The sequence below is a fragment of the Streptomyces sp. NPDC031426 genome, assembly GCF_055581585.1.
Genome location: NZ_JBVIJE010000021.1, coordinates 56,624 through 113,829, shown reverse-complemented (window position 1 = coordinate 113,829; position 57,206 = coordinate 56,624). Strand labels below are relative to the sequence as shown.

Annotated in this window: 49 protein-coding genes and 3 pseudogenes (2 of these 52 running past the window's edge); 22 read left to right on the top strand and 30 right to left on the bottom strand. The window is 70.7% G+C overall.

Annotated elements, in window-relative coordinates; translation table 11 throughout:
• Both ACZ5NH_RS33085 and ACZ5NH_RS33080 read left to right on the top strand, forming a co-directional pair.
• Positions 1–93 (top strand): annotated as a pseudogene (locus tag ACZ5NH_RS33085) (transposase family protein) (its annotated part extends 612 nt beyond the left edge of the window); the annotation flags it as partial.
• 498 nt (positions 94–591) lie between these two features.
• Positions 592–912 (top strand): GYD domain-containing protein, encoded by a 321-nt coding sequence (locus ACZ5NH_RS33080; RefSeq protein ID WP_468780520.1) that lies wholly within the window; start codon positions 592–594, stop codon positions 910–912.
• Positions 913–989: 77 nt separating this feature from the next.
• Here ACZ5NH_RS33080 and ACZ5NH_RS33075 read toward each other — a convergent pair whose 3' ends face one another.
• Together ACZ5NH_RS33075 and ACZ5NH_RS33070 are read right to left on the bottom strand one after the other, a co-directional pair.
• A complete protein-coding gene (locus tag ACZ5NH_RS33075) occupies positions 990–1,538 on the bottom strand; it encodes a carbonic anhydrase (RefSeq protein WP_468780518.1) in 549 nt (182 codons plus the stop codon).
• A 550-nt stretch (positions 1,539–2,088) separates the two neighbouring features.
• Positions 2,089–2,385, bottom strand: a complete 297-nt coding sequence (locus ACZ5NH_RS33070) for a GYD domain-containing protein (RefSeq protein WP_388627705.1) — start codon at positions 2,383–2,385, stop codon at positions 2,089–2,091.
• Positions 2,386–2,633: 248 nt separating this feature from the next.
• On the opposite strand from ACZ5NH_RS33070, the gene ACZ5NH_RS33065 reads away from it, so the two are divergent.
• From ACZ5NH_RS33065 to ACZ5NH_RS33055, 3 genes are all read left to right on the top strand, one after another.
• Positions 2,634–2,999, top strand: a complete 366-nt coding sequence (locus ACZ5NH_RS33065) for a hypothetical protein (RefSeq protein WP_468780516.1) — start codon at positions 2,634–2,636, stop codon at positions 2,997–2,999.
• Between the two features lie 192 nt (positions 3,000–3,191).
• Positions 3,192–4,472: an NACHT domain-containing protein gene (locus ACZ5NH_RS33060; protein WP_468780514.1), complete on the top strand. Its 1,281-nt coding sequence runs from the start codon at positions 3,192–3,194 to the stop codon at positions 4,470–4,472.
• Positions 4,469–7,636, top strand: a complete 3,168-nt coding sequence (locus tag ACZ5NH_RS33055; protein ID WP_468780512.1) for a HEAT repeat domain-containing protein — start codon at positions 4,469–4,471, stop codon at positions 7,634–7,636. Before ACZ5NH_RS33060 ends, ACZ5NH_RS33055 begins: the two co-directional genes overlap by 4 nt.
• Positions 7,637–8,215: 579 nt before the next feature.
• On the opposite strand, the gene ACZ5NH_RS33050 is transcribed toward ACZ5NH_RS33055, so the two are convergent.
• Positions 8,216–8,548, bottom strand: coding sequence for a hypothetical protein (locus ACZ5NH_RS33050; RefSeq protein WP_468780510.1), 333 nt, complete (start codon positions 8,546–8,548; stop codon positions 8,216–8,218).
• 188 nt (positions 8,549–8,736) lie between these two features.
• Between ACZ5NH_RS33050 and ACZ5NH_RS33045 the strand changes: the two genes are divergently transcribed.
• The gene (locus tag ACZ5NH_RS33045; protein ID WP_468780508.1) at positions 8,737–9,696 is read left to right on the top strand and encodes a D-2-hydroxyacid dehydrogenase family protein; all 960 of its coding nucleotides are present in this window, start codon (positions 8,737–8,739) and stop codon (positions 9,694–9,696) included.
• A gap of 220 nt (positions 9,697–9,916) precedes the next feature.
• Here the strand turns inward: ACZ5NH_RS33045 and ACZ5NH_RS33040 are convergent, their stop codons facing one another.
• From ACZ5NH_RS33040 to ACZ5NH_RS33005, 8 genes are all read right to left on the bottom strand, one after another.
• Complete coding sequence (locus ACZ5NH_RS33040) at positions 9,917–10,111, bottom strand: hypothetical protein (protein ID WP_468780506.1); 195 nt, start codon at positions 10,109–10,111, stop codon at positions 9,917–9,919.
• A gap of 28 nt (positions 10,112–10,139) precedes the next feature.
• Positions 10,140–10,724 (bottom strand): vitamin K epoxide reductase family protein, encoded by a 585-nt coding sequence (locus ACZ5NH_RS33035; protein WP_468780504.1) that lies wholly within the window; start codon positions 10,722–10,724, stop codon positions 10,140–10,142.
• Complete coding sequence (locus ACZ5NH_RS33030; RefSeq protein ID WP_468780502.1) at positions 10,724–11,221, bottom strand: DUF5949 family protein; 498 nt, start codon at positions 11,219–11,221, stop codon at positions 10,724–10,726. The genes ACZ5NH_RS33035 and ACZ5NH_RS33030 overlap by 1 nt, the downstream gene beginning before the upstream one ends.
• 125 nt (positions 11,222–11,346) lie before the next feature.
• A complete protein-coding gene (locus ACZ5NH_RS33025; RefSeq protein WP_468780500.1) occupies positions 11,347–11,628 on the bottom strand; it encodes a hypothetical protein in 282 nt (93 codons plus the stop codon).
• Between the two features lie 279 nt (positions 11,629–11,907).
• Positions 11,908–12,894 carry a S53 family peptidase gene (locus ACZ5NH_RS33020; RefSeq protein WP_468780498.1) on the bottom strand — a complete coding sequence of 329 codons (987 nt, stop codon included), beginning with the start codon at positions 12,892–12,894 and terminating at the stop codon, positions 11,908–11,910.
• A gap of 960 nt (positions 12,895–13,854) precedes the next feature.
• Positions 13,855–14,094 (bottom strand): chaplin, encoded by a 240-nt coding sequence (locus tag ACZ5NH_RS33015; RefSeq protein ID WP_468780496.1) that lies wholly within the window; start codon positions 14,092–14,094, stop codon positions 13,855–13,857.
• 304 nt (positions 14,095–14,398) lie between these two features.
• Positions 14,399–15,544 (bottom strand): chaplin, encoded by a 1,146-nt coding sequence (locus ACZ5NH_RS33010; protein ID WP_468780494.1) that lies wholly within the window; start codon positions 15,542–15,544, stop codon positions 14,399–14,401.
• A gap of 147 nt (positions 15,545–15,691) precedes the next feature.
• Entirely contained in the window at positions 15,692–15,919 is a 228-nt protein-coding gene (locus ACZ5NH_RS33005; protein ID WP_468780492.1) for a chaplin, read from the bottom strand.
• A gap of 536 nt (positions 15,920–16,455) precedes the next feature.
• Between ACZ5NH_RS33005 and ACZ5NH_RS33000 the strand changes: the two genes are divergently transcribed.
• Entirely contained in the window at positions 16,456–16,866 is a 411-nt protein-coding gene (locus ACZ5NH_RS33000) for a rodlin (protein ID WP_468780490.1), read from the top strand.
• Between the two features lie 208 nt (positions 16,867–17,074).
• Entirely contained in the window at positions 17,075–17,482 is a 408-nt protein-coding gene (locus tag ACZ5NH_RS32995) for a rodlin (RefSeq protein WP_451555630.1), read from the top strand.
• A gap of 237 nt (positions 17,483–17,719) precedes the next feature.
• Here ACZ5NH_RS32995 and ACZ5NH_RS32990 read toward each other — a convergent pair.
• The 3 genes and pseudogenes from ACZ5NH_RS32990 to ACZ5NH_RS32980 form a co-directional block, all read right to left on the bottom strand.
• Positions 17,720–18,103, bottom strand: a pseudogene (locus ACZ5NH_RS32990) (long-chain fatty acid--CoA ligase); the annotation flags it as partial.
• Between the two features lie 259 nt (positions 18,104–18,362).
• Positions 18,363–19,217: an ABC transporter permease gene (locus ACZ5NH_RS32985; protein WP_468780487.1), complete on the bottom strand. Its 855-nt coding sequence runs from the start codon at positions 19,215–19,217 to the stop codon at positions 18,363–18,365.
• Positions 19,214–21,862, bottom strand: coding sequence for a CocE/NonD family hydrolase (locus ACZ5NH_RS32980; RefSeq protein ID WP_468780485.1), 2,649 nt, complete (start codon positions 21,860–21,862; stop codon positions 19,214–19,216). Before ACZ5NH_RS32980 ends, ACZ5NH_RS32985 begins: the two co-directional genes overlap by 4 nt.
• 115 nt (positions 21,863–21,977) lie before the next feature.
• Between ACZ5NH_RS32980 and ACZ5NH_RS32975 the strand changes: the two genes are divergently transcribed.
• Positions 21,978–22,391, top strand: a complete 414-nt coding sequence (locus tag ACZ5NH_RS32975; protein ID WP_468780483.1) for a GNAT family N-acetyltransferase — start codon at positions 21,978–21,980, stop codon at positions 22,389–22,391.
• On the opposite strand, the gene ACZ5NH_RS32970 is transcribed toward ACZ5NH_RS32975, so the two are convergent.
• The 6 genes from ACZ5NH_RS32970 to iolC all read right to left on the bottom strand — a co-directional run bounded on the left by ACZ5NH_RS32970 (position 22,392) and on the right by iolC (position 30,275).
• The gene (locus ACZ5NH_RS32970; protein WP_468780481.1) at positions 22,392–23,828 is read right to left on the bottom strand and encodes an APC family permease; all 1,437 of its coding nucleotides are present in this window, start codon (positions 23,826–23,828) and stop codon (positions 22,392–22,394) included.
• Between the two features lie 309 nt (positions 23,829–24,137).
• Positions 24,138–25,640: a CoA-acylating methylmalonate-semialdehyde dehydrogenase gene (gene mmsA / locus ACZ5NH_RS32965; protein WP_468780479.1), complete on the bottom strand. Its 1,503-nt coding sequence runs from the start codon at positions 25,638–25,640 to the stop codon at positions 24,138–24,140.
• Between the two features lie 16 nt (positions 25,641–25,656).
• Positions 25,657–27,537: a 3D-(3,5/4)-trihydroxycyclohexane-1,2-dione acylhydrolase (decyclizing) gene (iolD, locus tag ACZ5NH_RS32960; protein ID WP_468780477.1), complete on the bottom strand. Its 1,881-nt coding sequence runs from the start codon at positions 27,535–27,537 to the stop codon at positions 25,657–25,659.
• A complete protein-coding gene (iolB, locus tag ACZ5NH_RS32955) occupies positions 27,534–28,373 on the bottom strand; it encodes a 5-deoxy-glucuronate isomerase (RefSeq protein WP_388627671.1) in 840 nt (279 codons plus the stop codon). The genes iolD and iolB overlap by 4 nt, the downstream gene beginning before the upstream one ends.
• Before the next feature lie 7 nt (positions 28,374–28,380).
• Positions 28,381–29,259, bottom strand: coding sequence for a Cgl0159 family (beta/alpha)8-fold protein (locus ACZ5NH_RS32950; RefSeq protein ID WP_450984866.1), 879 nt, complete (start codon positions 29,257–29,259; stop codon positions 28,381–28,383).
• A gap of 65 nt (positions 29,260–29,324) precedes the next feature.
• Entirely contained in the window at positions 29,325–30,275 is a 951-nt protein-coding gene (gene iolC / locus ACZ5NH_RS32945; protein ID WP_468780476.1) for a 5-dehydro-2-deoxygluconokinase, read from the bottom strand.
• A gap of 125 nt (positions 30,276–30,400) precedes the next feature.
• Between iolC and ACZ5NH_RS32940 the strand changes: the two genes are divergently transcribed.
• The 3 genes from ACZ5NH_RS32940 (at position 30,401) to ACZ5NH_RS32930 (ending at position 32,966) form a co-directional block, all read left to right on the top strand.
• Positions 30,401–31,318 (top strand): sugar phosphate isomerase/epimerase family protein, encoded by a 918-nt coding sequence (locus ACZ5NH_RS32940; protein WP_468780474.1) that lies wholly within the window; start codon positions 30,401–30,403, stop codon positions 31,316–31,318.
• A gap of 40 nt (positions 31,319–31,358) precedes the next feature.
• Entirely contained in the window at positions 31,359–32,318 is a 960-nt protein-coding gene (locus ACZ5NH_RS32935) for a helix-turn-helix domain-containing protein (protein WP_468780472.1), read from the top strand.
• A gap of 453 nt (positions 32,319–32,771) precedes the next feature.
• Positions 32,772–32,966 (top strand): helix-turn-helix transcriptional regulator, encoded by a 195-nt coding sequence (locus ACZ5NH_RS32930; protein WP_388627663.1) that lies wholly within the window; start codon positions 32,772–32,774, stop codon positions 32,964–32,966.
• 30 nt (positions 32,967–32,996) lie between these two features.
• On the opposite strand, the gene ACZ5NH_RS32925 is transcribed toward ACZ5NH_RS32930, so the two are convergent.
• Together ACZ5NH_RS32925 and ACZ5NH_RS32920 are read right to left on the bottom strand one after the other, a co-directional pair.
• Positions 32,997–34,040: a zinc-dependent alcohol dehydrogenase family protein gene (locus tag ACZ5NH_RS32925; protein ID WP_468780470.1), complete on the bottom strand. Its 1,044-nt coding sequence runs from the start codon at positions 34,038–34,040 to the stop codon at positions 32,997–32,999.
• Positions 34,041–34,088: 48 nt separating this feature from the next.
• Positions 34,089–36,446 (bottom strand): MMPL family transporter, encoded by a 2,358-nt coding sequence (locus ACZ5NH_RS32920; protein WP_468780468.1) that lies wholly within the window; start codon positions 36,444–36,446, stop codon positions 34,089–34,091.
• A 161-nt stretch (positions 36,447–36,607) separates the two neighbouring features.
• Between ACZ5NH_RS32920 and ACZ5NH_RS32915 the strand changes: the two genes are divergently transcribed.
• The 4 genes from ACZ5NH_RS32915 to ACZ5NH_RS32900 all read left to right on the top strand — a co-directional run bounded on the left by ACZ5NH_RS32915 (position 36,608) and on the right by ACZ5NH_RS32900 (position 41,054).
• The gene (locus ACZ5NH_RS32915) at positions 36,608–37,252 is read left to right on the top strand and encodes a TetR/AcrR family transcriptional regulator (RefSeq protein WP_468780466.1); all 645 of its coding nucleotides are present in this window, start codon (positions 36,608–36,610) and stop codon (positions 37,250–37,252) included.
• 117 nt (positions 37,253–37,369) lie between these two features.
• The gene (locus ACZ5NH_RS32910; RefSeq protein ID WP_468780464.1) at positions 37,370–38,308 is read left to right on the top strand and encodes a PrsW family intramembrane metalloprotease; all 939 of its coding nucleotides are present in this window, start codon (positions 37,370–37,372) and stop codon (positions 38,306–38,308) included.
• An 86-nt stretch (positions 38,309–38,394) separates the two neighbouring features.
• The gene (locus tag ACZ5NH_RS32905) at positions 38,395–38,634 is read left to right on the top strand and encodes a heavy-metal-associated domain-containing protein (protein WP_388627655.1); all 240 of its coding nucleotides are present in this window, start codon (positions 38,395–38,397) and stop codon (positions 38,632–38,634) included.
• A gap of 92 nt (positions 38,635–38,726) precedes the next feature.
• A complete protein-coding gene (locus tag ACZ5NH_RS32900) occupies positions 38,727–41,054 on the top strand; it encodes a heavy metal translocating P-type ATPase (protein ID WP_468780462.1) in 2,328 nt (775 codons plus the stop codon).
• A gap of 1,115 nt (positions 41,055–42,169) precedes the next feature.
• Here the strand turns inward: ACZ5NH_RS32900 and ACZ5NH_RS32895 are convergent.
• The 3 genes from ACZ5NH_RS32895 to ACZ5NH_RS32885 form a co-directional block, all read right to left on the bottom strand.
• A complete protein-coding gene (locus tag ACZ5NH_RS32895) occupies positions 42,170–43,459 on the bottom strand; it encodes a citrate synthase (protein ID WP_208900767.1) in 1,290 nt (429 codons plus the stop codon).
• Positions 43,460–43,699: 240 nt separating this feature from the next.
• Complete coding sequence (gene recD2, locus ACZ5NH_RS32890; RefSeq protein ID WP_468780459.1) at positions 43,700–45,958, bottom strand: SF1B family DNA helicase RecD2; 2,259 nt, start codon at positions 45,956–45,958, stop codon at positions 43,700–43,702.
• A gap of 185 nt (positions 45,959–46,143) precedes the next feature.
• Positions 46,144–46,872, bottom strand: a complete 729-nt coding sequence (locus ACZ5NH_RS32885) for a dienelactone hydrolase family protein (protein WP_468780457.1) — start codon at positions 46,870–46,872, stop codon at positions 46,144–46,146.
• 300 nt (positions 46,873–47,172) lie between these two features.
• On the opposite strand from ACZ5NH_RS32885, the gene ACZ5NH_RS32880 reads away from it, so the two are divergent.
• From ACZ5NH_RS32880 to ACZ5NH_RS32865, 4 genes and pseudogenes are all read left to right on the top strand, one after another.
• Positions 47,173–47,667, top strand: a complete 495-nt coding sequence (locus ACZ5NH_RS32880) for a YbaK/EbsC family protein (RefSeq protein WP_468780455.1) — start codon at positions 47,173–47,175, stop codon at positions 47,665–47,667.
• A gap of 42 nt (positions 47,668–47,709) precedes the next feature.
• Positions 47,710–48,408 (top strand): SDR family oxidoreductase, encoded by a 699-nt coding sequence (locus tag ACZ5NH_RS32875; protein ID WP_468780453.1) that lies wholly within the window; start codon positions 47,710–47,712, stop codon positions 48,406–48,408.
• Between the two features lie 6 nt (positions 48,409–48,414).
• Positions 48,415–49,014, top strand: a pseudogene (locus ACZ5NH_RS32870) (ABC transporter permease); the annotation flags it as partial.
• Between the two features lie 70 nt (positions 49,015–49,084).
• The gene (locus tag ACZ5NH_RS32865; protein WP_468780451.1) at positions 49,085–49,987 is read left to right on the top strand and encodes a ribokinase; all 903 of its coding nucleotides are present in this window, start codon (positions 49,085–49,087) and stop codon (positions 49,985–49,987) included.
• A 244-nt stretch (positions 49,988–50,231) separates the two neighbouring features.
• Here ACZ5NH_RS32865 and ACZ5NH_RS32860 read toward each other — a convergent pair whose 3' ends face one another.
• The 3 genes from ACZ5NH_RS32860 to ACZ5NH_RS32850 are packed head-to-tail and all read right to left on the bottom strand — an operon-like array spanning position 50,232 to position 53,367.
• The gene (locus ACZ5NH_RS32860) at positions 50,232–51,071 is read right to left on the bottom strand and encodes a sugar phosphate isomerase/epimerase family protein (protein WP_468780449.1); all 840 of its coding nucleotides are present in this window, start codon (positions 51,069–51,071) and stop codon (positions 50,232–50,234) included.
• Positions 51,068–52,219 (bottom strand): dihydrodipicolinate synthase family protein, encoded by a 1,152-nt coding sequence (locus tag ACZ5NH_RS32855; protein WP_468780447.1) that lies wholly within the window; start codon positions 52,217–52,219, stop codon positions 51,068–51,070. Before ACZ5NH_RS32855 ends, ACZ5NH_RS32860 begins: the two co-directional genes overlap by 4 nt.
• On the bottom strand, positions 52,216–53,367 hold the full coding sequence (locus ACZ5NH_RS32850; protein ID WP_468780445.1) for a Gfo/Idh/MocA family protein: 1,152 nt from the start codon (positions 53,365–53,367) through the stop codon (positions 52,216–52,218). The genes ACZ5NH_RS32855 and ACZ5NH_RS32850 overlap by 4 nt, the downstream gene beginning before the upstream one ends.
• A 222-nt stretch (positions 53,368–53,589) precedes the next feature.
• On the opposite strand from ACZ5NH_RS32850, the gene ACZ5NH_RS32845 reads away from it, so the two are divergent.
• Positions 53,590–54,648, top strand: a complete 1,059-nt coding sequence (locus ACZ5NH_RS32845) for a LacI family DNA-binding transcriptional regulator (protein WP_468780443.1) — start codon at positions 53,590–53,592, stop codon at positions 54,646–54,648.
• Here the strand turns inward: ACZ5NH_RS32845 and ACZ5NH_RS32840 are convergent.
• Entirely contained in the window at positions 54,634–55,845 is a 1,212-nt protein-coding gene (locus ACZ5NH_RS32840; protein ID WP_468780441.1) for an FAD-dependent monooxygenase, read from the bottom strand. The genes ACZ5NH_RS32845 and ACZ5NH_RS32840 overlap by 15 nt on opposite strands.
• 181 nt (positions 55,846–56,026) lie before the next feature.
• The gene (locus ACZ5NH_RS32835) at positions 56,027–56,290 is read right to left on the bottom strand and encodes a hypothetical protein (protein WP_468780439.1); all 264 of its coding nucleotides are present in this window, start codon (positions 56,288–56,290) and stop codon (positions 56,027–56,029) included.
• 384 nt (positions 56,291–56,674) lie between these two features.
• Here ACZ5NH_RS32835 and ACZ5NH_RS32830 point away from each other — a divergent pair, with 384 nt between their 5' ends.
• Positions 56,675–57,206, top strand: partial view of a bifunctional helix-turn-helix transcriptional regulator/GNAT family N-acetyltransferase gene (locus ACZ5NH_RS32830; RefSeq protein WP_468780437.1) — the 5' portion only. The gene runs 398 nt beyond the window's last position; only the first 532 of its 930 coding nucleotides appear in the window; the start codon lies at positions 56,675–56,677; its stop codon lies beyond the right edge, outside the window.

Below are 57,206 nucleotides of genomic sequence, written 5' to 3'. Positions count from 1 at the left end.
GGCCACCGCGACCTGCCCGAGCACTACCAGCGCTGCAACCGCGATCACGCACGTCTTCGGACGCCCGGCGAACGCGCCTTCGCTCGCCTCAAATGAAAGAGGTTCAGTGAGTCGTCATCGCCATACCGCCACTGCCGCTTGCTCTGGTCGACGAGCCCGACAGGGTAACCGAGGTCGGTGGAGTACGGAGAAGATCACAACCAGAGTGCTAGAGCTACGATCACGACAGGCAGAAGAAAGGGGGCGGCGATCGCTTTGCGAAGCTCACGTTCGCCCTTGCCCGGGAACATGGGGTCGTCACCCTCGTCGGTGAATGGAGTCGACGATGCAGCGCTGCCAGTCAGGATCTCACTCGCATCACGGAACCAGAGCTGAAGCCGCCTTCACATCGCCCGATTCCTTCAACATCATATCGAGCCTTGTTCCACCTCGTGAAGGGGCGCCGGGACTCCAGCGCATCCAGGTGCTGGCCCACTCATGCACATACCGATGTGCCTTACGAGTGAATACAGCCGTCCGTTGATCGGCGGACGACGTCACAGCGGGAAGGCCATTCTGCGTATCGGACAAGTCACGGGCAGGGAGCGCCGTATGCCGAAGTTCCTCATCCAGGCCGCCTACACGCCCGAGGGGACGAAGGGCCTGCTCAAGGAAGGCGCAAGTGGCCGCCGCGCCGCCGTCGACCAGGTCGTCGCCGACCTCGGCGGAAGGGTCGAGGCCATGTACTTCGCCTTCGGAGAGGACGACTTCGTGTGCATCCTCGACTTCCCCGACCCAGTCTCCATGGCCGCCGTCAGCCTCAGAGTCAAGGCCAGCGGCGCGCTCCACACCCGGGCCACTCCCCTCCTCACTCTCGACGAGATCGACGAGGCTGCCCGCAGACAGGTCACCTTCCGCCCTCCCGGCGCGTGAGCCGAGCCGGCCCGGCGGGCAGTGCAAGACTCGACAGGGCAACGGCGACCAGCGACAACCACCGGGCGGTCGCCCCGTCAGGAAGGCGCGCCCGCCAGGACCTCTACCTTCCCGGTGTCGAGGGAGTAGTAGGCGCCGACCACGGCAAGACTGCCCTTCCTCACGAGCGGGGCCAGGTCCCGGTTGGAGCGCAGGTCGGCCGCGGTCAGCTTGGCCTGCGCGCGGGCCATGGTCTCGACCGGGTCGGCACCGCCCTCCTTGACCGCCTGTTCGTACGCCGGACGCAGAGCCTTGGCGATCGCTTCGAGATTCCCCGGCAGCGGCTTGCCGCCCTGAAGAGACTTGTACGCCGCCTCGACGGCTCCGCACCGCTGATGCCCGAGGACCACGACGAGCGGAGTGCCACTCGTCATGGGCCCGTACTCCGCAGAGCCCGTGACCACCGGCCCGACCGCCTCTCCTCCGGTGCGCATCACGTACAGGTCGCCCAGCCCGGTGTCGAAGAGAAGTTCCGGCGGCACGCGGGAGTCGATGCAGGCAAGGATCGCGCCGAACGGCTTCTGCCCCTGGGCCACGAACTGGCGCCGGTTCGGATCCCGGTCCGGGTGTTGAATGTTTCCGCTCACCCACCGCTTGTTGCCGTCCATCAGCCTCGCGAATGCTGCGGCGGGCGTTGTCGGGCTCGCTTCCGGCGAAGCACTGGTCGTCAACGAGGTGGCACTCGTCGATGAGCACCCCGCAAGTGCGGCCGCAAAGGCGGCGAGTCCACCAGCGAGCAGAGCCCTGCGATTCGGGTGTTCCGCTGCGACCATCGGTCGTTTCCCCTCGATTCGCCGAGACGCTTGCATACGCCATGACCAGGCGATTGTTCAGCGCGGTGAGGAAACCGGACCGCAGGCACAAGCAGGCGAGGACCACTTTCCCGCAGACGGCCCACAGCATCCGTTCCGGCGGCCGCATGAAAGTCCTGTGCCGGCCGCTCGGCAGCACACGCAAGGGGCGATACAGCAGTGATGTGCGCACGGTGCCGAGTGGGCACCGCACACGCGAAGGCCCCTGGCCGATGCGCCTGGCAGGGGCTCACAGCATCGGGAAGTTCACGCCGGACGCAGGCTGCTCAGGCCCGGCTGCCGAGCCGACCCACCGGACACCGCCGCACGCACGGCGTGGTGGTCGTCAGCCGGCCGCCTTGGCGACGATGCGCTCCATCTCCTCTCGGCCGAAGGCCCGCAGCGTCGTGGAACGGACATTGCCCACCCCACCGAGCTGCAGGAGCGCCGCGGCGGCCGTTTCGTCGTCGGGTGCCTCGACCACGGCCACGAGGTCGTACAGACCGACGGTCCAGTAGATGTTCAAGAGCTTCGCGCCGAGCTTCTGTACCGCTGAGCCGAAGGTCTCGGCGCGCTTCGCGGTGTCCTTGTAGTTTCGGACCCCTTGATCGGTCCAGCTCAGCAAGGCAACGTACGTCGGCATGTCCTTCCACCTTCACGAGGAGACGGATAGCGAGGTCAATCCTGGGCGTCTGAGGCAGAACCCGCACGAGCTACGCGCCCGAACGAGCACAACCGCGACGGTCGATCGCGGTGGCTGATCATGCGCTGATGGCACAACGCGGCCCGGGAGCTCCTGTGGCCCGTCGCAACGTGGCCTGCGGCGCTGGGACGACCGCAGTTGGGAGAGCGCCCAGCGCCGCTGTCAGACCCACCCGCCAGAATCCGTCCGTGCTGACAGCGACCGACGGCCGTGGCCACACGGTGAACCGCCCCACGAAGCCCGCAGTGGGCACCATGCTCGCCAACCTGCGACGCGGCAAGGCGTACTTGGTCCTTGAGCGTCAGGACGAGGGCCGTGAGGGCGACTGGTACATCCAGGTCTGGTTCCGCGACAACAACACCTACTGGCTGGAGTACCGCGACGGCGTCCCGACCGAGCACTACCAGACCCGGACGGTGTCGCAGGAGAAGGTCCTGCAAGCGGTCCTCGGCTGGATGCTCGACAAGCCCGACTGGCGGAAGGGCTTCATGTGGAACAACATCGGCCACATGTTCGCGCCCGCCCCCGACAGCGAGGACGAGCCGACGGCGTAGAGCTGCCGCCTCGGCTCGTCCGTCGGCCTGATGCCGAGTGGTCGTTGCGGTTCCTGCGCCGTCATTCGCACTTCGCCTGTCTTCTGTCAACCCGGCTTGCCCTGACAGACGTCAATGGGCAGCGTGCTCAGGGCCGGTGGGGTAGATTAGGTCACATTCGTCGGGGTGGGGCGTAGAGTGGATACGGGACGGATGAGCAGTTCGCCGTACAGCGCGATGCGCGCCAGGTTGGTGGCCAGAACCGTCGAGCACTACCTCCGCCCCACTTTTCGGGTCCGCGATTCCGCAGACGACTCCGGCGACCGGCTTCGGTTCGACGCGCTCCTCGACCAACTGCCGGATCACCGGTCCAAGCCCGAGCCAAGACCCAAGACGTGGCTGGTGATCGGCGGTGCGGGCAGCGGCAAGAGCACCGCCGTCCTGCAGTACGCGATTGCGCTCCTGGACCGCGAGACCCCCTGCGTTGTCGTCGACAACCGCACGGTCAGGCAATTGGACGTGCACGGCCTGACCGTCAAGGACTTCGCCAAGCAATTGCGCCCGTCAGGCGTCGACGAGAAGTTATGGAAAGCGCACGTCAAGAAGAACCGAGTGGTCTTCCTGGTCGACGCGTTGAACGAATTGGAGCGCGAATTCGAGGACCGCGCCGAGTGGAAGTTCGTCTGGAAACTGGTCGCGGGGTCGCACGACTTCACGGTGCTGGCGACGTCCCGCAGCGAGTACGACGACCTGGACCGGACCATCCTGCGCGATGTCGAGACGATATCCATCGAGCCGCTGGGCGAGCAGGACATCGAGACCTACCTGGCGATGCGCGACGGGTCGGCGACCGAGGCGCTGGCCGAGATCAGGTCGGGCGACATGCTGGGTGTGGCGTCCAACCCGTTCATGCTGTCGCTGCTGACCGACTGGCTGCTCGGCACGCGATCCGTCCAGGACCGGGAGATCCCGCGCAGCCGCGCCGACCTGCTTCGGCAGACCGTGGTACGGCCAGACAGCGAGGGCCGGTTCGGCAAGTCGGAGAAGGACGCGGCGAAGCGCGGGCTCGGCATGGAGGCGGCGCTGTGCGCGGCGGCACTGGCCGCGATCACCACGGGCAAGGGCAACGCGGACTTCCTCGCCTGGGATGTGGAGGCGCTGCTCGGCCGGGTGTGGGACGACAGGGACGACATCGCCAACACGGTGAAGGCCTTCCTGGACACACAGATGGTGCAGCCGGTCGGTGGCGCGGCGGACGGCCAGTACAGCCTCATCCACCCGGCCTTCGTGGACTTCGGCCTGGCTCTGGCGTGGCAGAGCACCAGCCCGCCACCCGTCCTGCTGGACCCCGGCTACCTCGACCAGTGCCTGGGCGACTGGGTCGGCCTGCAACCCGACCCGGACAGCGCCGTGCTCGACCTGCTCGACCCGGACGCCAAGCCGCTGCCGCCCGAACTGATGCGGACGTCCTCCTGGCGAACCGGGGTGTGTTGAGCGACGAGGTGCGCGGGGTGCTGTGGCGACAACTCGGCCATTGCTTCAACCAGGGGCGCCAGACGCGCGACCGCCTGGCCGCGGCGCTGGCCAGCCTGCCTTCGACCGTGCTGCGTGACGGGCTCCAGCGCGGTCTGCTGCGGGAACTCAACGCCACGGACCCGGAGCTCGCGGACGACGTCTTCGCCGCGCTGTGGAACGGATCGCTGAACGCCCAGGCGCTCCAGCGCCTGCGCCGGACCCACCAGCGGAACAAGAAGCCGGCGCCGAAGGAACAGGACCGCGACGAGGCCCTCGCCGCGAAGCGGCGGGTGTGGCTGCGTGGGGAAGCCGATCCGCTCGCACGCCGCCGCAGCGCGAACTGGCTGGGCACCAACGGCGGTGAGCAGGACGTCGACGACCTGCGGACAGCGATGCTGGACGACCCGGACGCCACGGTCCGTGGCGCTTCCGCCACCGCGCTCGGGCGAATCGGCGCGCTTCGGGCCGTCCCCGCCCTGCTGAAGGCCGCTGCGGCCGACGGCGACGGCAGTGTCCGCGGGTCTGCCGCCAACGCCCTCGGCCTCATCGGCCACCACAGCGCCCTCGACGCGCTCACCACCACCCTCGCCGACGACACCGAGGCCAGCGTCCGGGGATCGGCAGCCAATGCCCTCGGCCTCATCGGCCACCAAGGCGCCGTCGACGCGCTCACCACCGCGCTCACCGACCCCGAGGGCAGCGTCCGGGGATCGGCCGCCAGCGCCCTCGGCCGCATCGGCGACTTCCGAGCCGTACCCGCCCTCTCCGCCGCGCTGACCGACACGGAGACCAAGGTCCGGGGATCGGCCGCCGACGCCCTCGGCCGCATCGGTTACCCCGGTGCCGTCGACGCGCTCACCACCACCCTCGCCGACGACGCCGATGCCATCGTCCGGGGGTCTGCCGCCAACGCCCTCGGCCGCATCGGCGACCCCCGCGCCGTACCCGCGCTCGCCACCGCGCTCTCCGACGCCGATGCCATCGTCCGGGGATCGGCCGCCAACGGCCTCGGGCACATCGGCCACCCCGGCGCCCTCGACGCGCTCACCACCGCGCTCACCGACCCCGACTCCATCGTCCGGGGGTCTGCCGCCAGCGCCCTCGGCCGCACCGGCGACCCCCGCGCCGTACCCGCCCTCTCCGCCGCGCTCACCGACACCGACGCGGTCGTCCGAGGATCGGCCGCCAGCGCCCTCGGCCGCATCGGCGACCCCGGCGCCCTGGACGCGCTCACCAACACGCTCACCGACACCGATGCGGTCGTCCGGGGATCGGTCGCCAGCGCCCTCGGCCGTATCGGCCACCCCGGCGCCGTACCCGCCCTCTCCGCCGCGCTGACCGGCGACGCCGACAGCTTCGCCCGTACGTCGGCGGCCACCGCCCTCGGCCGCATCGGCGACCCCGGCGCCCTCGACGCGCTCACCACCGCCCTCGCCCACGACACCGACACCTACACCAGAGGGGCGGCCGCCAACGCCCTCGGCCGCGTCAACGCCCCCGGTGCCCTGGCCCCGCTCACCGACGCACTCCTCCACGACACCGACGACAAGGTGCGCGGATCGGCCGCCAACGCTTTCGGGCACCTGGGTGACACGGCGGCCGCGGAGGTCCTGCGGGCCACCATCGGCAACCCCGAGGAGACCTATCTGACCCGCCGCGCCGCCGTGGGTTCCCTCACCCACCTGGACACCGGGGACGAGGCGTGGATCACGGAGGTCGCCGACCGGCTCAAGTTCACCGCCCGCAACCAGGACGGACGCGCCCTGCGCGGGGCCATCGTCGACCTGGTGGCCCGCCGGGAGATCAAGCCGAGGACGAAGGAATGGCTGATCGGCGTGATCCGCGAGGACAAGGACCCGTTGAACCGCACGACGGCTCTCGAAGGGCTGGCACGGGCCGGTGAGGCGGACGCGGACCTGATCAAGTTCATCATCGCGCCCGAGCGCCCGCGACGGGACAAGCGTCCCCGGGACACCAACGCGGCCGTCCTGGGCGTCGCGGCGGCGGCCGTCGTGCGCGCCTCGGCCGACCACCCGGCCTACACCGAATCCCTGCTCCCCAGCCTCATCCGCCTGCTCATGCAGAAGAACACCCACTGGGCGACGGTCATCCCGCCGCTCACCCAACTACGCCTGCTGCCCCTGCCCGTTGCGAACCGGGTGTTCTCCCGCATTGTGGAGCTCATCGGCGACCAGCCGCCGGAGAACCCGCACTTGGCGCCGGCGCTGGCCGCCGAACGGGAGTCATTGGCCGAGCGCGGGCGCGTGCAGGCCGATGTCGAGTCGTTCACCCGCAACCCCGAGGCGGTGCTCGCCGGGTTCCGCGAACAACGGAAGTCGAGGTTCGAAGTGTCCGCTTCCAGGACCGGCGACGAGTACCACGTCGCCCTGCTCACGGCCGTACCCGTGGAGACGAAGGCACTCTTCCACGCGCTCGACGAGCGCGGCATCACCGCGCACGAGGTGCAGCGCGACGGCCGGTACTACGACGTCTTCGAGCTGGTCTCGGCAGGTCAGCCCGCTGTCCGAGTGGTCACCACGCAGGCCACCGACCAGGGGGGCCAGTCGGCGGCGGCGGTGACGCGCGACCTGCTGTCCACGTTCCGGCCGGACCTGGTGTTCCTGGTCGGGGTGTGCGGCGGCTTCGGTGAGCGCGGGGTGTCGCTGGGCGACGTGCTGTTGGCGCGGGAGGTGTTCGACTACGGCCCGGAGAAGGTGAGACCGGAGGGTGGCGGCCTCAGGCCGCAGGTGTACCGGACCGACGGACAGGTGCTGCGGCTCGTCACCAGGCTCGACACCCGGGGCAGGCTGAACGCGTCGCTGGGTGACGGCGAGCTGCTGGTGAAGGACTTCGCGAGCGGTGAGAAGGTGATCGCCTGGCGGGATTCGGAACTGCGCGCCCAGCTGCTCAACCTGTCTGCCGACATCGGCGGGGTGGAGACCGAGGCGCACGGGGTGCTGCACGCGATCTGGGAGGCGTTCAAGGCGAAGGACTTCGTGGGCGGAGCGATGCTCAAGTGCGTCAGCGACGCCGGCGACGAGGAGATGACCGTGGACAAGAAGGCCAAGCAGACCGAAGCGGCGCGGCGGGCGGCGCGGGTCGCGCTGGACGTGGCGGCGGCGTTCCGCCGCGCGGACGCGTGACCCGGCCGCCGGGGAGCCGCACCCACTCGCCGTTGTGCCGCCCCGTCCGGTCGGGCGATGGGGCGAATGTCTTCTACGGCGGTGGTACGGCGGTGGGCCGAAGATCTTCTATTCGGTCTCGTGCGGCTCCGGCTCCAGGTGAATGACCCGCCCGTTCATGCCGTTCCTCCCTCTCCTTCCGTTATGCCCCCTCCTGCCGGGATGACCGTCTTTCCCATGCCGGCCCGGCATACCCCGCGGGCCGGTGGGACCGGGCCGACCAGAGGGACCGGAGGGGCCGGGCGACCCCGAAGGGCCGTACAGAACGCCGTTCCCCTGGAGGTCGATGCGATTTCCCTGGATTTCGTCGAGCTGCTGTTGGTGGACGACGAGCAGAGCTGACTGCGCGACGAACACGACAGTCAGCACCGCGCTGAGCACAAGGCGGCGCCGCGGGCTACGCAACGCCTCGACCACGCTACTCACATTGCTCCTCATGCTGCGTGACGGCGATAGTGCGAGGGACGGGGCCCAATCCCAGGCGAGCGGGCTCGGGGCGGCCGGCACCACTCCGTTCCCGATCGAGTGGAGAAGGTCGGACTAGCTCGACGCCGGCGCCGGCGGGGCGACGGCGTCCTTCCCGTCCGTGCCGTCCTTCCCGTCATGACCATCCTTCCCGTCCTTACCCTCCTTTCCGTTCGTCCCGTCCTTGCCCGGTGGGCCGATGGGGCCGGGCGGACCGGGCGGACCGGAGGGGCCGGAGGGACCGGGGGGACCGGGCTGGAGGCGCTCTTGGAGGTCGATGGGTTGTGTCTGGAGATTGTCGATCTGCATCTGCTGGGCGATGAGCGCAGCCGACTGCGCGACGAGCGCGACGGTCAGCACTGCGCCGAGCACTAGGGGGCGCCGCGGGCTACGCAGCGCTTCAATCACGCTCTTCACATTAGTCCTCACGCTGTGTGACGGCAAAAGTGTATGGGACGGCGACTCGGTTGACGTGGATCTGCGTGTAGAAGGGCGTGCCGGTTCGGGCATATGCGTTCGGGTTCGCTCATCCGGAATGGCTGCCTCGGCACCCTTGTTGACCAGTCGTCAGTCATCGCGGGAGAGGGAGAGACGACGTGCGACTGCGCTGTGCGGTGCTGGACGACTTCCAGGGTGTGGCCGTCGAGTCGGCCGACTGGTCGGTGATCGAGGACGGGGTCGAGGTCGTCGCCCTGCGTGAGCATCTCGACGGCGAGGACGCCCTCGCCGCCGCCCTCGCCGACTACGACATCGTCGTCACGCTGCGCGAACGCGTACCGTTTCCAGGGTCGTTGCTCGCTCGCCTGCCCCGGCTGCGGCTGATCGTCGCCACCGGGATGCGCAACACCGTCATCGACTACGCCGCCGCCGAGAAGCACGGCGTCACCGTGTGCGGCACCGACAGTTCGGGCATTCCGCCCGCCGAGCTGACCTGGGCTCTGCTGCTCGGGCTGGCCCGCGGGATCGTCGAGGAGAACACCGCGCTGCGCACGGGCGGCCCCTGGCAGTCCACCGTCGGCACCGATCTGCACGGCGCCCGGCTCGGCGTACTCGGCCTCGGCAGGATCGGCGGGCGGGTGGCCCGGGTCGGGCTCGCCTTCGGCATGCACGTCAGCGCGTGGAGCCCGCGTCTCACCGAGGAGCGCGCCGCCGCGCACGGTGTCGAACTGGCCGCGTCCAAGGAGGAGTTGCTCGCCGACAGCGACTTCGTCTCGGTGCAGGTGCCCGGCGGTGACAGCACCCGCGGCCTCATCGGCGCCGCCGAACTCGCCCTGATGAAACCGACGGCCTATCTGATCAACACCTCCCGGGCGTCGGTCGTCGACCAGGACGCCCTGCTGGCCGCGCTGCACGAGGGCCGGATCGCGGGCGCCGGCGTCGACGTCTTCGACATCGAGCCGCTGCCCGCCGACCACCCGATGCGCACCGCACCCCGCCTCCTCGCCACGCCCCACCTCGGCTATGTCTCGCGGGCCAACTACGCGACGTACTACGGCCAGGCGGTGGAGAACATCCGCGCCTATCTGTCCGGTTCCCCCGTACGGCGACTGCCCTGAGCCCACCCGGACGGGTGAGGAACCTGCCGTCGGGTGACGCCCTCCGTGGCAGTCCAGTGACCGGCCGAGCAGGCCGGCGAACCGGTCACCAACAGCCGGTCACGGCACCGGCCGTTGCCGCTGAGCGCTCCTTCGTCGAGGGCACGCGGATCACCCCCTGAGGGCCATCCCGTGCGTACGACGGTCCGGGCGGGTTGGGCGGGTCAGGGGGCGTCCATGTTCAGGCCGGGGCCGAAGGTGCGCAGGCCGGAGCCGACAGCGCGCCGTCGACGGGCAGCTGGGGCAGGGTCCGGTCGGGCAGGAGGCGCCCGGTGACATGGCGCGGGCCGTCGGGCGTGCCCGGGGTCGGCAGCGGCAGCTCCAGGCCGGCCTTGGGCACCTCCATGAGGGACTGGGAGACGCCCTCCAGCGGCACCGGGACGGGAACCGCGGCTGGTCACTCGTCAGCTCGTCCAGAAATCCCACCAGCGGGTCAGGATCAGCATGCCGATCACTCCGATGTGCAGGACCGGAAGCACCCAGGTGAATTCGGCGAAGAAGCTCTTCAGCCAACCCGGCGCGGGCAGGAAACCGTTTCGGACGATCAGTGAGGTGGCGTACCAGAACATCAGGATCGTGGCGACCCAGGCCAGGCAGCACCACAGGCACAGCGCGTTGATCCGGTACAGCGACTCGAACTGCAGCCAGGAGACGAACCCGACGCCGAACAGGCAGCCGGCCTCGAACAACAGCCAGTACCAGCCGGGGAAGCGGGCACCCGCGATGAGGCTCATGCCCACGCAGATGACGATGCCGTAGGCCACCAGGCCGAGCATCGGGTTGGGGAATCCGAACACCGAGGCCTGGGGACTCTTCATCACGCTGCCGCAGGACACCACCGGGTTCAGGCTGCAGCCGGGCACGAAGTTCGGGTTCTGCAGCAGCTTGAACTTGTCGAGAGTGATGACCCAGGAGGCGAGCAGTCCTGCCGCCCCGGTGATCACCAGCAGCAGTCCGAGGCCTCTGCCGCCTGCCAGGGTCCTGGGCATCAGCCGCGCAGGCTGGTCGCCGGCAGGACGACGTGCGCTGCGGCGGTCAGGGTCTCCTCGGCGCCGGCGAACCGGGCCAGCACGGCCGCCTCTACGGGCTTGCCGGGCTCTGCCTCGGGCCAGGCCCGGGTCGTGAAGACGAGGTAGGCGTGGCCGCGCCGGCCGACGGCGGCGAGCCACTCCGGGGGCGCGTCGGCCTGGGCGACCAGCTGCTTCATCCGCAGGACGGCCTGACCCGCCTCGACCAGCAGGCTGACGGGTAGGCCGGGCCGACCGTCGCCGTCGACCAGGTCACCGCCCACGGGCAGCCCGTTGCTCTCCAGCAGCCTCCGCACGGCGGAGGAGGAGGCCTCCGGTCCGCCCTCGGCGTCGCCGAGAGGGTAGGCGAGCAGGTAGGGCATGTCACCGTCGGGAGCCTCTCCGCTCCAGGCCAGCACGACGATCGTGCCCAGGTCGGCGAGGCCGGAGGCAAGGGTTGTGCTTGAGGTTGAGGTCACCGCGCGATCGTATCGACGGCCCCGGAAGCAGTCCGACGACGCTTCACTCGACCGGACCAGCGGCTCGTGTTGTCCATCCGAACGAGGGACGCCTCTCGGCGCCCCTCGAACACCGCCCAGGTGCGTCAGTTCTGCAACGGCAGGCCGCCCAGCAGCCGGGTGTGCTGGTTGAGTGCACCAGTCACGCCCTTGACGGCGTGGAGCACGGAGCCCCGGTTCTCCGTGTCCAGCGCGCCCGACTGGTGGTGCAGCGGCATCACGTCGAGAGGACCTTGGGTGAGCCTGTTCACGGCGCCGTTGAGGCTGGTGGGCGTCACATCGGCGGCACTTTGGGCGAACGCGGGCGCGGCGGTACCGGCGAAGACGACGGATCCGACAAGTACGGCGGCGGTTTTCAAGGGCTTCATCGATTCCCCTTCTTCGGCGAGTCACTGCGTATCGACCGTCTCGGACGCCGTGTTCAACGATTCTCGGCCAGGGTGGAAACCCCGGATGGAGAAGTTCTCCGCACCCGCCGAGTCCTCATATGAGCCTGGAAAATATGAGCCTGAAAAAGGAGATCAAACAGGATGACGCCGCTGCGCCGGTGAGGAAAACCGGCGCAGCGGCTGTCCGGGTGCCGGGGGCGTGCCTGTTGAGTCGGCACGGACCACGGTGCTGCTCACCCCCGTGGCTGCCCAGCAACCCTAGAAGGCCCCGACGCCATTCGGCGTGCCAAGCCCGGTCGGGCCGTCATAGCCCGGACGTGCCGTGCACAGGTAACTTCCACCGCAAGAGCCGTTGCTGCCCGAGACCACATCATTGAGTGCCGAGGTATGGCTGTACGGGTAGGAGCCGTAGACGGTCGATGCGGCATTGCCCGCAAGCGCATAGACGCTGGCAACGATCGGGGAGGCCACGCTGGTGCCGCCCACCTGGATCCAGCCGTCGGCACCATGTACCAGGCCGAGGGAGATCAAGATGTCGCACATGCTGCTCTGACCGCAACTGTTGTAGGTGTCGTAGGTGGCCACCCCGGTATACGGGTCGGAGACAGCAGACACATCCGCGACCGTCCGCCGACTGCAGTCGGGATCGTGCTGCCAAGCGGGCTTTGGCTGATAGGCCGAGCAGCCCGAACCGGAGCCGCTCCATGCCGTCTCACTCCAGCCACGGGAGTTGGACGCTTTGCTCAGCGACGTCCCGCCGACCGCCGTGACATACGGGGAAGATGCGGGCCAGGACACACCGTAGCCGGAGTCACCGGAACTCACGGTGATGGCGACACCGGGATGGTTGAAGTGCACGTCATCGGACGGCACCGCGTTGGTCTCCGACTCGCCCCAACTGTTGGAGATGGATGTCACACCGGGTGTGGCGGCCGCTTGATCTTCGGCTTTCATCAGGTCGGACGTGTAAGCCGAATTTGCCTCGACCAGCAGGATGCGGCAGTCGGGGCAGGCGGCGGAGACCATGTCGAGATCAAGGCTGATCTCTTCCGCCCAGCCGTAGTCGCCCGGCGGAAGCGGTGACGTCTGCCCGTTCTGGTTCACCTTTCTGAAGCATCCGTTGGCCGTGGTGCACGGGGGAAGGCCATAGGACTTTCGGTACACCGCCAGGTCGGACTCGGCCTTCGGATCGTCGTAGGCATCGACGATGGCCACCGTGCGGCCCGAGCCGGACGTGCCGCCCAAGTGGTATGCCGATCGCAGGGCGGACGGTGTGTAGCCGGCGCTGGTCGGAGACCCACTGACAGTTGGCGAAATCTGCCCTCCGGCGGTTCGGTGTCCCACCATAAGACCGAAACAGCGAGCCATGTCGGGAGAGTTCGGGTGGGCACACCCGAACTCGACTACGTCCTTGGGGTCCTGCGACCCGGTCGATGTCCGGTTCCCGGAACTCTCGGCACGGTGAGTATCGACCGACAGTGGGCGAGCGTGGGCAAGACCGCCGCTCATGCACATCGCGAGCAGAGTGAGCAATGTTGAGACGACTGTTGCCCGGCGCCATGCCGGAGGCCTTGGTGAACGATGCCTCAGCGTGTGCCGAGCCGATGACGGTCTGGTGGGTTCTTGGTGCATCACGCCTCTTGTCGCATCCGAGACCGCTAAATCCATCTGAAGCCGAGAAGGCATAGGATCAGAAAAGGACCGCTTCACCGGCGGAGAAGAACCTCGGCGGCCGACGCGGCCCATGTTTCGTCTTTCCGGCGTACCGGAAGTGTGCGGTCGACCAGCAGCTTTTGCTGAACCCATGCTGTAGCAGGAGACGGTGTTTGCGTTGCTGCAACACTTTTCTCCCACCCGTACGGCGCATGGACCCGCCCAATGATTTCCGCCTGAGTCGAGCAATGCCGCAGTCCCACTGCCCGCCCGTGATACGACGCAGTCGGACGCGGTGTCGGGGTCTTCGAACAGGTCCCGTGACAGGGCGTCGCACGGCGGTGCCTTCTTGAGCCGGGCTTTCCAGGACCAGGCGGTGGAGTTTCGCCCGCACCCCTGGCCTTCGAGCAAGCCGAACGAGATGACCTCTCGGGCCGACCCGGCGAAAGCTGGTGCCGCCCGCCTGTTCAGGACAGCCAGTGCGCCGAGGAACACGCGAACCGGCCGCCCTCCCTTGCGGGTTGGCGGCCGGTCGACGGAGGGCCTGAGGCGTCAGGAGTTGGTGCAACCGCTGCCGAACGCCGGGTTCAGCAGACCGATGACGTCGACAGTGTTGCCACAGACGCCGACCGGCACGTGAACCGGAAGCTGGGCGGTGTTGCCCGACAGGACGCCCGCGGAGTTGCTGGCAGTGCCGTTCGCCCCACTGTTGGCGGCGGCGAGGCCGGCGGCGCCGCCGATGGCCGCGGCGGCGACGGAGGTGAGAACGAGGCCCTTCGCGATACGCGACATGAGGAAATACTCCTTGGATTGAAAAACAGCATCCGGGCGAATGCCCGATGTCATGTCAACGCGCGGTACAACAGGAGGGTTGTGCCGCCGAAAGAGTGATCTGAGGAGGACCGGTTTCGAGAGCACCGACCAGTAATGCCACGCCGTCTGCACAGCGAGGGCCCTCCTGGTCGGCACGGCCGCCAAGAGGGCCCTTCTGGACACCGACCGCCCGGGTCGGTGCGCTCCAGCCGACGGCCTGCTGCGGCCGCGTCGACTGGTCGGCTTCGGGGGCCGGACGTCGCCACGTCCGGCCCCCGGCAGATCACCGTTGGTGTGCGGCTCGGCTTCGCCGGTACAGGATCACGCCGGCCGCGATCAGCACAGAGCTGATGCCCGAGGCCGTCAGCATGGCCCCGCTGCCGGTGGCCGCCAGGGTGGCGCGGGTGGGGCCACTGACGTCCATGGGGGTCGTGTCCGACGACCGCACCTGGTCGGTGGAGCTGTCGGACCACTTCTGTTCGGCAGTGGCGGGGTGCCGGGGGGCCGGAAGGTGGGCAGTGGACGGAGTATGCCTGCCACTCTCCGAGGGAGGTGTCTGGGCTCGTCCCGGGGCAGGTGTCTGGGCTTGTCCCGGGGGAGTCGCCACGGAGCTTGAGTCGGAGTCGCCCTGGCCCGGGACGTTGGGCGAGCTCGGCGCGCTCGCGCCCGACGCACCGCCACAGGAACTCCCGGACGCCGGGTTCAGCAGGGCGATGGCATCGGCGGTGTTGCCACACACGTTGACCGGCACATCGACCGGCGCCTGCACGGTATTGCCGGACACCACCCCGGGCGAGCCCACGGAGGAGCCCTGACTCGAGGCGCCCGGCGAACTCGGCCTGCTCGCGCCCGACGCACCGCCACAGGAAGTCCCGGACGCCGGGTTCAGCAGGGCAATGGCATCGACGGTGTTGCCACACACGTTGACCGGCACATCGACCGGCGCCTGCACGGTATTGCCGGACACCACCCCGGGCGAGCCCACGGAGGAGCCCTGACTCGAGGCGCCCGGCGAACTCGGCCTGCTCGCGCCCGACGCACCGCCACACGAACCCCCGAACGCCGGGTTCAGCAGGGCAATGGCATCGACGGTGTTGCCACACACGTTGACCGGCACATCGACCGGCGCCTGCACGGTATTGCCGGACACCACCCCGGGCGAGCCCACGGAGGAGCCCTGACTCGAGGCGCCCGGCGAACTCGGCCTGCTCGCGCCCGACGCACCGCCACACGAACCCCCGAACGCCGGGTTCAGCAGGGCAATGGCATCGACGGTGTTGCCACACACGTTGACCGGCACATCGACCGGCGCCTGCACGGTATTGCCGGACACCAGCCCGGGCGAGCCCGTGGAGGTGCCGCTCGCGTTCGAGTCCGCGAGGGCGGGGCTGCCGTACAGGGACAGAACGCTCGTCGCGGCAGCTGCCACGACGATTCCCCTGCTCAGGGTCTGTCGCACTCTTGTTGTCTTCCTGCTTGGAGAAATGAAGAACTGGGAAAGCCGGCCTTGGCACAGCAAGCGGTGGTAATCCAAGGCCGACTGTGGCGCAGCCGGACGGCTGGCGCCGTTACCCGGTCAGGAGTTGGTGCACAGGGAGCCGGACGCCGGGTTCAGCAGGGTGACGAGGCCGATGCTGTTGCCACACACGCCGACGGGAATGTGCACGGGGACCTGGACCGTGTTGCCGGAGAGGACGCCCGGGGAGTTGGCGGCGGATCCGCTGGCGCCGGCATCGGCGAAGGCCGGAGCGGCCACGCCCAGAGCCATAATCGCTCCGGCGACAACTGCAGCACTCTTCTGCATGAAATTTCCTTTCTCTCCGGTCATGCCTCTTTGGCGGTAAGACCGAGCGAGCACAGTTTGAACGGCTCGCGCCATGACCGACATTTCTACAACGAGGAATAGACAGCCCGGGAAACTGCGGAACGCGAGCCACCAAGGAATTCACCCGAACGCCTTGGCAGACTTGACACTCCGGCGCTGTAAAGAGCGGCAAACTGGCGGTCGGCGCCGAACGGGTGGCCGGCGCCTGGGCGCGGCAACCGCTGTCGCGGCCGTTGCCTTCTTCCGCCTTCGCTCTCCTTACCTGACAGGCACCTACGTCACCTGGCGAACTCACACGTTCCTCCACATCAACCGCGGCCGGCGGGTCTGGTTTCGGTGATTCACCCGGTCGGACGGTTCAGGATCGGAAGCAGGCAGTGACACAGGGCCTCGCAGCACGCCCCGACGGAATTTCGGCGTGGGCCATCGGAGTGAAGCCGCACAACCAGGGAAGGCCGCGGCAGTTGATTCAGGATGCTCCGCAAGACGGGGTGTCTTCAGAAGGGAACCAGCAAGTGATCAAGAAGGTTCTGGCCACCGCTGCGGTCGCCGCTTCCGTTGTCGGCGTCTCCGCCGCGGTCGCGCCCCAGGCACTGGCCACCGGCAATGACACCGGCACCACGTCCGCCAGCGGAGCCAGCGCCTCGCAGACGTTCGGCAACTCCGCCACGTACGGCACGATGAGCCCCCAGATGGCGCTCATCCAGGGGTCATTCAACAAGCCCTGCGTCGGTCTGCCGGCCAAGGCGAACCTGGCATCGCTCGCCGGAGTCGTACCGGTATCCGTACAGGACATCCCGGTCCTGTCGGCGCCGCAGAGCCAGCAGTGCGTCGAGAACTCCACCCAGGCCAAGGGCGACGAGCCGCTCTCGCACCTCGTGGACGACCTCTCCGTCCTGTCCGGCAACGGCACCCACAACAGCTGAACCCCACCGCCGGCACTCGGCCGGCTTGCCGGCGTCGGCCTCTCGGAGCCGTGCGCCGGTCCGTACCGCTCACCGCGACCGACTGGGGTATCGGTCGCTTCGTCCCACGGTACCGAGCCGCACGGGGCAAACCCTGCACCCACGGGGCGGGACCACCGCGTTGGTGGTCGGCTTCCTTCCCGGATCCGCATTTCGAAAGGGCATGAGAATGAAGAAGCTGTGGGCAACCACGGCGGTCGCCGCTTCGGTCGCCGGCATCGCGGCTACGGCCGCTCCCCAGGCGCTCGCCATCGGCAACGACACCGGAACCAGCTCCGTCAGCGGCACCGGCGCTTCGCAGACGTTCGGCAACTCCATCACGTCCGGCACCATGAGCCCGCAGCTCTCTCTGGTCCAGGGCTCGCTGAACAAACCCTGCGTGGGCCTGCCCGCCAAGGCGAACCTCGGTTCGCTCGTCGGCGTGGTGCCGGTCACGGCGCAGGACGTCCCGGTCCTGTCGGCGCCGCAGAGCCAGCAGTGCGTCGAGAACTCCACCCAGGCCAAGGGCGACGAGCCGCTCTCGCACCTCCTGGACGACGTCTCCGCCGTGTCCGGCAACGGCACCAACAACAGCTGAACAACGTTCCGCAGCGGGGGGGGGGGGGGGGGGGGGGGGGGGGGGGGGGTAGGGGGGGGGGGGGGGGGGGGGGGGGGGGGGGGGGGGGGGGGGGGGGGGGGGGCGATGTGCCCCTTCGCCCCCCCCCCTCCCCCCCCCCCCCCCCCCCCCCCCCGCCCCCCCCCCCCCCCCCCCCCCCCCCCCCCCCCCCCCCCCCCCCCCCCCCCCCCCCCCGCTTCGTTGTCTACGGCCGCCTGAGTACAGCTCCTCGATCTGCTCGGCACAGCGGTCCACGACCGCGTGCCGTTTCACCTTCAGCGACGGCGTCAGCAGCCCGTTCTCCTCGGTGAACTCCCCCTCCACGAGCGCGAAGGCGCGAATGGACTCGGCGCGGGAGACCGCCTGGTTGGCGTGGTCGACCGCCTTCTGCACCTCCGCGCGCAGCCTTTCGTCGTGCACCAGCTCGGCGAGCGGGGTGTCCGGCGGCAGCTTGTGTATTGACAGCCAGTGGGCGACCGCCTCCGGGTCGAGGGTGATCAGCGCGGCCACGAAGGGGCGGTTGTCGCCGACGACCACGCACTGGCCGACCGGCGCGCGGCTGCGCAGCCGGTCCTCCAGGACGGCCGGGGAGACGTTCTTGCCGCAGGTCGGCCAGGGAGCCGGTGGTCAGTGGCGGCGCCAGGGCCGCGGCCCGCACCTCGCGCACGGTGCCGGTGGCGTCCCTGACGATCTCCACCGAGGCCCGCTCCGCCAGATCGGTGCGCTGCCGTGCCCGTTTCAGGTCCCTGCGTACGCCCATGACGACTCCCGGTCGCGGCTCTTGCGAAGGCTCGTGCTCCCGGGGCAACTTACTCACAGGTAAGGACAGTCAATGGGTCGGGCAGACTCCTCCCCGCACCTCTCAGGAGACGATGTCCTTGCGGGCGAAACCGCGGAAGGCCAGGGCGAACAGCACCAGGGCGTACGTTATGGAGATCGCGGTGCCCTGGATCATGCCGGACCACTCCGGGTGCGGCTGGACCGCGTCGGCCCAGGCGAACTGCCAGTGCGCGGGCAGGAAGTCGCGCCAGTGGCCGAGCGCGGTGACGGCGTCCAGGACGTTGCCGACGATGGTCAGGCCGACCGCGCCGCCGACCGCGCCGAGCGGGGCGTCCGTCTTCGTCGACAGCCAGAAGGCGAGCCCGGCGGTGACCAGTTGGGACACGAAGATGTACGCCACGGTCACCACCAGGCGCTGCACCGCCGTCCCCGTGTCCAGCGCGCCGCCGGTGGGTATCTGCAGCGGGCCCCAGCCGTACGCCGCCGTGCCGACCGCGAGGGCGACCACCGGGAGCAGGATCATCGCGGCGAGGCTCAGCCCCAGCGCCACGGTCAGCTTGGACCACAGCAGCCGGGCCCGGGGCACGGGCGCGGCGAGCAGATAGCGCAGGGAGGACCAGCTCGCCTCCGATGCGACCGTGTCCCCGCAGAACAGGGCGACCGGGATCACCAGCAGAAAGCCGGCCGAGACGAACAGGTTCACCGCGGCGAAGTTGGCGCCGGACGCGGTGGCCGTGTTCATCAGGGTGATCCGGCCGTCGCGGCTCGACGGGTCGCCGCCGATCGCGAAGGCGATCAGCAGCACGAAGGGCAGCAGCCCGAGGACGGCCCCCATGACCAGGGTCCGGCGCCGCTTGAGCTGGCGGACCAGCTCGACCCGCAGGGGCAGGGTGTGCCGCCTCTGATAACCGGAGGCGACCTCGGTGAGCGTGCTCATGCAGAACCTCCGATCAGGGTGAGGAAGGCGTCTTCCAGACGGCGGTGCGGGCCGACCGAGGCGACGGCCACCTCGAGCCGCACCAGCTCCACGACCAGCCGCTCGGCCGTGCCGCCGGGGTCCAGCCGGATCAGCAGCCCGTCGTCGGTGCGCACGGCGGAGGCGACGCCGGGCAGCGCGGCGACCTTCTCCACGACCGGCTCCTCCACGGGCGTGGCGGTGCCGACGAGCAGGGTGTCGCCGGAACCGATGATCTCGCCGACCGGGCCGGCCTGGACCAGTCGGCCGCGGTCCATCACCACCAGGTGGGTGCAGGACTGCTCGACCTCGGCGAGGAGATGGCTGGAGACGATCACCGTGCGCCCGGCTGCCGCGTAGCGGATCATCACCTCGCGCATCTCGCGGATCTGGGGCGGGTCGAGGCCGTTGGTGGGTTCGTCGAGGATGAGCAGGTCGGGCAGGCCGAGCATGGCCTGGGCAATGGCGAGGCGCTGGCGCATGCCCTGCGAGTAGGTGCGCACCGCGCGGGCGAGCGCGTCGCCGAGCCCGGCGATCTCCAGGGCCTCCTCCAGGTGGGCGTCCTGAGGGGGGCGGCCGGTGGCCCGCCAGTACAGCTCCAGGTTCTCCCGGCCCGACAGGTGCGGCAGGAAGCCCGCGCCCTCCACGAAGGCGCCGACCCGCGACAGCACGGGCGCGCCGGGCCGGATCGCGTGACCGAAGACGCGGATCTCGCCGTCGTCCGGGGTGATCAGGCCCATCAGCATGCGCAGGGTCGTGGTCTTGCCCGCGCCGTTGGGTCCGAGCAGGCCGAGCACCTGGCCCTTCTCCACCCGGAAGGACAGCTCGCGCACCGCGTACCGGTCGGCGGACTTCGCGTACCGCTTGCTCAGGTCCTTGATCACGAGCGGGACGTCGGCCAGCTCCGGGTCGGGCGCCGGGCCGGCCGTACGGCGGCGGGCGGTGAGCAGCAGGGCGAGCGCGGCGGCGGCGCCGCCACCCGGCAGCCACCAGACCCAGGAGGGCAGGGGGGCCGCGGCGGTGGTGACGGCGGGGGCCGTCGGCACGCTCAGCTCTCCCTTGAGGGAGACGGTGTAGGTGGCCGGTGCGGCCGGTGAGGCGTAGCCGAGGTCGGTGGAGGCGAGGACCAGGCGGAGCCGGTGGCCCTTCTGCACCTCGTGGTCGATCGCGGGGAGGGTGACCGTGACGTCCTTGCCCGCCTTGGCGCCGGTGACCCGGAAGGGGGCGACGAGCTGGGAGGGCAGCACCTGCTGGGTGCCGCCGCGGCCGACGTCGTAGACCTTGCCGAACAGGACGGCGTCGTCGCTGGTCGAGGTGATGTGGACGGTCGCGGTCGGGGTGCCGGTGATCTGCAGGTCGCGGGTGAGCGGTGCGGAGTCGAACTTCGCGTACTGGCCGGGGAAGTCGAGGGAGACGCCGAGGCCCAGCGCCGACAGCTGACCGAGGCCGCCCGAGCCGCCGAGGCCGGGCAGGGCGGAGACGCCGGGCGGGCTGGCGCCGGCCGGGTTGGTGATGTGCTGGGTGCCGCCGGTCAGGGCGATGCCGCGCGGGTGTTCGCGCAGGCCGGGGTAGCTGCCGGCGGTCGCGCCGCGCAGCTGGGCGGTGCCGTCGGTGGAGTTCACGCCGCCGGTGCGGGTGATCCGGAAGGCCGGGCCGGTGCCGGCCGAGGTGTCGCCCTTCAGATACCGGTCGAACCACGCACGCACACGTGTCTGCGCCCGGCCGGTCTCCATGTCGCCGCCGTCATGGCCGCCCGCGATCCAGTCGACGTCCACGGGCGCGCCGTTCGCCCGGATCGCCTTCTGGGCGGCGTCGGACTGGCCGAGGGTGAACAGGGAGTCCGTCTGGCCCTGCAGCAGCAGCGTGGGCACCTTGATGCGGGAGCCGACGGCGGACGGCGAGCGCTCCTGCAGGAGTTCACGGGCGGCCGGGTCCGGGGTGCCGGACTCGGCGACCCTGTCGTACATCCGGCACAGCTCGGGCTCGAAGCGGGCACAGCCGCCGCCCAGATTGAGGAAGACGCCGGCCCACAGCTTCTTGAACACGCCGTTCGGGAACAGGGCGTCCGCGAGGTTCCAGTAGGTGATGGCCGGGGCGATGGCGTCCACCCGGTGGTCGTACCCGGCGGCGAGCAGGGAGATCGCGCCGCCGTAGGAGCCGCCGGCCATGCCCACGCGCGGGTCGCCCGGCTTGTCGAGCTGGACCTCGGGGCGCTTCGCCAGCCAGTCGAGGAGCCGGGAGACGTCGGCGACCTCGCCCTTCGGGTCGTTGAGCCCGATCTTGCCGGTGGACTTCCCGAAGCCGCGCGCGGACCAGGTCAGGACCGCGTACCCGTCCCGGGCGAGGTCCTCGGCCTGCTGGCGCATGTCGTCCTTGTTGCCGCCGAAGCCGTGCGCCAGCAGGACGGCGGGGTGGCGGCCGGCGCCGGCCGGGGTGAAGTACGAGGTGTCCAGGCGCACTCCGTCGACCGCCATGGCCTGGTCGGTCCTGTGCACCGGGGGCGTGTCACCGGATGCGGCGGCCGTCCAGGTGCCGGCGCCGGCGAGCACCACGACGGCGGCCGCGGCGGCGAACAGCCGGCGCGGCCCCTTGAGCAGCCCTCGCAGTGGAGGCACCCGAAGATCCATGCCTCAACGGTACGGGCCGCCACCGACAACCGAGGGAGCCGGTGGGCTGAACCCCCGCCCCTCCCGCAGGAGTACGGGGTCTGCCCGGCGTACACCAGCCGTGGTACGAAGGCGCATGGACATTCACCGGGCCACCACCGTCGCGGAGGTCGTCGCCGCCGAGCACCTGTTCGACAACCCGGCGCGCCCCGAGTGGGCGGAGCGTTTCCTCGCCGCCGCCGGGCACCATCTGCTGCTGGCGTACGCGCAGGACGAGGGGGTCCCCGTCGGCTTCGTCAGCGGCGTCGAGACGGTCCACCCGGACAAGGGCACCGAGATGTTCCTGTACGAGCTGGCCGTGGACGAGCCGTACCGGCGCCGGGGCATCGGGCGGGCGCTGGTGGAGCGGCTGGCCGCGCTGGCCCGGGAGCGCGGCTGCTACGGCATGTGGGTCGGGGTCGACGCCGGGAACGACGTCGCCCTTGCCGCCTATCGCAGTGCGGGCGGCAAGGACGACGATTCGTGCAGGGTGCTGACCTGGGAGTTCTGACTACGCCTGCGCACCCTCGGCGAGTTGCTCCTCCTCGGCGAGCCGCATGTCCTCCGGGAGGGACACCAGCCAGCGGGTCTCACGGCGCGGGCGGAGGTAGAAGGCCCAGTAGAGGGTGGCGACGGCGGTGATGCCGCCGGTCCACCACAGGTACGACGGGTCCTGCTCGACCAGGACGTAGACGAGGACGGCGATCAGCAGGACCGGCATCGTCGGCCACAGCGGCATCCGCCAGGCCTTCTTGGGGCCGTGCGCACCGCGCCGGGCGAGCAGGGAGGCGATCGCGACCAGCAGGTACAGGCCGGTGACGGCGACGCCGGTGACGCCGTAGAGGGTGTCCAGGTTGACGAAGCAGAGGAAGGCACCGGGGACGCCGACGACGAGGGTGGCGACCCAGGGGGAGCCGAACCGGCCGAGCTTGGCGAGGGCGTTGTTGACCGGGGCGGGCCAGGCCTTGTCGCGGGCGGAGGCGAACAGGACGCGGGAGTTCTGGATGACCATGACGATGCCCGCGTTGATGATCGCGAGGGCGACACACAGGCTGACGAAGGTGCCGACGGCCGAGTTGCTCCAGGCGATGACCATGCTGCTGATGTCGCCGCCGGTCAGGGTCTTCAGGTCACCGGCGCCCAGGGTGATCGCCACGACCGGCACCAGGATGACGACGCTGGAGATGGCGAGGGTCGCGAGGACGGTGCGGGCGACGCTGCGGCGCGGGTTCTCCAGCTCCTCGGAGAGGTAGATGGCGGTGGAGAAGCCCTGGGTGGCGAAGAGAGCGATGGCGAGCCCGGAGAGGACCATCATGGCCGTGACCGGGTTGACGTGAGCGTGGTCACCGGCCACCTGGAGCGAGCTGACGAGGCTGCCCGCACCGCGGTGGGAGTGGGTGAAGCCGAGCAGGGCGACGACTCCCGCGGCGACGACCTCCAGGACCAGGAAGATGCCGGTGATCCATGCGTTGGCGCGCAGGTCCAGCAGGCCGGCGAGGGTGGCCGCGATCATCACGCCGGCGCCCGTCATGGCCGGGTCGAGGTGGACGATCGGGGCCAGGTAGTCGGCGGTGCCCATCGCGATGACCGGAGGGACGATCATCACGACGAGCAGCGACATCACGAACGCCAGCCAGCCGGCGAGCCGACCGGCCAGGGTGGAGACGATGGCGTACTCGCCGCCCGCGCTGGGGATGAGGGTGCCCAGCTCGGAGTAGCAGAAGGCGACGGGGATACAGAGGAGCGCGCCGATGACGAGGCAGAGCGCCGTCGCCGTGCCCAGGCTGGAGAACAGATCGGGCACGATCACGAAGAGCGTGGAGGCGGGCGTGACGCACGAGAGGGTGAGCAGGGTGCCGCCGACGACGCCGATGGACCGCTTGAGTTTCTGAGGGCTGTCAGAAGCGGCTGTCACGGCTGTGTCGACAGGGCGGAGCGTGTCGGTCATGCGGCGGTTCCGATCGACTCGTGCGAGTGAGGGTGGGGGTCGGGAGCGCTATCGCCTCCGGCGGCTGGTCGTACATGCTCTGGTCCGCTCCCGGCGGCTGAATGGAACCCCGACGAAAACCGCCGCGTCAATGGGTGTTCACCTACGGAATCCGCAGCAAAGAAGCGGCCGATCGCCGATTCTCGTATCAACGGTCCCTATGGGCGGGCCCTTGCGGCCGTACGAGAATCGCAGCGCCCCCGCACAAAAAAACAGGGCCGTCCGCATAGCGGACGACCCTGTCGGGCCCTCTCGGTCCCTGTCGGTCGCTCAGTGGTTGCGCGGGAAGCCCAGGTCCACGCCCGCCGGTGCGTCGGCCGGGTCGGGCCAGCGCGTGGTGACGACCTTGCCGCGGGTGTAGAAGTGCGTGCCGTCGTTGCCGTAGATGTGGTGGTCGCCGAAGAGCGAGTCCTTCCAGCCGCCGAAGGAGTGGTAGCCCACCGGCACCGGGATCGGCACGTTCACGCCGACCATGCCCGCCTCGATCTCCAGCTGGAAGCGGCGGGCCGCGCCGCCGTCCCGGGTGAAGATCGCGGTGCCGTTGCCGAACGGCGAGGCGTTGATCAGCGCCACGCCCTCGTCGTAGGTGTCGACGCGCAGCACGCACAGCACCGGGCCGAAGATCTCGTCCTGGTAGGCCTTGGCGCTGGTCGGCACCTTGTCCAGCAGCGAGATGCCGATCCAGTGGCCGTCCTCGAAGCCCTCGACCGTGTAGCCGGTGCCGTCGAGCACCACCTCGGCGCCCTCGGCCGCGGCCCCGGAGACGTACGACGCCACCTTGTCGCGGTGGGCGGCGGTGATCAGCGGGCCCATCTCGGACGTCGGGTCGTTGCCCGGACCGATCTTGATCTTCTCGGCGCGCTCGCGGATCTTCTCCACCAGCGTGTCACCGATCGAGCCCACGGCCACGACCGCGGAGATGGCCATGCAGCGCTCGCCCGCAGAGCCGTAGGCCGCGCTCACGGCGGCGTCGGCGGCCGCGTCCAGGTCGGCGTCCGGCAGCACCAGCATGTGGTTCTTGGCGCCGCCCAGGGCCTGCACCCGCTTGCCGTTGGCGGAGGCCGTGGTGTGGATGTAGCGGGCGATCGGGGTGGAGCCGACGAAGGACACGGCCTTGACGTCGGGGTGCGCCAGCAGGCGGTCCACGGCCACCTTGTCACCGTGCACGACGTTGAACACGCCGTCCGGCAGACCGGCCTCGGACAGCAGCTCGGCGATCTTGAGCGACGCCGACGGGTCCTTCTCGGACGGCTTCAGCACGAACGTGTTGCCGCACGCGATGGCGATCGGGAACATCCACATCGGGACCATCGCCGGGAAGTTGAACGGCGTGATGCCGGCGACGACACCGAGCGGCTGGCGGATCGCGGCCACGTCGACGCGGCTGGCGACCTGCGTGGACAGCTCGCCCTTCAGCTGGACGTTGATGCCGCACGCCAGGTCGACGATCTCCAGGCCGCGCGCGACCTCGCCGAGCGCGTCGGAGTGCACCTTGCCGTGCTCGGCGGTGATCAGCTCGGCGATCTCGTCGCGGTGGGCGTCGAGCAGCGCGCGGAACCGGAAGAGGATGGTCGTGCGCTGGGCCAGGGAGGACTGGCTCCAGGTGGTGAAGGCGTCCTTGGCGGCTGCTACGGCCGCGTCCACCTCCTCCACCGAGGCGAACGCGACCTTCGTGGTGACCGCGCCGGTCGCCGGGTCGGTGACCGGCCCGTACGTGCCCGACGCGCCTTCGACGGTCTTCCCGCCGATCCAGTGGTTGACGATCTTCGTCATGCCCAGAGACTCCTTATTACAGATGGCGGCGTCGGGTCGAGACGTGCCGTTCGTACAGCTCTCGTGCCTTGACCGCGGACGGTCGGGTCGCGGTCTCGGCCACAGGAACATCCCACCAGGCCTGCGCCGGAGGCGCGCCCGACACAGTGTCGGACGTTTCGGTCTCCACGTAGACACATGTGGGAGTGTCGGCGGCGCGCGCCTCGGCGAGCGCCTCGCGCAGCTCCCGTACGGTCTTCGCGCGCAGTACCCGCATGCCCAGGCTGGCCGCGTTGGCGGCGAGGTCGACCGGCAGCGGGGCGCCCGTGAACGTCCCGTCCCCGGCCTGGAACCGGTAGGCGGTGCCGAACCGCTCGCCGCCCACCGACTCCGAGAGCCCGCCGATGGACGCGTACCCGTGGTTCTGCACCAGCAGGATCTTGATCGCGACGCCCTCCTGCACGGCCGTCACGATCTCGGTCGGCATCATCAGATACGTGCCGTCGCCGACCAGCGCCCACACGTTCCGCTCCGGCGCGGCGAGCTTCACGCCGAGCGCGGCCGGGATCTCGTAGCCCATGCAGGAGTAGCCGTACTCCAGGTGGTACTGGTCCACCGACCGCGCCCGCCACAGCTTGTGCAGATCGCCGGGGAGCGAGCCGGCCGCGTTGATGATGATGTCGGACTCGTCCACCAGGGCGTCCAGGGCCCCGATGACCTGTGGCTGGGTGGGTCGCATGTCCGGCTCGTCGGCCTCGAAGCAGGCGTCGACGCGCTGCTCCCAGCGCTCCTTGTCCTCGGTGTACTCGGTGACGTACGACTGCGCCACCTTGTGCCCGTGCATCACCAGCGCCTCGGTCAGCTCGCCCAGGCCGCTGCGGGCGTCGGCGACCAGCGGGAGTCCGGACAGCTTGTGGCCGTCGTACGGCGCGATGTTGAGGTTGAGGAAGCGGACGTCCGGGTTCTCGAAGAGGGTGCCGGAGGCGGTGGTGAAGTCGGTGTAGCGGGTGCCGACGCCGATCACCAGGTCCGCGGTGCGGGCCAGTTCGTCGGCGGTCGCGGTGCCGGTGTGGCCGACCCCGCCGACGTCCTGCGGATGGTCGTGGCGCAGGGAGCCCTTGCCGGCCTGGGTGGAGGCGACCGGGATGCGGGTGGCCGCCGCGAACTCGGCGAGGGCCAGCTCGGCGCGGCTGTGGTGGACTCCGCCGCCCGCGATCACCAGCGGCCGGCGTGCCTCCCGGACCGCCCGGACCGCCTCGGCCAGCTCGGTCGGGTCCGCGCCCGGCCGGCGTACCGTCCACACGCGCGTCGAGAAGAACTCCTCCGGCCAGTCGAAGGCCTCCGCCTGCACGTCCTGCGGCAGGGCGAGGGTGACCGCGCCGGTCTCCACCGGGTCGGTGAGGACCCGCATGGCCTGCAGGGCGCTCGGGATCAGGGCCTCCGGGCGGGAGATGCGGTCGAAGTACTTCGACACCGGGCGCAGGGCGTCGTTGACCGACACATCGCCGGCGTACGGCACCTCCAGCTGCTGCAGGACCGGGTCGGCGGGGCGGGTGGCGAAGACGTCACCGGGCAGGAGCAGGACCGGCAGGTGGTTGACGGTCGCGAGGGCGGCACCGGTGACCAGGTTGGTGGCGCCGGGGCCGATCGAGGTCGTCACCGCGTGCGTGGACAGCCGGTTCGACTGGCGGGCGTAGCCGACGGCCGCGTGCACCATGGACTGCTCGTTGCGGCCCTGGTGGTACGGCATGACGTCGGCGTACTCGATCAGCGCCTGCCCGAGCCCCGCGACATTGCCGTGCCCGAAGATGCCCCAGGTGGCGCCGATCAGCCGCCGCCGTGCGCCGTCGCGTTCGGTGTACTGGGCGGCGAGGAAACGGACCAGCGCCTGGGCGACGGTCAGCCGGGTCGTCGTCATCGGTAGCCCCCTGTGCTCTCTACGTGATCGGGGTGGAAGCAGATCCGCCACTCCCGGGTCTCGCCCGGGCCCGCCATGACGTTCAGGTAGTACATGTCATGCCCGGGCTGCGCGATGGACGGCCCGTGCCAGCCGTCGGGGACGAGGACGGCGTCGCCGGAGCGGACCTCGGCGAGCACGTCCGCGCCGCCCGCACGCGAGGGGAACACGCGCTGGTAGCCGAGGCCCTTCGGGCCGTCGATCTCGAAGTAGTAGATCTCCTCCAGCTCGGACTCCTCGCCCGGCCGGTGCTCGTCGTGCTTGTGCGGCGGGTACGACGACCAGTTGCCGCCCGGGGTGATCACCTCTACGGCGATCAGCTTGTCGCAGTCGAAGGAGTCCGCCGAGGCGAAGTTGCGCACCCGGCGGGCGCAGGAGCCGCTGCCGCGCTCCTCGACGGGGACCTCCGGCGCGGGGCCGTAGCGGGCGGGGAGTCGTCGCTCGCACTTCGCTCCTGCCAGGGCGAAGCGGCCTCCCGCGCCGGAGGCGATCTGGACCCGGGCGTCCCGGGGAACATACGCGAAGTCGGAGACGTCCGCGAACACGCTCTCCCGGCCCAGGAGTTGGAACTCTTCCTTGTCGTTCGATGCGGTCGCAATTTGTACGGTACATCCGCCTTCCAGCGGAAGCACGATCCACTCACTGTCCCCGGTGGTGAACGTATGTGTGCCACCCGGCGCCAACTCGACCACGCGCAGGCTGCTGTGCGTCCAGCCGGCCAACTTGGGGTCGATGTCGACGGCGTACTGGGCGTTCGCGGTGGCGCCCCTGGGCAGATGCAGATCGGTGCTGGTCATGCGGCCCTCACAGCAGTCCTACGGCGGTGTCCACGGCGGCGGCCACATCGCCGTCCGCCGGGTACAGCAGCGAGCGGCCGACCACCAGGCCGCGCACGGTGGGGAGTTGCAGCGCGCCGCGCCACTTCTCGTAGGCGGCGACCTGGTCCTCGGGCGAGTCGCCGATGTCGCCGCCGAGGAGGACGGCCGGCAGGGTGGAGGTCTCCATCACCCGGGCCATGTCGTCGGGATTCTCGGTGACCGGCACCTTCAGCCAGGTGTAGGCGGAGGAGCCGCCGAGACCGGAGGCGATGGCGATGGACCGGGTGACCGCCTCGGCGGACAGGTCGTTCTTCACCCTGCCCTCGGGGGTGCGGCGGCTGATGAACGGCTCCACGAAGACCGGCAGCCGGCGCGCGGCCATGTCGTCGACGGCGCGGGCGGTGGACTCCAGGGTGGTCAGGGAGCCGGGGTCGTCGTAGTCGATGCGCAGCAGCAGCTTGCCCGCGTCGAAGCCGAGCCGCTGGATGTCCTCGGGGCGGTGACCGGTGAACCGGTCGTCCAGTTCGAAGCTGGCCCCCTGCAGTCCGCCCCGGTTCATGGAGCCCATGACCACCTTGTGGTCGAGCGCGCCGAGCAGCAGCAGGTCGTCCAGGATGTCCGCGGTGGCGAGGACGCCGTCGACACCGGGCCGGCTCAGTGCCAGGCACAGCCGTTCCAGCAGGTCGGCGCGGTTGGCCATGGCGAGCTTGCGGTCACCGACGCCGAGCGCGCCCCGGGCGGGGTGGTCGGCGGCGACGATCATCAGTTTGCCGTTCTCGTTCAGGAGCGGCCTGCGGGCCCGGCGGGTGGCGGCCTCGGCGATCGCCTCGGGGTGGTGGGTGCGGACGCGGACGAGTTCGGCCACGTCGACACGGGGCCTGCGTCCGGCGTCCCCGCCCTCGGTGTGGGTGCCCGCGACCCGGCCGGCCCTCACAGCACCGCTCCGGCGTCGAGCGCGGCGGCCACCTCGTCCGGGGTGGGCATCGCGGAGGAGCACTCCAGGCGGGAGGCGACGATGGCGCCGGCCGCGTTGGCGTGCCGCATGATCGTCTCCAGGTCCCAGCCCTCCAGGAGTCCGTGGCACAGGGAGCCGCCGAAGGCGTCCCCGGCGCCGAGACCGTTGAGGACGTTGACGGGCAGGGGCGGGACCTCGGCGGACTCGCCGTCGCGGCTGACGGCCAGGACCCCCTTGGGCCCCTGCTTGACGACGGCGATCTCGACCCCGGCGTCGAGCAGCGCGCGGGCGGCCGCATGCGGTTCGCGTACGCCGGTGGCCACCTCCACCTCGTCCAGGTTGCCGACGGCGACCGTGGTGTGGCGCAGGGCCTCGGCGTAGAAGGGGCGGGCCGCGTCGGGGTCGGTCCAGAACATGGGCCGCCAGTCGAGATCGAAGACGGTGGTGCCCGCCTTCGCCCGGTGGGCGAGGGCCGCGAGGGTGGCCGTACGGCTGGGCTCCTCGCTCAGGCCGGTGCCGGTCATCCAGAAGATACGGGCGGCACGGATGGCGTCGAGATCGAGTTCATGGGCGTCGATCTCCAGGTCGGGCGCCTTGGGCTGCCGGTAGAAGTAGAGCGGGAAGTCGTCCGGGGGGAAGACCTCGCAGAAGGTGACCGGGGTCGGCAGGCCCGGGACCGGGGAGACCCAGCGGTCGTCGACGCCGAAGCCGCGCAGCGCCTCGTGCAGATAGACGCCGAACGGGTCGTCGCCCGTGCGGGTGATCACGGCGGTGTGCCGGCCGAGCCGGGCCGCGGCGACCGCGACGTTCGTCGCCGACCCGCCGAGGAACTTGCCGAAGGACGACACCTGGGCGAGCGGGACGCCGGTCTGCAGTGGGTAGAGGTCCACTCCGATCCGCCCCATGGTGATCAGGTCGTAGGCCATCGGCTTCCCTTCGTCATGACTCTCCCCGGCTTTCTAGTCCCGTACGGCGAACCCTGTCAATGTTTTGTCCAGACATTCGGACCAGCTCTTGACACCGCTTTCCGCGCGCCCGCACGCTGACGCCCATGACGTCGCTGTCACCCTCCTCCTCACTGTCCCGTATCCGGATCGGATCGGCGCCCGACTCCTGGGGCGTGTGGTTCCCCGACGACCCGCGCCAGGTGCCCTGGCAGCGCTTCCTCGACGAGGTGGCCGACTCCGGCTACGAGTGGATCGAGCTGGGCCCCTACGGCTATCTCCCCAGCGACCCCGCGGTGCTCGCGGAGGAGACCGCGCGGCGTGGCCTGAAGGTGTCGGCCGGCACCGTCTTCACGGGCCTGCATCACGGGGAGTCCGTGTGGGACAAGACGTGGGCGCACGTGTCGGACATCGCGGCCCTCACCCAGGCGATGGGTGCCCGGCATCTCGTCGTCATCCCGTCCTTCTGGCGGGACGACAAGACGGGCGAGGTGCTGGAGCCGGATACGCTGACCGCCGAGCAGTGGCGGAACCTGACCTCGCTGACCGAGCGGCTGGGGCGGGAGGTGCGAGAGCGGTACGGGCTGACGATCGTCGTCCATCCGCATGCCGACACCCATATCGACAGCGAGGAGAACGTCAGCCGTTTCCTCGACGGTACGGACTCCGACCTGGTGTCGCTGTGCCTGGACACCGGGCACTACGCGTACTGCGGCGGGGACAGCGTGCGGCTGATCGAGACGTACGGCGAGCGGATCGGGTATCTGCACCTCAAGCAGGTGGATCCGGGGATCCTGGCGGACGTACGGGCCGAGGGGACGCCGTTCGGGCCGGCGGTGGCTCGGGGCGTGATGTGCGAACCACCGTGCGGGGTGCCGGAGTTGGGGCCCGTGCTGGAGGCCGCGCAGCGGCTGGGGGTGGATCTGTTCGCGATCGTCGAGCAGGACATGTATCCGTGTGCGCCGGATGCGCCGCTGCCCATCGCCCGGCGGACTCGGGCGTTTCTCCGGTCTTGCGGGGTGTAGGGGCGGCTGTCGACCAGGGGTTGCGGTTGCCGCCCGTAGCATGGGCGGCGTGTCCTGGGAGACCGTGCCTGCCCGGCCGCATCCGGCATTGCGGCCCGGTGTGATCACTTATCGCGGTGTGCGGGTGCACCTCGACGGGCCGCGCCGCCGGCTGGAGGCGCCGATCGGGGCGGCCACGTTGCTGCTGGGTTTCGAGCAGCCGGTGCGCATCTCCCGTGCCGGGCAGCCCCCCGTGTCCCTGGTGTCCGTGGTCAACGGGCTGACCACCGTCCCGGCCCTCGGCGAGCACGGAGGCCGGATCTGCGGCATCGAGGTGCTGCTGGAACCCTGGGCCGCGTTCGGCCTGTTCGGAACGGAGCAGTACGAACTCGCCAACCGGTCGATCGGCCCGGACCAACTGGACTCGGTCCTCGGCCAACTGGCGGGCGCCCTCGCCGCGTTGCCCACCTGGGCGGAACGGTTCGCCTTGCTCGACCGGGTGTTGCTGGAGCGGTTCCGTGCCGGTGTGCCCGTCTCCGAGCGGGTGGTGCACGCCTGGTCACTGCTGCGGCGGCACTCCGGCGTGCTTCCGGTGCCCCGGCTGGCCGAGGAGGTGGGCTGGAGCGTACGGCATCTGGAGAACCGCTTCCGGGAACAGATCGGTCTGCCTCCGAAGGCCGCGGCCCGGGTGCTGCGGCTGCAGCGGGCGCGGCGGCTGCTGGCCGCGGGACACGGGCAGGCGGAGACCGCGGCGGTGTGCGGGTACTACGACCAGGCGCACTTCGGCGGCGAGTTCAAGGCCATGACGGGCTGCACTCCCGGGGAGTTCCTGGCGGCCCGCAGGCTGCCGGCGGCGAGCGCCGTGAACGACCGGCTGGCGGGCGAGGCCACCAGCCTGCTGCTCACCTCCGGGCGGGGTGCGCTTTTTTCCAAGACCCGCGCGGGCAGCACCGGGCACGCTGATCGCCCGGCCATCAGGCTCCCGGGGGAAGCGGGGGCCTCCGGCGGCCAGGGGGACTGATCCGGGAGGACGCCCCCGCGGGGGAAGCGGCCGCCGACGGGCGCGCGGGGAAGCCGACGGGCGCGGGGAAGCCGGCGGGCGCGGGGAAGCCGGCGGGCCGGGTCTGACGCAGCGGACCCGGCCCGCCCTCGCGACCTGGTGCCACCGGCCCCGGACCGCCTGGTTCGTTGCCCTGGATCGGCCTGGTCCGCCACCTCGGATCGGCGCGAAAATCAACGTGCCGCGCCGACGCCCGGGCGTACGCCTTTGCGTCGGCCGTGTCACAAAAACCCCTTCTGTGTCACACATGTTGCGCGTACGCGGATTCTGCGTCACATGGTGTCGACAGACGCTTCCCCCTGGTCACTCTGCGTCGTTCACCGGTCGCAGGCTTGGTGATCGCCAGCGCAGCGCCCGGCTCCCCCGACGGCCGTCCACGGTCGCCGCTGTGGCGCGCGCAGGGAGGTGCAACTCATGACCGACCGAAGGCTCTGGTCCTACAAGGAGATCGCGGCGCACATCAGGGTGCAGCCGGACACCGTACGGTCCTATCGCAAGCACGGACTGCTGCCCCCGCCCGACCATGTGGAGGGCGGCAAGCCCTACTGGTACGCCGAAACCGTCCGCGCCTGGGTCGCCTCCCGGCCGGGCAACCGCAGCCGCAAGTGACCTCCCCGTGAGTCGACCGGTAGGCCGCTCTCAGCGCCACGGCTCGATGACCGTGACCCCGGCCCCCGGTGCCGTACCCATCGCCGCGAGTGCCGCCGGTGCGGCGTCGAGGGTGATGGTGGACGTCACCAGGAGGTCGGGGCGCAGGGCGCCGGAGCGGACCAGGCGGAGCATCTCGGGGTAGGTGTGGGCGGCCATGCCGTGGCTGCCGAGGAGTTCGAGCTCCAGGGCGATGGCACGGGCCAGCGGGACGGGGGTGGTGCCGTCGGCCGAGGGCAGCAGCCCGACCTGGACGTGCCGGCCGCGGCGGCGCAGGCCGTTCACGGAGTCCGCGCAGGTGGCGGGTGAGCCGAGGGCGTCCAGGGAGAGATGGGCGCCGCCGCCCGTCAGCTCCCGGACGGCGGCGGCCGTGTCCGGCGTGCCGGTCGCGTCCAGGCACTGCGCGGCGCCGAACTTCCGTGCGAGGTCGAGCGCCTGGGGTGACACGTCGACGGCGATCACGCGCGCCCCGGCCGCCGCCGCGATCATCACCGCCGACAGCCCGACCCCGCCGCAGCCATGCACCGCGACCCACTCCCCCGCCGCCACCCGGCCCTGCTGCACCACCGCGCGGAAGGCGGTGGCGAAACGGCAGCCGAGCGCGGCGGCGGTGGTGTACGCCATGTCGTCCGGGATCTCGACCAGGTTGACGTCGGCGTGGTCGAGGGTGACGTACTCGGCGAAGGAGCCCCAGTGGTGGAAGCCCGGCTGGGTCTGGCGTTCGCACACCTGCTGGTCGCCCGCCGCACAGGCCGGGCAGGCGCCGCAGGCGCAGACGAACGGCGCGGTGACCCGGTCGCCGGTCCGCCACCCGGTCACCCGGGAGCCCACCGACGCGACGACGCCGGCGAGTTCGTGCCCGGGTACGTGCGGCAGCGTGATGTCGGCGTCGTGGCCCATCCAGCCGTGCCAGTCGCTTCGGCAGAGGCCGGTCGCTTCGACCCGTACGACGACGGCGTGCTCGGCGGGTTCCGGGTCGGGTACGTCTCGTACTTCGGCCGGCTCGCCGTACCGCTCGAATACCACCGCGCGCATCTTTGCCTCACCTTCCGGCCACGTCAGGCCACCGTTTCCTGCGGAACGCTAGCGCTCGGTGGTAGCTGCCGTTTGGCGGCTGCGGGCCGTCTGTGGCTGGTCGGGCCCCGCGGCAGAGCCGCATGTCGAAACAGCCCCGCGCCCCGTCGGGGGCGCTGGATGCTCGCCCTCGCTCACGCCGAACCGTTCGTGGAAGCGCCGCAACGGCGCCGGTGCCCACCACGTGGCCCTGCCCGTCAGCCGCATGATCGCCGGCACCAGCAGGCTCCGGACGACCATCGCGTCCATCAGGACCGCGAGGGCGATGCCCAGGCCGAGCATCTTGGTGTTGGTCACCCGTGAGGTGCCGATGGCGACCATCACCACCGCGAGGATGACCGCCGCCGCGGTGATCAGCCCGCCGGTGCGCTGGAGTCCGTGCCGCACCGCCGCGTCATGGTCGCCCGTGCGGTCGTACTCCTCCTTGATGCGGGAGAGCAGGAACACGCCGTAGTCCATGGAGAGCCCGAAGGCCACGCAGAACATCAGCACGGGCAGGGTGGTCTCGATGGAGCCGGAGCTGGTGAAGCCCAGTGCGCCGGAGAGGTGGCCGTCCTGGAAGACCCAGACCACGGCACCGAACATCGCGGTCAGACTGAGCGCGTTGAGCACCACGGCCTGCACGGGTATCAGCACGCTTCCGGTGAGCAGGAAGACCAGGAGGAGCGTGACGACGGCGATGAACACGGCCGCCCAGGGCAGGCGCTGGGCTATCGCGTGCTTGGTGTCGACGAGGACGGCGGCCGTGCCGGTCACCTTGGCGTCGAACGGCGCGTGCAGTGCACGTATGTCGCCCACCAGGCGCTGGGCCGGGTCGTCGACCGCCTCGCCCCTCGGCTGCACCGTGAAGTAGGCGGCATCGCCCCTGACCAGCGGGCCGTCGACGCGGGCCACCTCGGGCAGGGCGGCCACCTGCTGCTTGTAGGCGGCGTACTGGGCGGTGGTGGCCCTGCCCTCGGCGAGGACCTCCAGACCGCCGCCGGGGCTGCCCGGGAAGCCCGCGCGGATGTGCTCCTGCACCACATGGGACTCGGCGGTCGAGGGCAGTTGGCGGTCGTCGGCGGTGCCGAACTTCACGCCCAGGAAGGGCAGTCCGAGGGTGACCAGGAGGACGGTGGTGCCCAGCGCGAAGAGAGGGGCGCGGCGCATCACCAGGCCGGCGGCCCGGGCCCAAGCGGTCCCGGTGGTCGCCGTGGTCCCGGTGGTCCCCTCGGCGGGCTTCGGGGCGCGTCGGCGGCGGAACAGGCGCCGCAGGTCCAGGGAGTTGACACGGTGGCCGAGCAGGACCAGCGCGGCCGGGAGCAGGATCAGGGCGGCGGCCGCGGCGAGCAGGACCACGGCGATGCCGGCGTAGGCGAAGGACCGCAGGAAGTACTGCGGGAAGACCATCATCGCGGCCAGGGACACCGCCACCGTGAGGGCGGAGAACAGGACCGTGCGGCCTGCGGTGCGCAGGGTCGTACCGACCGCCGTCAACGGGGTGGCGCCCGAGGACAGTTCCTCGCGGAAGCGGCGGACGATGAACAGGGCGTAGTCGATGGCCAGGCCGAGGCCGAGGGCCGTGGTGAGGTTGAGCGCGAAGACGGAGACGTCGGTGAAGGCCGTCAGACCGCGCAGGACGGCGTTGGTGCCGAGGATGGCGACTATGCCGATGCCGAGCGGCAGCAGGGCGGCGATCGCGCTGCCGAAGACCATCACCAGCAGCACCAGCGTGATCGGCAGGGCGATCATCTCTGCGCGGGCCAGGTCCTCCTTGATGATCGTCTGCATCTCGTGCCGGACCGCGACGACACCGCCGATCCTCACCTGGACCGGGCCGTGCGCGCCCCGGTAGTGCGGGGCGATGCGGTCGAGCGTTCTGCCCATCGCGTTGTCGTCGCCGGTGATGCGGGCGGCGATCAGCGCCTCATGGCCGTCCTTGGCGCGCAGAGCCGGTGACCTGCTCTGCCAGTAGGAGCCGACGCCGGTCACGCCCTTCTCCCCCGCCAGCCGGCCGGCCAGGTCGCGGGCCTCGGCGGCGACCTGCGGATCGTCGACGGAGGCTCGGCCCGAGTCGACCATGAGCAGCAGGTTCGGCTGGGAGTCGGGGAACTCGCGCTCCAGGGCCTTGGTGGCGTACGTCGACTCGGCGGCCGGGTCCTCCCAGCCGCCGCTGCCGAGACGGTCCGCGACGCCGCTGCCGGCCAGCACGGCGAGGGCGGTGAGCACCAGGGCCACCAGGAGTGACAGGCGTGGGCGGGCAGTGACGATGCGGGTGTAGCGGCCGGGCCGGAGCGGTGTCCGCTCAGGCGTCCCCTCCGGCGCGCCTTCCGATGTCCCCTCGGACGCCCCCTCGCCCGTCCGCGGCGGCGTGTTGACTTCGGTCATCTTGCGGTGTCCCCTTCACCGTGACCCATGTCTGTGCAGGCAGGCAGCATGAGTCGGTCATTGCCAATAGACTGACAAACACGAGATATCGCTCGCGTTTCTCTAGAATGCGAGCGACCACTCGCATTTGTCAATCACGTTCGGAGAGCTGGGGATAACGCGTGCCCGACAACCCGCAGACACAGAAGGAGCAGCCGCGTCGCCGGCAGGCCCGCGGGGAGCGCCGTATCGCCCAGCTGCTCGAAGCGGCCGCTCGGGTCTTCTGCACCACCGGCTACACCGCCGCCAGCACCAACGCCATCGCGCGCGAGGCCGGCGTCTCACCGGGCACGCTCTACCAGTTCTTCCCGAACAAGGAGGCCATCGCGATCGAGCTGGGCGACCGGCTCGTGCACGAGATGCGGGAGACCTACGGCGAGGCGCTGGCCCCCGTCGACCCCGCCACCCCGCTGGAGGAGGCCATCGGTTCCGCCATCGACCGGTTCATGGCCTTCAACACCGAGCACCCGGTGTTCTTCGCACTGATGCACGGCCCCGACATCCCGGGCCGGATGGCCGAGACGCACGACCAGCTGCACTCCACGCTGACCGGCCGGATCGAGGACCTGCTCGCCTCCCTCATGCCCGGCGCCACCCCGGCCGACGTCACCCGCAGGGCGCACATCTGCCTCGGCATCTACAAGTCCGGCCTGGAGCTGGTCCTCGCCCACGAGGGCCCCGAGCGCGCGGCCTACCTCCAGGAGATCAAGAACGTCCTGGTCCGCTACCTGGAACCGCTGGTGGGCGACCGTCTCGGCCGCGGGTGATCCGGCAGGCCCAGGCGCAGGCCCCCCGTGCCCCCACCGCTCCACCCGGACTGCGGCCCCCGGCGCATCTGCCTAGAGTGCGGATAGATCGCCCAGCCGCTGTCCGAGGGGATCCCCGTGAGTCACTCCCCGCCTCCCGGCACACCCAAGGCCCGCATTCCCGGCCCCCAGCAGCCGCCACCGCCGTACCCCCGCATCAGCGCGGGCCTGTGGCGGCGCTTCGCGGGCGGCGGGCTCGCCCTGTGGGCGCTGATCGCGTGGGTCGCGTACGAGACGCGGAACGGCACGCTGCTGCCGACGCTGATCCTGCTCGGCAGCTTTCTCGTGCCGGTCGCCTTCACGCTGTGGGCGTACGAGCGGCACGGCCGTGACCTGGGCGTCAGCGCGATCCTCGGCTCTTTCCTGGCCGGCGGGACCCTCGGCGTGCTCGGCGCCTCGCTGTCGGACTCGCATGTGCTGTACCCCTCGCCGGGGATGTTCACCGGCGTCGGTCTGATCGAGGAGGCCGCCAAGCTCGCGGCGCTGGTGTTCGTGCTGCGCCGGCAGCCGGCCATCCGCGGCCTGCGCGCCGGACTGGTGCTCGGCGCGGCCGTCGGCTTCGGCTTCGCCGCGCTGGAGAGCGCCGGGTACGCCTTCAACGCGGCCGTCTCCGCCGAGGGCACCGATCTGCGCGCCCTGTTGGAGACGGAGACCCTGCGCGGGCTGCTCGCCCCCTTCGGGCACGGGCTGTGGACCGCGATCGCCGGTGGCGTACTGCTGTCCCGGCGCCGCCTGAGCGGACACTTCCGCGTCTCCGCCCCGGTCGTCGGCACCTGCCTGGGCGTGACCCTGCTGCATGTGCTGTGGGACTCCACGCGCGGCATCGCGGTCTGGGTGGTGGCGCGGCTGACCGGCAGCGGACCGGAGAGCCGGTTGTTCGCGCCGGGGTACCTCGTCCGGCCGAGCGCCGAGCAGGAACACCTGTTCACCCTGTTCTCGGTCGGCGGGCTGGCCTTGGTGGCTCTGGCCGGGGTCGGCTGGGTGCGGTCGCTGGCGCGCCGGGGCCCCTCTTGGTGAGGTACCCCCTAGGGGTATAGTGTGGAGAGCGTGGGGTTCCCTCGCGGGCCCCACCGGCCCCAGCTGCCTCGACGAGGAGTAACGACATGACCGCCCACACCGACACCCCCGGCTCCGTCACCACCGTCTACAAGGTGACCGGCATGAGCTGCGGCCACTGCGAGGGCTCCGTCTCCGGCGAGATCTCCCAGCTCCCCGGCGTCAGCTCGGTGAAGGCCGTCGCGTCCACCGGCGAGGTGACCGTGGTCTCCGAGAACCCGCTGGATGACGAGGCCGTGCGCGCCGCCGTGGACGAGGCCGGCTTCGAGCTCGCCGGCCGGGCCTGAACACCCCCGCGTTCTTCCCATTCCCCGACCGGGCCGTGCCGACCAGCTGATACTGCCTCCGCACGGTCCGGTCCGATGTCTGGAGTCCGGACATGACCAGCACCACCGCAGAGACAGCCATAACCACGGCTGGGACCTCCGAAGCAGAGCTGCTCATCGGCGGAATGACCTGCGCCTCCTGCGCCGCCCGGGTGGAGAAGAAGCTCAACCGGATGGAGGGCGTCAGCGCCACCGTCAACTTCGCCACCGAGAAGGCGAAGATCACGTACGGCGCGGGCGTCCAGGTCGCCGACCTGATCGCCACCGTGAAGCGGACCGGCTACACCGCCGAGGAGCCCACGCCGCCGGCGCCCGAGCCCGAGGCGGCCCCCGAGACCCCCGGGCAGGACCCCGAACTCGGCGTGCTGCGGCACCGCCTGCTCGTCTCCGCGCTGCTCGCCGCGCCCGTGGTGCTGCTCGCGATGATCCCGGCGCTGCAGTTCGACAACTGGCAGTGGCTCTCCCTCACGCTCGCCGCGCCGGTCGTCGTCTGGGGCGGATGGCCCTTCCACCGGGCCGCCTGGACCAACCTCCGGCACGGCGCCGCCACCATGGACACCCTGGTCTCGGTCGGCACCCTGGCCGCGTTCGGCTGGTCGCTGTGGGCGCTGTTCTTCGGTGACGCGGGCGTGCCCGGCATGCACGACGAGTTCCGCCTCACCCCCGGAGCGGTGGCGACTGATGTCACAGGACGCATGGACGGCGCCTCCACCATCTATCTGGAGGTCGCCGCCGGAGTCGTCGCGCTGATCCTGCTCGGACGCTATCTGGAGGCCCGCTCCAAGCGGCGCGCGGGCGCGGCCCTGCGGGCCCTGATGGAGCTCGGCGCCAAGGACGTGGCCGTACTGCGGGACGGCCGTGAGGTGCGGGTCCCGGTGTCGTCCCTGGCTGTGGGCGACCGGTTCGTCGTACGCCCCGGCGAGAAGATCGCCACCGACGGCACGGTGGTGGAGGGCGTGTCCGCGGTGGACGCGGCCATGCTGACCGGCGAGTCGGTGCCGGTCGACGTCGGCCCGGGCGACCGGGTCACCGGCGCCACGGTCAACGCGGGCGGGCGGCTCGTCGTCGAGGCGACCCGGGTCGGCGCCGACACCCAGCTCGCCCGGATGGCGAAGCTGGTGGAGGACGCACAGAACGGCAAGGCCGAGGTGCAGCGGCTCGCCGACCGCATCTCCGCGGTGTTCGTGCCCGTCGTCATCCTCATCGCGCTCGGCACCTTCGGCGTCTGGCTCGGCGTCACCGGGGACACGGTCGCCGCGTTCACCGCCGCCGTCGCCGTGCTGATCATCGCCTGCCCCTGCGCGCTGGGCCTCGCCACACCGACCGCGCTGATGGTCGGCACCGGGCGCGGCGCCCAGCTCGGCATCCTCATCAAGGGCCCCGAGGTGCTGGAGTCCACCCGCCGCGTCGACACGGTCGTCCTCGACAAGACCGGGACCGTCACCACCGGCCGGATGACCCTCCAGGCGGTGTACGTCGCCGACGGCGAGGACGAGAAGGAGCTGCTGCGGCTCGCCGGCGCCCTGGAGCACGCCTCCGAGCACCCGGTCGCCCGCGCGATCGCGGCCGGCGCGGAGGAACGGTTGACAGGGGCGAGCGCACAGCGCTCTCCGGCAAGGGTGGTGGTGGGTGACGGGCGGGAACCGTCCGCGGTCGAGAACTTCGAGAACGTTCCCGGGCGGGGCGTGCGCGGGTGCGTGGACGGCCGTGCGGTGGCCGTGGGGCGCCTGTACGACGAGCTGCCCCAGGAGTTGGCCCGCGCGGCACGCGAGGCCGAGCTGGCGGGTCGTACGGCCGTCGTGGCCGGCTGGGACGGGCGGGCCCGCGGGGTGCTCGCCGTCGCCGACGCGATCAAGGAGACCAGCGCCGAGGCGGTACGCGAACTGCGTGCACTGGGCCTGCGGCCGGTGCTGCTCACCGGGGACAACCGCACGGTCGCCGAGGCCGTCGCCAAGAGCGTCGGCATCGACTCCGGGGACGTGTTCGCCGAGGTCCTTCCCGAGGACAAGGTGGACGTCGTACGACGGCTGCAGCGCGAGGGGCGGGCCGTGGCGATGGTCGGCGACGGCGTGAACGACGCGGCCGCGCTGGCCACCGCCGACCTGGGCCTCGCCATGGGCACCGGCACGGATGCGGCGATCGAGGCCGGCGATCTGACCCTCGTCCGGGGCGATCTGCTGGTCGCGGCCGACGCGATCCGGCTGTCCCGGCGGACGCTGGCCACCATCAAGGGGAACCTGGTGTGGGCCTTCGGCTACAACGTGGCCGCGCTGCCGCTGGCCGCGGCGGGGCTGCTCAATCCGATGATCGCCGGTGCCGCGATGGCCTTCTCCTCGGTCTTCGTGGTGACCAACAGCCTGCGGCTGCGGCGCTTCCGCTGAAGTCCCGTGGGGTTACCGGCGGTTCGCCCCAGCGGAAGTAAGAGACCCTCTAGAGTCCGGCGCGAGCCTCACATAAGCTCTTCACAAGGCTCGCGCATCATCCTTACGCTTGGGCTCCGATCGTCGTATCGGGGCTCTTGCGCACCTAAGGGACATATGCAAGAGACGCAGATCACAGTGATGCGAACGTAACCATCGAAGGGGTTCGAAGGTCTAAGTTGGCGATGTCAGCACAGCGTCTTGGGGGGCGCTGACTGGCATCTGGGGATGTCTTGGGGGACTTCCTCAGAGATGCGTTGCCGGGGCACGTGCGCCGGGAAGCTTTGAGCGGCCCTCCCAGCGTGCGTTGTCCCGGCAGATCGCAGTGCATCACTGGAGCAGGACGAGTTTTGCTCATTCTGCTCGAAGACAGCGATTCAGGCGCTGTCCTCTCCGAGCGCCCGGCCGGATCCCGTGGGGGGAATCCGCACCGGGACATGGGAAGGCGCCCTGGTCGTCGGCCCGTGGGGGGACCGGCGTCTCAGGGCGCCTTCTGCTTTTCGCTCGTCTGTACGACTTTTCGTTTGTCTCTACGACTTCCTCGGCGACGAGTCCGTCAAGCGCCAGGGAAGCGCACCGCGCCCCGGGCGCCCGGAGGAAACGAAATCGGCGCCGCCCCTCGACCGACACGACGTCGAGCTCGACCGCGCGCGTGGCCCTGCTGCCGAGCTGGACGGCATCCCCGTGGGGCGACTACCTGGACGCCGACGCCCGGACGCCGACTGCCCGGATGCCGTCTGCCTCGGAGCCGTCGGGCGAACCGGACCGCCAGCCGAACCGGACCCCGGCTGCCCGATGTCCCGGCTGCCCGGATCCTGGCCGCCCCGGAGCCACCAGCCGAACCGAACCCACCGACCTGAACCAGACCCATCAGCGAACCGGATCCCCAGCGGCCCCGGAGCCGTCAGCCGAATCGGACCCGCCGGCTGGACCGGACCCGCCGGCCGAACCGGCCCCCCGACCGAACCGGACCCCGGCCATACCGAACACGCCACCCGGGGACCCGGCCGGTAGCGCCGTCGGCGGAAAGCCGGCAGCAAGGGGCACCACCGGGATGGCGCCCCCGTCGGCAGGTGTCAGCGCTCCTCGACCGGCACGAAGTCGCGCAGCTCCACGCCCGTGTAGATCTGGCGCGGGCGGCCGATGCGGGAGCCCGGCTCCTTGATCATCTCGGTCCACTGCGCGATCCAGCCCGGCAGGCGGCCGAGGGCGAAGAGGACCGTGAACATCTCGGTCGGGAAGCCCATGGCCCGGTAGATCAGACCGGTGTAGAAGTCCACGTTCGGGTACAGCTTGCGCTCGACGAAGTAGTCGTCGGACAGCGCGTGCTCCTCCAGCTTCAGGGCGATGTCGAGGAGCTCGTCCTCCTTGCCCAGCGCCGAGAGCACATCGTGCGCGGCGGCCTTGATGATCTTGGCGCGCGGGTCGAAGTTCTTGTAGACCCGGTGGCCGAAGCCCATCAGACGGACGCCGTCCTCCTTGTTCTTCACCTTGCGGATGAAGGTGTCGACGTCGGAGCCGGAGTCGCGGATGCCCTCCAGCATCTCCAGCACGGACTGGTTGGCACCGCCGTGCAGCGGGCCCCACAGCGCGCTGATGCCCGCCGAGATCGACGCGAACATGTTGGCCTGCGAGGAACCGACCAGGCGGACCGTCGAGGTCGAGCAGTTCTGCTCGTGGTCGGCGTGCAGGATCAGCAGCTTGTCCAGCGCGGCGACGACGACCGGGTCCAGCTCGAACTCCTGCGCCGGGACCGAGAAGGTCATGCGCAGGAAGTTCTCGACGTAGCCGAGGTCGTTGCGCGGGTAGACGAACGGGTGGCCGATCGACTTCTTGTAGGCGTACGCCGCGATCGTCGGAAGCTTCGCGAGCAGCCGGATCGTGGAGAGGTCGCGCTGCTTCTCGTCGAACGGGTTGTGGCTGTCCTGGTAGAAGGTGGACAGCGCCGAGACGACCGAGGACAGCATCGCCATCGGGTGGGCGTCGCGCGGGAAGCCCTTGTAGAAGTTCTTGACGTCCTCGTGCAGCAGGGTGTGCCGCGTGATGTCGTTCTTGAACGTCGAGAGCTCGTCGACGGTGGGCAGCTCGCCGTTGATCAGCAGGTACGCCACCTCGAGGAAGGTGGAGCGCTCGGCCAGCTGCTCGATGGGGTAGCCGCGGTAGCGGAGGATGCCCGCCTCGCCGTCGAGGTAGGTGACCGCGGATTTATAGGCGGCCGTGTTGCCGTAGCCGCTGTCCAGAGTCACCAGACCGGTCTGGGCGCGGAGCTTCCCGATGTCGAAGCCCTTGTCGCCGACGGTGCTGTCGACCACCGGGTAGGTGTACTCGCCGTCGCCGTACCGCAGTACTACAGAGTTGTCGCTCACGTCTTCCCTCACCGACGTAGTGCCTCATCTTCGAGGTGCCCTGACTGTCTCTACCATCCCCCATTTGGCTCAGGAGAGTGCACTCGGGGTCGACCATTGGGCCTATTGGCGGCACTCAGTGCCGCCAACCTGCTCATCCTGCCCCCTCCGAACGGCATCTGGAAGTGCTCTGTGACCTTCACGACTCATTTGATCGATCATTTTTTGTGATGCAGGTCGCTGCGCCTGCTCGGCGGCAGGTCAGGAGCCGTGCAGCCGGAAATCCAGTGCCGTGCACCGCCGGCCCGCGGACACCGTGCGCACCGCCTGTCCGATCGCCTTGCGTGAACCGACGAGAACGACCAGTCGCTTGGCCCGTGTCACCGCCGTGTACAGCAGGTTCCGCTGCAGCATCATCCATGCCCCGGTCGTGACGGGAATCACCACAGCGGGATATTCACTTCCCTGCGAACGGTGGATGGTGACCGCGTACGCGTGCGCCAGTTCGTCCAGTTCATCGAATTCGTACGGAACCTCCTCGTCCTCGTCCGTCAGCACCGTGAGCCGCTGGTCGACCGGATCGAGCGAGGTGACGACACCCACGGTGCCGTTGAAGACACCGTTCTTCCCTTTCTCGTAATTGTTGCGAATCTGGGTGACCTTGTCGCCGACCCGGAAGACCCGGCCGCCGAACCGCTTCTCGGGCAGGTCGGGCCGGCCGGGGGTGATGGCCTGCTGAAGCAGGCCGTTCAGCACCCCCGCACCGGCCGGCCCCCGGTGCATCGGCGCGAGCACCTGCACATCCCGGCGCGGATCGAGCCCGAACTTGGCCGGAATCCGACGAGCTGCCACGTCCACGGTGAGCCGGCCGGCCTCCTCCGTGTCGTCCTCCACGAAGAGGAAGAAGTCCTTCATCCCGTCGGTGAGCGGATGCTGCCCCGCGTTGATCCGGTGCGCGTTGGTGACGACCCCGGACTGCTGGGCCTGCCGGAAGACCCGGGTGAGCCGGACGGCCGGGATGGGGCCGCTCTCGGCGAGCAGGTCGCGCAGCACCTCCCCGGCGCCGACGCTGGGCAGCTGGTCGACGTCGCCGACGAAGAGCAGATGGGCGCCGGGCGGTACGGCCTTGACCAGCTTGTTGGCGAGCAGGAGGTCGAGCATGGACGCCTCGTCGACGACGACGAGATCGGCATCGAGCGGCCGGTCCCGGTCATAGGCGGCATCCCCGCCGGGCTTGAGCTCCAGCAGCCGGTGGACGGTGGAGGCCTCGGCCCCGGTCAGCTCGGACAGGCGCTTGGCGGCACGTCCGGTGGGGGCGGCGAGCAGCACCTTGGCGCGCCTGGCGCGGGCCAGCTCCACGATCGAGCGGACGGTGAAGGACTTGCCGCAGCCGGGCCCGCCGGTGAGCACCGCGACCTTCTCGGTGAGCGCGAGCTTGACGGCGGCTTCCTGCTCCGGGGCGAGATCGGCGCCGGTACGGCCTTTCAGCCAGCCGAGGGCATTGCCCCAGTCGACCCCTTGGAAGCCGGGCATGCGGTCCTGGTCCGTGCGCAGGAGGCGCAGGAGCTGGGAGGAGAGGGAGAGTTCGGCGCGATGGAAGGGGACGAGATAGACGGCGGTGACGGGTTCGGAGTCGTCGCCGCCGGGGCCGGGCACCTTCTCCCGTACGACACCGGGGTCGCCGCCGTCCTGAGGGGGTTCGGCCAGCTCGGCGAGGCACTCGATGACAAGCCCGGTGTCCACGGCGAGCAGCTTCACCGCGTCGGAGATCAGCCGCTCCTCGGGAAGGAAGCAGTGGCCCTGGTCGGCGGACTGGGACAGGGCGTACTGCAGCCCGGCCTTCACCCTCTCCGGGCTGTCGTGCGGGATACCGACGGACTGGGCGATCTTGTCGGCGGTGAGGAAGCCGATGCCCCAGACGTCGGCGGCCAGGCGGTAGGGGTGTTCCCTGACGATTCGGATCGACGAGTCGCCGTACTTCTTGAAGATCCGTACGGCGATGGAGGTGGAGACCTCGACCGTCTGCAGGAAGAGCATGACCTCCTTGATCGCCTTCTGCTCCTCCCAGGCGTCGGCGATCTTCTTGGTGCGCTTGGGGCCGAGGCCGGGGACCTCGATGAGCCGCTTGGGCTCCTCCTCGATGATCCGGAGCGTGTCCAGCCCGAAGTGCTGGGTGATCCGGTCGGCGAAGACCGGTCCGATCCCTTTGACGAGGCCGGACCCGAGATAACGCCGGATGCCCTGGACGGTGGCGGGCAGGACGGTCGTGTAGTTCTCCACATGGAACTGCTTGCCGTACTGGGGGTGCGAGCCCCAGCGGCCCTCCATCCGCAGGGATTCCCCGACCTGGGCACCGAGCAGCGCACCGACCACCGTGAGGAGGTCGCCGCCGCCTCTGCCCGTGTCGACCCGGGCGACCGTGTAGCCGTTCTCCTCATTGGCGTACGTGATGCGTTCAAGCACGCCTTCCAGCGTCGCGAGCCGCCGTTCGCCGGTCTGGGTCCCCGCCTGTTGAGCCATGATCCGACGGTACCGGTGGGGTGTGACAGGGGGGTGGGGGGTGAGCCGCCTGGAGTCGTCTGCCACGGAAAGTGGAGGTGTGGTGTCGCGTCAGGCCGTGGTCGGCCGCCGCGTGGGCGCCGGGTGCGCCGGCCGGGACGAGGTGAGTCGGTCCGGCCGGCGCGTCGGGGGTGCGGTGGTGTCGGTCAGTTCAGGTGTCGGGCGAAGAACTGCAGGGCGCTGTCCACTTCGAAGGACGGGACGTCTCCGTGCTTGCCGGGGTTCGCGTGCAGTGTCTTCTCCGGCGCGGCGAAGGCGTCGAACAGCGCCAGGCTCTGGTCGCGCGGCACCATCTGGTCGTCCCACTGGACCAGGAACTGCACCGGCACGGTGATCCGCGCGGCGTCCTCGGCCAGCCCGTGCACACCGAGCAGGCCCAGCACCGCGGCGCGGATCCGGGGCTCTGCCGCGATGAGCGGGATGCCGAGGCCGCAGCCCATCGACATGCCGCAGTAGCCCACCGGGCCGGCGCCGACCTGGTCGAGGCTCTGGACGGCGGTCAGCACCGCCTGCCAGTCCGCGACCGCCTGGCGGGCCAGGTGGCTGTGCATGGTGGCGACCAGTGCGCCCGGGTCCTCGCCCGCGGCCATGCCGGCCCGCATGTGGGCCGCTATGCGGCCGAACTCCTCGTCCTTGGGTCGGTCGCCGTGGTTGGGCGCGTCGATCGCGACCACCGCGAAGCCCTCGGCGGCGTAACGGCGCGCGCGGGTCACGGTGTTGGGCGCCGCCTTGTGCTGCCCGCCGCCGTGGCCCAGCAGGATCAGGGGGCGGGGGCCGGAGGCGTCCTCCGGCGTCCAGAGCACGCCGGGGATCTCGTCGAGGGTGAAGAACTGCTCGGTGACGCCGTTCGACGACGTCTCGGAGATGAAGCGCATCAGCGTTTCGGGCCTTTCGGGATGCCTTGTGCGGGCGCTCCCTAGGCCATGCGGAAGAGGGAGCCCCGACGCGTCACAGTGTTGATCGGACTCACCTCCTCAGTTGCGCAGTAGTGCACGGCGCCGCCGAAGCTACCACAAGGATCGTGAGGGATCGGAAGATTTGTGCCAACGGGCTTTGGCGGAGCCCCAGGTCGGCGGCCTGCTTTCGGGGCGGGTGCGGAACAAGGCTGCCAATCAGTGCCGTTCCCGCTCCTGGGATCCGGCCAACTCCCTTGTCCGGGCGGTAATCTGGGGCGGGTGAGCGATCCCGTATCCGTCGAGCCGCCGGAGGTGCTCACCGCGCTCGGCGCCGTCTTCCGGCTGTGTGAGCATCCTGGTGTGGTGGAGCCCGTCGAGGTGTGCGCCGCGCTGGGCGTTCCGCTGGAGCGGACCGTGAAGACCCTGGCCTTCGTCACCCCGGAGGACCGGCTGCTGCTGGCCGCGCTACCCGGTCATGCGCGGCTGCGGTACGGCCCCCTGGCGCGGGCCGCCGGGCTACGTCGTGGCGATCTGTCCCCTGCCGGCGCCGGTCGGCTGGCGCGGGCGGGGATGCGGCCCGGCGGGGTGTGCCCGGTGTCGTCGGACGGGGCCGCGCTGGTCGTCTTCGATGAGGCCGTCGGTGGTCTGGGGCGTGTGCACTGCGGCAGCGGGCGGCCCGACAGGAGTATCGAGATCCAGGCGCGGGCGCTGGTCGCGGCTGTGCCGACTGCCGTCACGGCGGCGATCGGGGACGTGCCCGGCGAGCGCGCATGAACACATTGCGTGGGCGTGGTACGGGGGCCGTGAGGTGAGCGCGTGACCGGGATCGTGCGGATCGAGGGCGCCACCGCGCTCGTGACCGGCGCCAACCGCGGGCTCGGGCGGGTGATGGCCCGGATGCTCGTCGAGCGGGGGGCGCGGCGCGTCTACGGTGGGGCCCGTGATCCGCGCGAGGTCGCGGAGCCCGGTGTCGTTCCGGTACGGCTCGACGTCACCGATCCCGGGCAGGTGGCCGCGGCCGCCGAGACGTGTGCCGACCTGACCCTGCTCGTCAACAACGCCGGAGTGCTCACCGACAGCCCGCTGCTGGCCGCGCCCGACCTGGCGGCCGCCCGCACGGAGATGGAGGTCAACTACTTCGGCACGCTCGCCATGTGCCGCGCCTTCGCGCCGCTGCTGGTCGGCAACGCGCCCGGCGCCATCGTGAACGTGCTGTCCATCGCCAGCTGGTTCACCAACCCGGCGATGGGCTCGTACAGCGCCTCCAAGGCCGCCGCCTGGGCCATGACCAACGGGGTCCGGGAGGAGCTGCGGGACACCGGTGTCCTTGTCGTCGGCGTGCACTGCGGTTACATCGACACGGACATGGCCGCCCATGTGAGCGGGCCCAAGAACACTCCGGAGTCGATCGCCGCGCAGGCCTTCGACGCCGTCCAGGCCGGTCGCACGGAAGTCCTGGCCGACGAGCGGACCCGGCGGGCCAAGGCCGACCTGGGGCGTCCCAGCCCCGCCTGACCTTCCGTGGTCGCGGGTCGGGTGAACGGTTTCCTCATCGCCTACGGCAAGCTGCCGCCGTTCATCGCGACCCTGGCCATGCTGTCGGTGGGCCGTGGCCTCGCCCCGGTGATCTCGCAGGGCTCCCCCATCGCCTTCCCGGCCTCGGTCTCGCACCTCGGGGAACCCTCGGCGGGCGGCCGGCGCGGCCTCCAGGCTGTCCTCGGCGCAGCCGCAGGCCGCCGACGGCTATGAGCTGGACGCGATCGCGGCGGTCGTCATCGGCGGTACCTCGCTCGCGGGCGGCACCGGCAAGGCGTCCGGCGCGCTGAACCTGGCGGTGCTCCGCAACGGCCTCAACTGCTGAACCTCTCCGCGTTCCGGCAGCAGTTCGTGATCGGCGTCGTCATCGCGCCGGCCTACCCCGGCATCCAGGTGGTGGCCCAGGCGCTCGGCTCCAAGGCCGGGAGGTCCGTCCAGGTCGTCGGTTTCGACGGCACCGGACGGGCTGACGGCGGTGGAGAACGGCACGCTGTACGCGTCGGTCGCCCAGCAGCCACCCCGGTTGGCAGGATCGCCGTGGACAGCGGGCGGCGCGGGCGGGCGGTCGTACACCATGGGTCATCCGGCATGGGTCACCATGGGTGACGGCCGCCCGCCCGGGGGCATCTCTCAGGGGAATCAGGGGAGTCAACTGATGTACGACTACGACCTGCTGGTCGTGGGTTCGGCCAACGCCGACCTCGTGATCGAAGTCGAGCGGCGGCCCGCCGCCGGCGAGACGGTGCTCGGCGGCGACCTGGCCGTCCACCCGGGCGGCAAGGGCGCCAACCAGGCGGTCGCCGCCGCCCGGCTCGGCGCGGATACGGCCGTGCTGGCCCGGGTCGGCGACGACGGCCACGGCCGGCTGCTGCTGGACTCCCTGCGCGCGGCCGGTGTCGACACGGTCGGCGTGCTGGTGGGCGGGGCGCCCACGGGCGTGGCACTGATCACCGTGGACCCCTCGGGGGACAACAGCATCGTGGTGTCGCCGGGCGCCAACGCCCGCCTCACCCCGGCGGACATCCGGGCCGCGGTGAGCCTGTTCCTGGCCTCGCGGGTGGTGTCGGCGCAGCTGGAGATCCCGCTGGAGACGGTCGTGGAGGTCGTACGGAACCTGTCCCCGGACAGCCGTTTCGTGCTGAACCCGTCCCCGCCCAGGCCGCTGCCCACGGAGGTGCTCGCGGCCTGCGACCCGCTGATCGTGAACGAGCACGAGGCCCGGGTGATCCTCGGCGAGGCCTGTGTGAGCGAGGACCCGGCGGACTGGGCGCGGCTGCTGCTGGCCAAGGGTCCGCGCTCGGTGGTGGTGACGCTGGGCGCGGGAGGGGCGCTGGTGTGCGACTCCCTGGAGGTGACCCGGGTGGCGTCGGTGAAGGTCGACGCGGTGGACACGACAGGTGCCGGGGACGCGTTCACGGCGGCTCTGGCGTGGAAGCTGAGCACGGGTGCGGATCTGCCGGAGGCGGCGGCCTACGCGGCCCGGGTCGGCGCGGCGGCCGTGACCAAGCGGGGCGCGCAGGAGTCGTATCCGACGGCGGAGGAGGTCGAGACGCTGTGAACGCCACGGCGGCAAAGGAGGTGCGCGGCCGCAACACACGGCCGTACGCGAATGTGCTGCTGCGGTGCGGCGTGTCCTTCTGAGGCCCGTACGACTTCGAGGGGGCGGCGCCGGTCCGTCGACCGGGGCCGCCCCCTCGGCTTTCCCCTCCGTATCAGAACCCCGTGAATCCCCCCCCCGGGTCCCCTCCCGGGTTCTGATGACATGTACGACACTCAGGGCCCGGGCAGGGTTGCACGCGTCTTCAAGATTCTTTGTGCACGTGTTCCACGAACCGCTCCGCCGTCTCCGCCAGCACCTCCCGGCCGTCCCGGGCCCACAGCTCCTCGTTGAAGAGTTCGACCTCGATGGGACCGGTGTAGCCGGCCGCCTCCACATGGCCCCGCCACCCGCGCATGTCGATCGCGCCCTCGCCGAGCTGACCGCGGCCGTTGAGGACGCCCTCGGGCAGCGGGGTGATCCAGTCCGCGAGTTGGAAGGTGTGGATACGGCCGCCCTCCCCCGCGCGGGCGATCTGCGCGGGAGCCTGGTCGTCCCACCAGATGTGGTACGTGTCCACCGTGACGCCCACTTGATGAGCCGGGAAGCGCTCGGCCAGGTCCAGGGCCTGGGCCAGCGTCGACACCACGCAGCGGTCGGCGGCGTACATGGGGTGCAGGGGCTCGATGGCCAGGCGGACGCCGTGGTCCTCGGCGTGGGGCGCGAGGTCGGCGAGGGCGTCCGCGATGCGTTCGCGGGCCGCCCTCAGGTCCTTGCTGCCGGGCGGGAGGCCGCCGGAGACCAGGACCAGGGTGTCGGTGCCGAGCGTGGCCGCCTCCTCGATCGCCCGCCGGTTGTCGGCGAGGGCACGGGACCGCTCCTCCGGGTCGATCGCCGTGAAGAAGCCGCCCCGGCACAGGGTCGTCACCGTCAGGCCCGCGTCCCGGATCAGTTTCCCCGTCTCCGCGACGCCGTACGCCTGGACCGGTTCGCGCCACAGGCCGACCTGGCCGACACCCAACTGGGCGCAGGCGTCCACCAGTTCCGGCAGGGACAGCTGCTTCACCGTCATCTGATTGATGCTGAAGCGCGCGAGATCGGTCACTGGTTCACCCCGTACAGCGACAGCAGGTTCTTCATCTGTTCCTCGGCGAGCTTGGGGTCCGGGAACAGGCCGAGGCCGTCGGCGAGTTCGTAGGCGCGGGCCAGGTGCGGGAGGGAGCGGGCCGACTGCAGGCCGCCGACCATCGTGAAGTGGCACTGGTGACCCGCCAGCCAGGCCAGGAAGACCACGCCCGTCTTGTAGAAGCGGGTGGGGGCCTGGAAGAGGTGACGGGACAACTCGACCGTGGGATCGAGCAGTTCACGGAAACCGGTCGTGTCCCCGGTGTCCAGGACCCGTACCGCCTGCGCCGCCAGCGGCCCCAGCGGGTCGAAGACGCCCAGCAGGGCGTGGCTGAATCCCTGGTCGTCGCCCGCGATCAGCTCGGGGTAGTTGAAGTCGTCACCGGTGTAGCAGCGGACCCCGCGCGGCAGCCGGCGGCGGAGGTCGATCTCCCGCTGCGCGTCCAGCAACGACACCTTGATGCCGTCCACCTTGTCCGGGTGCGCGGCGATGACCTCCAGGAACGTCTCCGTCGCCGCGTCCAGGTCGGCCGAGCCCCAGTAGCCCCCCAGCGCCGGGTCGAACATCGGGCCCAGCCAGTGCAGGATCACCGGCCCGGCGGACTGGCGCAGGAGATGGCCGTAGACCTCCAGGTAGTCCTCGGGGCCGGAGGCGGCCGCGGCAAGCGCCCGCGACGCCATCAGGATCGCCTGGGCGCCCGACTCCTCCACCACCGCGAGCTGTTCCTCGTAGGCGGCGCGGATCTCGGCCAGGGAGCCGCACTCGATCTGGTCGGTGCCGGCCCCGCAGGCGATACGGCCGCCCACCGACCGCGCCTCGGCCGCGCTCCGGCGGATCAGCTCCGCCGCGCCCGCCCAGTCCAGGCCCATGCCCCGCTGGGCGGTGTCCATCGCCTCGGCGACGCCGAGTCCGTGGGACCACAGGTGGCGGCGGAAGGCGAGGGTGGCGTCCCAGTCGACGGCGGCGGGCGAGTCGGGGGACACGTCCGCGAACGGGTCGGCCACGACGTGCGCCGCCGAGAAGACCGTACGGGAGGTGAAAGGGGTGCCCGGCGTGCTCGCCGGCGGCTCGGTGCGGGGTTCGTACGTACGCAACGAACCGTCCACCGAAGGGAGTTGGATGGTCACAGGGCGATCTCCGGTACCGCGATGCGGCGGCCCTCCGTCGAGGACTTGAGCCCCAGCTCGGCCAGCTGGACGCCACGGGCGCCGGCCAGCAGGTCCCAGTGGTACGGCGCGTCGGCGTGGACGTGCCGGAGGAACAGCTCCCACTGGGCCTTGAAGCCGTTGTCGAAGTCGCCGTTGTCCGGTACCTCCTGCCACTGGTCGCGGAAGGCCTCGGTGGCCGGGAGGTCCGGGTTCCAGACCGGCTTGGGGGTCGCCGACCTGTGCTGCGCCCGGCACTTCCTGAGCCCCGCCACCGCGGAGCCCTCGGTGCCGTCGACCTGGAATTCCACCAGCTCGTCGCGGTTGACGCGGACCGCCCAGGAGGAGTTGATCTGGGCGATCGCGCCGCCCTCCAGCTCGAAGACGCCGTACGCCGCGTCGTCCGCCGTCGCGTCGTAGGGCTTGCCCTGTTCGTCCCAGCGCTGCGGGATGTGGGTGGTGGCGAGGGCCTGGACGGACTTCACCCGGCCGAACAGCTCGTGCAGGACGTATTCCCAGTGCGGGAACATGTCGACGACGATGCCTCCGCCGTCCTCGGCGCGATAGTTCCAGGAGGGGCGCTGGGCGGGCTGCCAGTCGCCCTCGAACACCCAGTAGCCGAACTCGCCCCGCACGGAGAGGATCCGGCCGAAGAAGCCGCCGTCGATGAGCCGCTTCAGCTTCAGCAGGCCCGGCAGGAAGATCTTGTCCTGGACGACGCCGTGCTTGATGCCCTTGGCGTGGGCCAGCCTGGCCAGCTCCAGCGCGCCCGCCAGGCCCGTCGCCGTCGGCTTCTCGGTGTAGATGTGCTTGCCCGCCGCGATCGCCTTCTTGATCGACTCCTCACGGGCCGAGGTGACCTGGGAGTCGAAGTAGATGTCCACGGACGGCTCGGCCAGCACCGCGTCCACGTCCGTGGAGACCTGGTCGAGGCCGTGGCGGTCGGCGATCTCCCGCAGGGCGTGCTCGCGGCGGCCGAGCAGGATCGGCTCCGGCCACAGCACGGTGCCGTCGCCGAGGCGGAGGCCGCCCTGCTCGCGCAGGGCGAGGATCGACCGTACGAGGTGCTGGCGGTAGCCCATGCGCCCGGTCACGCCGTTCATGGCGATTCGCACCGTCTTGCGTGTCACGTGAGTCCCCTCTGTCAACCCATGTAGCAAGCGCTTTCTACACCGAGAAGCTAGCCTCTGGACGGTGGTCCGGACAAGACCGTGTCCCCTTCGAGTTGTTCGAGGGGGCGAACAATCGAGGGCCATGGCTTTAAGGTCTGCTCGACGGATTCTCGGAACCAGCAGCAGGACTCGGCTGTCTACGAGGGCGTACGACACGACGCGCGACCGGAGGACGACGAGATGACGGTGACCCTGGCGGATGTGGCGGCCCGCGCCCAGGTCTCACCCGCGACGGTGTCGCGCGTGCTGAACGGCAACTACCCGGTGGCCGCCTCCACGCGCGAACGGGTGCTGCGGGCGGTGGACGAGCTGGACTACGTCCTCAACGGCCCGGCGAGCGCCCTCGCCGCGGCCACGTCCGACCTGGTCGGCATCCTCGTCCACGACATCGCCGACCCCTTCTTCGGGATCATGGCGAGCGCGATCCAGGCGGAGATCGGGGGCGTCGGGGGTGGCCGGGCGGGCGGTGAGCGGCTCGCGGTGGTCTGCAACACGGGTGGCTCGCCGGAGCGTGAGCTGACGTATCTGACGCTGCTGCAGCGGCAGCGGGCGGCGGCCGTGGTGCTGACCGGCGGGGCCGTGGAGGACGCGCCGCACGCGGCGGCGGTCGCGGCGAAGCTGCGCAAGCTCGCCGAGGCCGGGACCCGGGTGGTGCTGTGCGGGCGGCCGCCGGCGCCCGACACCGAGGCCGTGGCGCTGCCCTTCGACAACCGGGGCGGAGCGCACCGGCTCACCGAGCATCTGCTCGGCCTCGGCCACCGCCGCCTCGGCTACATCGCGGGCCCCGAGGAGCGTACGACGACCCGGCACCGGCTGGAGGGCCACCGGGCGGCGCTGGCCGCGGCGGGCGTCGAGGAGGACCCGCGCTGGACGGTGTACGGGCGTTACGACCGGCGGTCCGGGTACGAGGCCACGCTGGAGCTGCTGCGCCGGGATCCCTCCTTGACCGCCGTCGTCGCCGCGAACGACTCCGTCGCACTCGGGGCGTGCGCGGCGCTGCGGGACTCCGGGCTGCGGATTCCGGACGACGTGTCGGTCGCCGGGTTCGACGATCTGCCGTTCAGCGTGGACGCGATGCCTTCTCTTACGACCGTGCGGTTGCCGCTCGCGGAGGCGGGGGCCAGGGCCGGGCGGATCGCCATGGGGCGGGAGGAGGCACCCCCCGGAGGGATCGCGACCGTCCGGGGGGAACTGATGGTGCGGGGGTCCTCGGGAGTGCCCCGGTCAGCCGGGAAGTGACCTTCCCAGCAGCGGCATCGGTGCCTCGCCCCTCCTGCGGTCCCGGTACCAGCGCCTGCCGGTCTCGTAAGCCCGGCGGGCCCTGCGTACGGCGGGGATCTGGGTGGCGAGGTGGACCTGGTAGCGCCACGGGGCCTGGTGGCCCTGACGTACCGACATGGCGTAGGCGAAGGAGACCGGGTCGCGGTCCAGGTAGTCGTCCAGTTGCTCGAACCAGGCCATGCTGGTGCGCGCACCCGCCTGGATGGGGTGGAGTTCGGCGCGGCGGTGCTGGTCGTACTCGCGCAGTGCCGTCCGCGGATCCGGGAAGCTCGACAGGCTGTGGGCCAGCACGATCGCGTCGATCATCGCCAGCCGGGTGCCGGAGCCGAGCGTGAAGTGGGTGGTGTGCGCGGCGTCGCCGGCCAGGACGACGTTGCCGTCGACCCAGGTGCGGTTGCTGATGTGCTGGAACCGCTGCCATTTCGCCGGTTCGCCGCGTGACCTGCTGATCAGGGAGTGGCCGTCGAGCGCCCGGTGGAAGATCTTCTCCAGCAGGGGCATGGCGTCCTCGGGATCGAGCGTGTCGAGGCCGAGGCCCTGCCAGGTCTGCGGTGAGCACTCCACGATGCAGGTGCTGATGCCGTGGAACGACGGATAGGCGTGGAACCAGATCCAGCCGGCCGGGGTCTCCTCGAAGCAGAACACGAAGCTGTCGAACTGCCGGTCCGTGCCGAGCCAGATATAGGGGTTGCGGCCGGTCTCCACCTTGGTCCCGAAGTGCTCGGCGCGGCTCTGCCGGATCCGGCTGCCCGCGCCGTCGGCGGCCACGATCAGGTCGGCCTCGGGCAGGTCGGCGGGGTCGGCGAGCTTCTCGTGGCGGACGTCGACGCCGAGCGCCCGTGCGCGGCGGGTCAGCACGTCCAGCAGGGCGGCGCGGCCCATGCTGTAGCCGTAGCCGCCGAAGTACGCCGTGCCGTCGTGCCGGCTGCCGTGCAGGCGGATCTCCTGGTCCTGCCAGAGCACGGAACCGGCGCTCACCGCCCGTGCGCTCTCGGGGTCGTTGCTGTGCAGGATGTCCAGCAGATCGTTCCAGTACACGACCCCCCAGCCGTACGTCGCCTCCGGCGGGTCCCGCTCGATCACGGTGATCTCGTGACCGGCGTCCCGCAGTTTCGCGGAGATGGCGAAGTACAGCCCTGCCGGGCCTCCGCCCACGCAAACGATCCTCATCCGGTACTACCTCCGTTGTCACGGCCGCACTGGAAACATCACTTCTGTTACGTGCTCGTGCATATGGATCCGGGTGCCCGTGGGGTCGGGCACCCGGATCCACCCTTGGTTTGTCAGGGGTGTCGGCTACAGGTGTCGGCTACTGGTGTCGGCTACTGCTGGGCGCTCAGTCGCAGCCCCAGCCGCCGCCCCAGCCCCAGCCGCCGCCGTCACCCCAGCCCCAGCCCCAGCCCCAGCCGCCGCCCCAGCCCCAGCCGCCCCAGCCCCAGCCCCAGCCGTCTCCGTGGTACGTGACGACATGTGCGGGAGCAGACGCAGGAGCAGAGGAGGTGGCAGCCTGGGCCGCTCCGGCTCCGGCCACGATGGCCAGGATCGGCGCCGAGCAGACCGCTATGGCCACTCTCTTCATCCGGGTGGTGTGTGCGCGCATGATGAGCCCCTCTCCGGAGGGTGTGGTTGAGTTGCCGGACGGCCTCGACGGGCCGCCCGTTGCGCTCCAGCCTGCGCGTCGCTCGGAGCGCCGCCCGCCGCCACGTGATAGGCGCTCTCGCGGCGGACCGCCACGTCCGCCATAAAACGGACATAAGTGGCGTTCTTCATCAAAGCTACGACGAGGTCGCGGCGTAGTCAAAAGCAGGACTCCCTACCGGCCTAAAGAACAGGCAAAGGAAGCGGACCCGGGTCCGGACAGCCAACGCCCCTGCGCCCCAGCACATTTGGTGCGCCGCCGAACCGGGCCGTGGACGCGGGCGGGCGGCAGGCCTAGGCTCTGCAGGACGGCATCTCTGACTGAGTCAAACATCGGGGGGCGATCATGACCGTCCAGGACGTCCGCGCCTTCAACCGCTTCTACACGGGCCTCATCGGCGCCCTCGACTACGGCCGCCATCTCTACGCCCCGTACACCCTCACCGAATCCCGGGTGCTGTACGAACTCGCCCAGGTCCCGCACCTGGACGCGGTCGATCTGCGCACGCTGCTCGACCTGGACGCCGGGTATCTGAGCCGGATCCTCAACAAGTTCGAGGACGCCGGGCTGATCGAGCGCGGCCCCTCGCAGAGCGATCCGCGCCGGCGGCGGGTGCGGCTCACCGCGCAGGGACGGGAGGCCGCCGCCCTGCTCGACGAGCGGGCCCGGGAGACGGTCGGCGCCATGCTCGCGACCGTGGCCCCGGCCGACCTGCCACGGCTGGCGCAGGCCATGCGGACCGTCCAGGAAGTCCTCGGCGAGGGCGGGGCCCGGAACGGCGAGGCCGTGCTGCGCGAGCCACGTCCGGGCGACCTCGGCTGGATCGTGCAGCGCAACGCGGCCCTGTACGCGGCCGAGTACGGCTGGAACGCCGACT

What these genes read in the sequence shown, in the direction of transcription:
- ACZ5NH_RS33080 (WP_468780520.1), top strand. Translation starts at nt 592, where the DNA reads ATGCCGAAGTTCCTCATCCAGGCCGCCTACACGCCCGAGGGGACGAAG.
- ACZ5NH_RS33070 (WP_388627705.1), bottom strand. Translation starts at nt 2,385, where the DNA reads ATGCCGACGTACGTTGCCTTGCTGAGCTGGACCGATCAAGGGGTCCGA.
- ACZ5NH_RS33060 (WP_468780514.1), top strand. Translation starts at nt 3,192, where the DNA reads ATGAGCAGTTCGCCGTACAGCGCGATGCGCGCCAGGTTGGTGGCCAGA.
- ACZ5NH_RS33035 (WP_468780504.1), bottom strand. Translation starts at nt 10,724, where the DNA reads ATGCCCAGGACCCTGGCAGGCGGCAGAGGCCTCGGACTGCTGCTGGTG.
- ACZ5NH_RS33025 (WP_468780500.1), bottom strand. Translation starts at nt 11,628, where the DNA reads ATGAAGCCCTTGAAAACCGCCGCCGTACTTGTCGGATCCGTCGTCTTC.
- ACZ5NH_RS33015 (WP_468780496.1), bottom strand. Translation starts at nt 14,094, where the DNA reads ATGTCGCGTATCGCGAAGGGCCTCGTTCTCACCTCCGTCGCCGCCGCG.
- ACZ5NH_RS33005 (WP_468780492.1), bottom strand. Translation starts at nt 15,919, where the DNA reads ATGCAGAAGAGTGCTGCAGTTGTCGCCGGAGCGATTATGGCTCTGGGC.
- ACZ5NH_RS32995 (WP_451555630.1), top strand. Translation starts at nt 17,075, where the DNA reads ATGAAGAAGCTGTGGGCAACCACGGCGGTCGCCGCTTCGGTCGCCGGC.
- ACZ5NH_RS32985 (WP_468780487.1), bottom strand. Translation starts at nt 19,217, where the DNA reads ATGAGCACGCTCACCGAGGTCGCCTCCGGTTATCAGAGGCGGCACACC.
- ACZ5NH_RS32980 (WP_468780485.1), bottom strand. Translation starts at nt 21,862, where the DNA reads ATGGATCTTCGGGTGCCTCCACTGCGAGGGCTGCTCAAGGGGCCGCGC.
- ACZ5NH_RS32975 (WP_468780483.1), top strand. Translation starts at nt 21,978, where the DNA reads ATGGACATTCACCGGGCCACCACCGTCGCGGAGGTCGTCGCCGCCGAG.
- ACZ5NH_RS32970 (WP_468780481.1), bottom strand. Translation starts at nt 23,828, where the DNA reads ATGACCGACACGCTCCGCCCTGTCGACACAGCCGTGACAGCCGCTTCT.
- mmsA (WP_468780479.1), bottom strand. Translation starts at nt 25,640, where the DNA reads ATGACGAAGATCGTCAACCACTGGATCGGCGGGAAGACCGTCGAAGGC.
- iolD (WP_468780477.1), bottom strand. Translation starts at nt 27,537, where the DNA reads ATGACGACGACCCGGCTGACCGTCGCCCAGGCGCTGGTCCGTTTCCTC.
- iolB (WP_388627671.1), bottom strand. Translation starts at nt 28,373, where the DNA reads ATGACCAGCACCGATCTGCATCTGCCCAGGGGCGCCACCGCGAACGCC.
- iolC (WP_468780476.1), bottom strand. Translation starts at nt 30,275, where the DNA reads ATGGCCTACGACCTGATCACCATGGGGCGGATCGGAGTGGACCTCTAC.
- ACZ5NH_RS32940 (WP_468780474.1), top strand. Translation starts at nt 30,401, where the DNA reads ATGACGTCGCTGTCACCCTCCTCCTCACTGTCCCGTATCCGGATCGGA.
- ACZ5NH_RS32935 (WP_468780472.1), top strand. Translation starts at nt 31,359, where the DNA reads ATGGGCGGCGTGTCCTGGGAGACCGTGCCTGCCCGGCCGCATCCGGCA.
- ACZ5NH_RS32930 (WP_388627663.1), top strand. Translation starts at nt 32,772, where the DNA reads ATGACCGACCGAAGGCTCTGGTCCTACAAGGAGATCGCGGCGCACATC.
- ACZ5NH_RS32925 (WP_468780470.1), bottom strand. Translation starts at nt 34,040, where the DNA reads ATGCGCGCGGTGGTATTCGAGCGGTACGGCGAGCCGGCCGAAGTACGA.
- ACZ5NH_RS32920 (WP_468780468.1), bottom strand. Translation starts at nt 36,446, where the DNA reads ATGACCGAAGTCAACACGCCGCCGCGGACGGGCGAGGGGGCGTCCGAG.
- ACZ5NH_RS32905 (WP_388627655.1), top strand. Translation starts at nt 38,395, where the DNA reads ATGACCGCCCACACCGACACCCCCGGCTCCGTCACCACCGTCTACAAG.
- ACZ5NH_RS32900 (WP_468780462.1), top strand. Translation starts at nt 38,727, where the DNA reads ATGACCAGCACCACCGCAGAGACAGCCATAACCACGGCTGGGACCTCC.
- recD2 (WP_468780459.1), bottom strand. Translation starts at nt 45,958, where the DNA reads ATGGCTCAACAGGCGGGGACCCAGACCGGCGAACGGCGGCTCGCGACG.
- ACZ5NH_RS32885 (WP_468780457.1), bottom strand. Translation starts at nt 46,872, where the DNA reads ATGCGCTTCATCTCCGAGACGTCGTCGAACGGCGTCACCGAGCAGTTC.
- ACZ5NH_RS32865 (WP_468780451.1), top strand. Translation starts at nt 49,085, where the DNA reads ATGTACGACTACGACCTGCTGGTCGTGGGTTCGGCCAACGCCGACCTC.
- ACZ5NH_RS32845 (WP_468780443.1), top strand. Translation starts at nt 53,590, where the DNA reads ATGACGGTGACCCTGGCGGATGTGGCGGCCCGCGCCCAGGTCTCACCC.
- ACZ5NH_RS32835 (WP_468780439.1), bottom strand. Translation starts at nt 56,290, where the DNA reads ATGCGCGCACACACCACCCGGATGAAGAGAGTGGCCATAGCGGTCTGC.